Raw genomic sequence first — 57,671 nt, forward strand, 5'->3', positions numbered from 1 at the left:
TTGCAGTCCAGGCCATCATGATCTCCATCGAATGTAAGCAATCCGATTGAATCATAACCGACTGAAATCGCTCAATCCTTTTTGGAACAGGCTCTTAACAAGCCATCCAATGCAAGAATGTGATCTTAATTTTTGAAACATACACTGATGCATCTTAGTTTAAATTTCTCTATATGCGCCTATTATTTAATTATCGCCACCAAAGACAACACATAGGATCGAAATATACTTTCTAATTGAATCAATCTATACGTCATCAATTTCACATAAAAAGTTGATAAATTTTGTCATGATAAGTTGACGGCATTCCATGTTGATTATATATCTCGGTTACACAATCTGACACGTTACGACGTGAACAATATATTCAGTTGATTTACTTGACTGGCTTCGCTTGTGCGTAGCCTTCTGGAGAGGATTTGTTTGACGTGACCAGACTTCGCCTTCAGAATAAGTCTCTCCGTTTTATAACCCTTCAACTGTTGCAATCAACTTCAGTGATGGGAGCTACACTTGCCCTGGCTGGCTCTGCTTTTGCTCAGGATAGTGCGAGTAATACTACCCAGCTTGCGCCTATCGTTATCGACGGCGGCGGTATCGGCGGCGTGAGTGAGGATAATGCTACTGTCGTGGCCAAACGAAGCGATGGCGCTACCAAGATTGCGACACCCATTCTCGAAACGCCTCGTGCGGTATCGGTCATCACACAAAAAGAGCTTGAAGAACGCGCCACTAACAGCATCGTTGAGGCGGTCAACTATACCGCTGGTGTGACCACGGCCTCTACCGGTTTCGATCCCCGCTACGATGTCATCATGTTGCGCGGTCAAATCCTGTCGCTCAATGGCGACTTCCGCGATGGCTTGCGCCAGTATTATGTCAATTACGGCAATTTCCCTACCGAGCCTTATTCGCTTGAACGTGTCGAAGTGATCAAAGGTCCAGTGTCGGTGCTTTACGGCGCAGGCTCACCGGGCGGTATCATCAATAAGATCTCCAAAGCGCCGACCGAAGAAACGTTCCGAGAAGTAGGCGTGCTCTACGGCACACAAAGCCGCGCGCAAGCGACCTTCGATGTTGGAGGACCGGTTAGTGAAGACAACAACAATTTCTTGTATCGCTTCACCGGTCTTGCACGCGCTGGAGAAACCAATTTCGATATTGCCGATGATCGCTATATGTTCCAGCCATCCTTCACATGGAAACCCGATGCCGCGACGTCGCTTACGGTTTATGGGCTGATACAGTCAGACGAATCCGACGCTAGCCCCAGCGCCGTTGTTACGGCGGATGGACGGGTGCTTGATCTTCGTGCCAGCGATCCGAAATACGACTATCAGAAAGTGCGGCAACAGCAGGTCGGCTATCGTTTTGAACATGAATTCGACAATGGAACTACGTTCCGGCAACATGCCCGTTATTCACATATGGATTTGCGCGCACGCTATCTCAGCATTTATAGCTGGACCGACACGATTGCCCATCGCGGTGCGACCGCGCTCAAGGATGAGGCTAACATCTTTCAGATAGACAACCAGCTCGAAGCCAAATTCGACACTGGACCTCTTTCGCATACGATGTTGTTTGGGCTGGACTACACAAACCTGTCGTCATCCTTTGGTTATGGAATAGGCGCCGTCGATCCAGCTTTCGATCTCGACATTTCCAACCCGCAATACGGCATCACCGGCGCGACTCCTGACTTCAATTACTCTTTGCTGGATATGGACCTGCGCCAAACCGGCATTTATGCGCTCGACCAGATCGAACTAGACCGATGGCGATTTACACTGGGTGCACGCCAGACCTGGGTGAACCAGAAGCGCAATACCACCTATGTCAGCGCAGGGACGCAAGAAAGCCAGGACGTCGATGACAGCGCAACATCGGTACAGTTGGGTGCGCTCTATCTGTTCGACAATGGCATAGCCCCTTATGCAAACTATTCCGCGTCCTTTGATCCCGTCACCCAACGCTCTGCATCCGGCGACACGCTGAAACCAACCACAGGCGAACAATACGAAGTTGGCGTGAAGTACCAGCCTCCCGGAACGGATATTCTTCTATCCGCCGCGGCCTATCACATTGTGGAGCAGAACAAGCCACAATTGGTTGATCCGCTCACCCTCTCCTATCAATCACTGGGTGAAGTCACCACAAAGGGATTGGAACTCGAAGCGAGAATGGCAATCTCGTCCGGGCTCGATCTCATTGCGGCCTATACGTTGAGCGAGTCTGAAATCACCGAAGGCGAAAACTCCGGTAATGAGGTCGCGGTACGCCCACGGCATACCGCGTCGCTCTGGGCCAACTACACCTTCGATGAGGCTTCGGTGGCGAAGGGGCTCAGCCTCGGTGCGGGCCTGCGCTTCAACAGCAAGAGCTATACCGACAATGCCAACACCGATAAGAACCCGTCGGCACTCTATGTCGATGGAGGCATGAGCTATGATTTCGGCGCGATTAATCGTGATCTTGACGGTCTGACAGCAGCCGTCAACGTCCGCAACATTGCTGACCGTCGCCTTGATGTCTGCGAAAGCGGATTTTGTTATCTCAGTCAGGGCCGCAACGTGACTGGCTCACTCAAATATCGCTGGTAAAGCGAGATGGCTGTACCTGAACCAACACATCGGGACGCTCTTGCCACAAAGACTTGGGACCCCCATGTGCTGGACAAAGCGATTGACGAACGCTTCGCTTATTGTCGCGGCAAAATGCTGCTCGCCTCTCCCGAAGAGAACGCAATAATTCCGTGCAGCGACCTGACCGATGCCGCCGTGTTCAGTGAAGTCATAGAGCGTTTCGCATCCTCATTTCCGGGTGGCGACCGTCGTGCCATAATTTCAATGTGGACGATGTATTATTTCAGCATCGTTTCCATCACGCCGACGGTGCTGCGGCTCGTTTGTGGAAAGCGGCTGCCTTTAAAATTGGATAGGACCGTTCTCGTCTGCAAACCTGCCAATGCTGCACCAACTGCACTCCTTCTCGACCACTCCGGCGACGACGCAAATGCTCCGGAGCGCACCTTCGATCTTCTCGCTTTGATGCGGGACCATATAGAACCATTGATTGAAGCCATTTGCACCAATGCAAAAGTAGCGCCAAAGCTCCTATGGAACAATGTCGCGGGCTATTACTCGTGGATTGTCGACGAAATCGGCACCCATGTAAATCCCGATCTCGGCCTTGCAGGACGCGCGCTCCTTGATGAGCCGCTATGGCCTGACGGCGGAAAGAACCCGATGTATGGCATGATGCGCACCGCGCAACCGGCGTGCGGCAATGCCATCGTGCAGCGCAAGGTCTGCTGCTTGCGATATACTCTTCCGGGCGTGGCCGGCTGCGGGCAATTGTGCCCGCTGCCCAATGGTCGCCATTGATCTTTGCCTCAGGCGAAATACTGACCGCCATTCACTGATAGCGTCGAGCCAGTGATGAAACCAGCCGCATCGGAAGCGAGGAACAATACGCAACGTGCAATCTCGTCTGGTGTCGCCAGACGGCCCGCAGGAATTTGCGGGAGAATGTGTTCGTTCATGACATTTTCAGGAACCCGCCTGACCATTTCCGTCCCGACGTAACCGGGACATACGGCATTGACCGTTATACCTTTCCCTGCGCCTTCCTGAGCCAGGGCTTTAGTAAACCCCAGATCTCCGGCCTTTGCAGCCGAGTAATTCACCTGTCCCATCTGACCCTTCTGGCCATTGATGGACGAGATATTGATAACACGGCCGAAACTGCGGTCTCTCATTCCTTGCCAGATCGGGTGGGTCATATTGAAAAGACCACCGAGATTGGTGCTGATCACTTCATGCCATTCGCCCGGCGTCATTTTGTGAAACATCCGGTCGCGTGTAATGCCAGCATTGTTGACAAGAACGTTGATAGCACCCAACTCTCCCTCAACCTTTTTGATTCCTTCTTCGCAGGCCGCATAATCGCAAACGTCCCATTGATATGTCGGGATGCCAGTGCTTTCAGAGAATGAAGCTGCAGCCTCTTTGTCACGGATATAGGTGGTGGCGACATTGTAGCCCGCCTCGTGCAGAGCCATCGATATGGCAGCTCCAATACCGCGAGTGCCTCCGGTTACCAAAGCGACTTTACGCATTTCGTTGTCTCCAGATTGTTGTCAACTCGGATTTGTCAAAAACAGCCAGTTGTGAACTCAGACTGAACGCCTGCGCTGCAACAAAAGAACCAGCAATAGCGGCGTTCCGATCAATGCCGAAACAAGGCCAGCGGGAATCTGATAGGGAAAGGCGATCATGCGGCCAACCCAGTCGGCAAGAACCATCAGCCCGGCACCGGCCAGCGCAGCGCCAAGCACCTGCGGAATTGCACGACGCAAGCCAAGCTCGCGAGCGAAATGAGGCCCCATCAATCCAATGAAGCTCAGCGGCCCGACCACAAGCGTTGCCGCACTTGTCAGAAAAGCTGCCAGCATCAGCAGCGCCGAGCGTGCGAGCATCACATGAATACCCACCGATTGCGCTACCACAGGTCCGAGCGGCAACATGTCGAGCCATCGACGCATCAGCAGTGCCAGCAACAGACCTGCTACCCCGATTCCCGCAGCGATAAGCGCGATCGGAGTTTCTATGAGATAGGTTGAACCACTCATCCATTGCAGCAAGGTGATGGCGCGTGGATCACCGCTGGCTGCGATGATCCCAACCGCTGCATCCAGCATGGCGGTAAGCGCGATACCGGTCAGCAGGACTCGCTCCGGCGCAAAGCCCGAACGCAATCCAAGCACAATGATGATGACGAGTACAATCAATGCGCCAATTGCAGCAAAGCCGATTTGCACAAACAAGCCCATGACGGGTAAGATAAATAACGCTACGGCCACGCCCATAGTGGCGCCGGCGGAGATACCGAGCACTTCCGGGCTCGCCATTTCATTTCCCGTCAACCGCTGGAGCAAGGTTCCCACCGTGCCCAACATCAGGCCCGCCGCAAAAGCGCCGATCACACGCGGAATGCGATATGGTAAAATCTCGGACCACATACTGGTACCAGTGAATGCCCAATCACCGCCTGGATCACGCCCGAAGAAAATTGCCAACAATAATAGGGACAGCAACACCAGACACACCAAAATCACCAGCCACGCCCTGGCAGCCATGACATGCTTCGGTCCTGCTGCAATGTCCGGCAAGCCGCGATGAACCGCTTTCAAACGGGGAACGAGCATCAGGAGTACCGGCGCTCCAAACAGAGCAGTGACGGCGCCGGTTGGAAGAAAGCTGGACGTCGTGCTTGTCAATACGAGCACCACTTCGTCGGTCAGAAACAATAGGCCTGCGCCAACGATTGGCGACCAGATAAGCTGGTTTTTTAGCGTGCGTGCGCCAGCAAGACGTGTGATTGCTGGTGCGACCAGACCAACGAAACCAATGACACCAACGGCACTCGTCACCACGGCTGTTAACGCCACGGCGAGGCAAATGGCGGCAATACGTGTATGCTTGACCGAGAGACCAAGGCCACTCGCGCCACTGTCACCCAGCTCCATCAACGCAAGTGGACGCGCCAGTACGAAGATCGCCAAGAATAGAACAGCAACTTTCGGGATCAACGATAGTGGAATTGACCAGCTCTGCTGTGCCAGAGAACCCGCGCCCCATATGAACAGTCCCGACAAATAGCGGTCGTTCATCAAGATCAGAACGGAGGCCAACGCACCGCACCACACACTGACAATCAAACCTGACAGAATAAGCGCAAAGGGCGAGAAATTCCGCCGCGCGCCGATAAGAAAAACCAATGCCGCCGCGATAGAACTACCTATCAGTGCCACTGTGTCCCGGCTCAGACCTGCAAGCGAAGGAAAGGCCAGCATGGTGACTATAAGAGCCAGATTGGCTCCGGCCGAGATACCCAGCGTTGTTGGCGAAGCCAAAGGATTACGCAGTACCTGTTGCAATAACGTACCCGCAAGCGCCAGAGCCGCACCACCAATCAATGCGGTTACCAGACGTGGCAATGTCGAGTAGGCCAGCACAATGTAACGCGGATCGTAATCCATACTCCGTTCGAATAATCTGCCGATGTCCGGGGCAATATTATGCCAAGCCAACAAGCCGCCAGCAAACAGCATTGCAATTGCAATGAACGGCGTGATGCCGCTTGACGATGGGCTGAGACGCGTCATGCCGTGCGCTCCAGTGCATCAACCAGGAGACCCGCAAAACGCAATGCCTCCACCACCATGCCAAACATCAGAACGCCGGGAAGAATTGTGTAGCCGCCAGCCTCGACAAAAGGCAATGAACTCCACAAAGGGCTCTCTTCCAGTCTTGTCATAATATCAGGCGGCGTCAGAGGTTCGAAGGCCACAAGTCGCATATTCTGGTCCATCAAGGCCAGTTGTTCGAGCCCAATGGTTTCGAAACCCCAATAGTTAGCAGAGCCAGTCCATGCATTTCTAAGACCTATGCGGCTCAAAACACTTTGATAGAGCCCGCCCCCGCCATAAATGCGAGCGTGACGCAAATCGACAAAGTTAACCAGTGCCAGTGACGGGGCCTTCAATTGTGCAATCCGCGCGGCATATTCATCAAATTGTCGATCGGCCTTTTCGAGAAAATCGCGCGCCTGCGCTTCGCGCCCAAGGGCCACGCCCAACGCCGATGTGGCCGCAATGGAACGAGACAAGGCATCCCCGCCTTCTGCATAGATCGTGAGTTCAAGCACAGGGCTGATGGCTTCCAGCTTCGGTTTCAGCGGCGCGAGAAACGGGGTCGTCAGAATGAGTGTCGGCTTGATACTCGCCAGAACTTCAAAATTGATTGCACTGGTGGATCCCAGATCGGCGATGCCCGACGGAAGCTCCGGCTCGACCACCCATTTGCTCCAGTCGGCTCGCCCTGCAATCGCCACTGGGACAACCCCGAATGCCAGCATGGTGGACACCAGTCCATAGTCCAGCGATACCACACGCTGCGCCGTCCGCTCGACATTCGCCAGCGCAGACGAACTGCTTGCCAGACAAATACCCGCCGCAGCCTGAAGAAGACTACGGCGTGTCAATAAAGAAAACGAAACAAATTCAGGCGTCATATGACAACAGTTCTTGGAACAATGGTTCGGCGATAAACAATCATCAATGCGATGCATCCAGGGGTTTGACAAAGAAGAGGCATGGGTGGTCTTCATGCCACAGAGTAGGGAATGTCTCGGCCCTGATAAATCCGTTCTTGTCGTAAAAGGCGCGCGTTGCATCATACTGCGGCTCATTTTTGCCGCGTGGCGCGAGCGTCTTAACAGTTAGAAGCTGACAATTGGCTTCTCTCGCTGCGTTCTCAGCCGCAATCAGCAACCGCCTGCCAATTCCGGCGCGATGATGGGAACGCCGCGAAGCAATGACCAGTATTTCCATCGCCGACGGTGGATGTTGCTTCAGCGCGACGAACCCCACAATATCGCCGCCGTCCACGCAGCCGAACATCGGCAGTGTTTCAACCGCCTCCGCACAAGCCTCGATCACCGCTGGTTCGCTGAACCAGTCAGATAACTCCGACATGATATCACGGCAAATCTGACCCTTGTTTTCACTTATCTCGATCGCATCATGCATAGATGGCTCCCGGCTCTCAGGCGTTTGTTCTGGGTTTCACCGGTGTTTTCCGCTCGTCATCCGACGCGATAGCCGCCACACAAAGCCGGTGCGCGTCTTTCAAAAGTCCGCAGACCAGCGCACAGGAAACTCCGGCGCGCTGGGCAATGACTTTCTGTGGAACCCCATCAAAATAATACTGCTCGTAGAATGCTCGCGTACGCGGCGGCATGACTTCCATGGCATGTCGAAAAGCTTCATAAGCCTGACATTCACGCACATGCTCTTCAGGGCTGCCATACTGCGACATACATCCGCTGGGTGGTTCTTCGACAAAAAGGGCTCTTTCGAATGCACGGCGCCGCAGATGATCAGTAGCGAGATTTTTCACCATCCGGGTAACATAGGAAGCTGGACGCGCCACCTCTGACCCTAGAGGCGTCGAGACAAGCTGCAGCATCACTTCCTGAACGATGTCTTCAGCTACTGTTGCACTGCCCGTGATACGCCGCGCAACGGCTAATAGCTTTCGGCGGATGAGAAGTGCTTCCTGAACCTGGCCATTCAACGTTGACTGTGAAAGATTGAGTGTCATTTCTAGGCCCTTCGAAATCCAAATTTGCATTTCCCCGCCAAGTGACCGAAACAGCCTATAAAAGTGGAATATAATAATCAAGTTATATTTGATGTCATCTATCTGACTGTTTTAGCGGTGTTTATCCGGTTAAGGTGGTAAGTCGCTCATATTCCATTGCAATCTGCTTCCGCCGACATTTTTCTCGCAAGCTTCAGCTAGCGCCCAGAAATAGCGCGCTCCGGAGGCATCCAAAAATTGTCCTCCGTGAACCAATACCTGGGGCCACTCAGCCTGTAATGTCACGGAAGTTCCACACATATCCGGCGGGATGTTCACTTCTTTCGGATCGACCTGAAAACCTTGCCCCCAACATTTCAGCACCGCTTCCTTCCGAACCCATGTAGACAGAAGCGCGTCATATCTCTGTGACCCGTCAAGTTGTGCAATGGCCCCTAACTCAACAGTGGATAACGTCAGTGAGGATGCCCCCTCAAGGTCGGCATAAAAATCGTTTCGGTCAGCTTCCACATCGATACCGATGTCCTCGTGACAACTCGTCGCAAGCATCACGCAATTGGCATTGTGAGACAGGCTGAAGTGAATGCCACAGTCGGGCAAATAAGGCTTTCCTGCTGGATTGATCTCAAGTCGAATGTCCGACGGTGTTTGCCCGGTCATACATGCGATGACCGAGCGACAAAGCTGGCGCCCTGCAATAAAATGCTTGCGCCCGGAAACAGAGCGAAAGGCAGCGGCGCGCGCTTTTTCCTCCGGGCTCAAGACATCTGTATTGCAGACAGTATCATGTCTCAAATGCCAGCAATGAATGGCAATCTCGCTTTCACTCATCCGAGTGCTTATTCTGCAGCCTGAACAACTTCAACATCGCGCGAACGGAGTTCGCCACCCGTTTCGGCTTGCCATCGCACGATGGCATCTGGCGGGGTCAGATCGAAATGCTGCCTTCCCAGAAGCGAGTTGGCGATTACCGCACTGCGCCAGGCTGCCAGACTGAGCTGCGGCTCTGCAATTCCGTGGCTGTGACGCCCAGCGTTCATGACGTATATTCTGTTCTTGTTCGGTCCATCCCAAACGAGCGAGAAGTCGCGCTCGAGAACCGGGTCACCCAGCGAATTCATTGCAAGAGGCGCATGCAAGGAGTTGAGAAATTCCGGCAGAACAAAACGATAGCCTGTCGCCAAAACGAGAGCGTCAACAGTTACCGTTTCTGTCGTCTGATCAAAACCGTTATTCATGGTCAGATGTATTTCGCCATCGGCATAATCGGCGGCAACCACATCACGATACGGACAAAGCGAAATATCAGCTTCATGGCCCGCCGAATGCTCCAGTTTCCGTTCGTACAGCCGCCGGTAGAGCTTTTTGAGCGTCGAAGCCGATATGCCGTCGCTGGCCAGCATCTGGCGCTGGGTATGCGACAGACGCAGAGGCTCTGGCAACCCATGAAAACACCCCATATAGCCCGGGGTAAATAGTTCATTGGTGAATGGTGTCGCGTCCAATGGCTCAAAATTCGGCCTGCGGCTGATCCAGTAAATGGAAGTGTCTGGATTTGCGTCAAGAAGCGCATCGACAATCTCTGCACCACTTTGCCCTCCACCAATCACAGCAATACGCCGGGCTTTCAACGGGCCGAGCCTCTCGGCTGCGACGCTGTTGTGAAAGAATACTCGCTGGGGAAGGCTCGCCACCCAATCAGGCATAGAAGGTTGTTTGCCAACAGCCACAGACAGGTTGCGCGTTTTGACCTCTTCACCATTGACCCGGACACTGAAGACGCTGTCATCAAAGCGCACATCTTCAACACGAGTGTCGAAATGCAGCGATTTCAATCCTGTCGCCACCCATTCGAGATATTTGGCGAATTCACGACGCGGCACGGCCTCATATTCAGCATTCAGGAATTGATAGAAGCGCTTGTGCTTGACCAGATAGGACAGAAAACTCCACGGACTCGTGGGATTCGTTCCCGTTACGAGGTCTTTCAAAAACGATGTCTGCATCTCCGCACCCGGTAGCAACATACCGGGATGCCACGCGAAAGCCGCTCGCTTGTCGAAAAAGCGCGCTTTAATGTCCGGTATGGAGTCCAATTGGGCCGCGAGACTGAGATTGAAAGGACCAATTCCGGCACCCACAAGGTCGAGCACTTCAGAGGACATGATGTTTCTCCTGTTAGGCAGTTTGCGAAACGCCGGGAGGACAGCCTGCTTCGCGAAACTGCAGCACGACAAACGCGCAAGGTTTGACTAAAGCCGAGTGACACAGCCACTCAAACGAGTTCGTTAGTCCTATGCAATTTGCTGACCAGCGCTTCATCGAGTCTACGCGCAAAACGCTGGTGAAAGGGAGATTTACCGATAATCGTCAGATGGTTGGTGCCATTGACGATCTCGGGTGCCGTTGCCCGGGACGAATATCGGCGCCAGTCGATGACATTGAGCGATCGAGTTAAAGAATCCTCCGCCGCAAAAGCGTGAATGCGGAAATCACTTTGCGAAAGCTTGTAGTTACGGAAGATCATCGCATTATCGACGAGAACCCAGAACGTATGTTCCTCAGAGCCAATGTCTGGTCCGTCGACAGGCAGAACCACATCGTGTTTCACCACATGACTGAGAAACTGCTCGTAGATTTCACTGTCCATCGCTGCGAATAGCCTCTGCCAGTCATCGCGCATTGGCGCTACCGTCAGCCATTCCTGTACGCGACGGTGGGTTCGGTCACGAACACTCTCCTCAAAGCGGGGCAGAATTCCAACAGTGAACTCCTCGTCCATATCGCAGACGTCCACCATACCAATCATGCGCAGATCGATATCGCTTCCAAGCTGCTGCGCTGCCTCATAGGCAAGCAACCCACCCCACGACCAACCAAGAAAAGCACAAGGCCTGCCCTTGGCCAGGCTCCTGACTTCCTCGGCGTAACGTGCGGTGATGTCCTCCACCCTTGTGCTCAGCGTTTTGGTTTCGCTGAGCGAATAACAAATGAACCCCGTGGCTGGTTGATCGGGGCCCAGATAATCCACGAGACGCATATATTCGCGCGTGCTCACCAGCAGTCCCGGAAAACAGTAGAGTACAGGGCGGTCGCCACTGCGGCGCAGATAAATGACGTTGACGCCAGTGTCATCACGCGCGCCGTCGAGCGCTGCAGCAAGATCACGCACTGTTGGATGGTTGAACATATCTGCAATTGTCAGCGGCCAATCTGGATAATGCGTCTTGAGCCGTGACACGATGCGAACCGCCGCAAGGGATTGCCCGCCAATATCGAAAAAGTTCTCCGTAACGCCAACATCCGGTATGTCCAGTACGTCGCGCCAGACAGTCAGAATGTCTCGCTCACGGTCATTTTCCGGTGCAATGGTTTCACGCTCTAAATACGGCGCTGGAAGGGCGGCACGATCCAGCTTGCTGTTTGGCCCCATCGGCAATTTATCGATCAGCATGATCGTCTGCGGAACCATATAATCCGGTAGCGCAACCATGGCAGCGCGGCGCAATTCAGTGACACTGACACTTTCGCCCTCGCGCGGCTCGACATAGGCAACCAGTGACGAGCGGGCACCGTCATGATGCAGCAGGACCACAGTTTCAGCAATGCGTGGATCAGCGCTTAAGACCGCTTCAATCTCACCCGGCTCGATACGGTAACCGCGTAGCTTGATCTGATGATCGACCCGACCGGCAAACTCGACAATGCCGTCCTCACGCCATCGGCCGAGATCGCCGGATTTATACATTCGACCCGCGCCTGACGCGAAAGGATCAGGAATGAACCGCTCTTCCGTCAGATCCGGGCGTCCCTGATAACCACGGGCAAGGCCGCTGCCGCCAATATGAATCTCGCCGACGACACCGACCGGAACCGGGGCCAGATCCTCATCAAGAATGTAAATTCTGCGATCACCAACCCCTCGCCCGATTGGTGCCACAGTGCCCTCAAAGCGAGTTCCCAACGGAATCTTCCAGATCATGGGCGTCATGATGGTTTCTGTCGGGCCATAACCATTGATGAGGAGCGGAGCCTGAAGATTATCGTTGATCATATCGAAGACGGCGCGCGGCAGTGCCTCGCCGCCAAATGAATACAACCGCAATCCCGGTATATCAGGATGCTCGCTCGCATACTCGGCCAGCCCGCGCACATAACTTGTCGGTAAGCTGGCATTATTGACACCGTGCTTGCGCATCAGCGCGAAAGCCTCGTCCGGGGTTGCAAGCTTGTCGGATGTCAGAATTACGCCGCCGCCAGCCATCAGCGGCACCATCCAGCGTTCGTGCCCACCATCGGATGTGAACGGTAAGACCGGATATTCACATGATTCCTCGCTCATCTCGTAAATGCGCAAAGTGGCCTTGCAGTGATGCGCCAGCGGACCCTGTTCGACGGCCACACCTTTCGGTACCCCGGTTGAACCCGATGTGTAGATGACATAGGCAAGCTGATCCGGCCTAATTGTCGATGTCGGTGGCTTGTCGCTTTCCAGCGACAGGTCTATCCCATCAATATCCAGTTTCGGCACAACGACATCCTGCGGAAGACTTTCGCGGAAGCGTTTGCGCGTGATAACCAGCGAAAGGCCCGGCGCAGAAAGAATATGCCGGTTGCGGGCTTCAGGGTGATCCGGCTCAACGGGCGTGAACGCCCCTCCGGCTTTCATAACCGCCAGAATCGCTACGATGGCATCAATGGATTTATCGAGCGCCACCGCCACACGTTTTTCCGGCCCGATCCCCAAGGCAATCAGATGATGGGCAAGGCGATTGGCTGAAGCCTCCAACTCACCATGGGTGACGGAGCGGTCACCTTGTGCAACCGCAAACGCGTCAGGCCGTCGCGATGCCTGTGCCGCGATGACTTCATGCACTGGCACACCGTCATCCTGCTGCGGTTGGTCAGGATATGGCGCGGACAACCGTTCCAGTTCCGCTTGCGAAACAAACGGGGTATTTCGAATAAGTGGAGTCGGGGCGCTACCCAGATGGTCAAGAGCAATTTTCAGATCATCGGCAAACCGCGCCACATGCCTGAGGGACTGCTTTTGCGGATCGAAGCCAAAGGTTATTTTGAAACTACCATCGCTTCCGGGACGTACAGTCATCACCAGTTCAGCATCGCGGCGCGCTGGCGGTTCGATGATGACGCGCGTGGACGTGTCGTCGAGAGAGTATGCCGATCGCAGATCGAGAATGGTTCTGGCGAGCGCCGTGGTTTCGAAGCTTTCGTCCCGGCGTAGCAGGCTATCGGCCAGTGTTTCGAACGGAATAAAATTTTGTCGAGAGGCAGCAATCTCCCGTTCGAAATGCTGTCCCGTCTCCTGAAATGTCATGCTGCCATTGATTTCGCCGACGACAATCAGAATGTCTTCGGTTCTCATCGCCACACCGGCAGCCGTCGCCCTGGTAGCCAAGCCGATCCGTTGCGTCCCAGAGCCCGAATAACGCCGCAGTACCACGGCCAAGCCGGTCAACAGATCAGTTTCAAGCCTCCCTTTCGATACCGAACTATCCAGCCGAACCCGTGTTTCTATTTCCGTCCAACTGCCCGGCTCAGACCCTTCAGGCATTACCGGAGTGAGAACCGCGATATTCTCCTGCCCTCCGAGACGATCAAACCAGAAATCGACCTTGTCGGCCGTGGGCGTGCGCGCTGCATCTTGCTTGAAAGACCATGATGTGGACGGAGCCTTTACGGTCTCACCAGAACCTGTTCGTAAGGATCTGGTAAAATCTTCGGCCAGTTGTCCCAGTGTTGCGCTGTCAGCAACAATTGCATGAAGGGAGAACAGCACTCCAACGGCCTTGTCTCCGCGTTTGAATAAGTAGAACCGCGCAGGATTTTCCTGCTCGAGATCGATGTGCCGGTCGCGTTCCGAGCGCGCCACAGCCCGCACCACATCATCAGTATCAGCACCGTCTGCCACTTGGTGCTCGACAATGTCGAACCCGCCGGCGTCAGGTACATGCTGATAAACCACACCGCCCGGCTTGAGCTCAAATCGACGCGTGATGAGCGGGTGTCTCGCGCACAACTGCGCTAATCTTTTTGCGGCAAAATCTGCGTCTATATCGACCAGGGCCAGCCCCAGCATCTGGCGACCATAAATGCTTTCATTTCCGATAGCCGACAATAGCCAGATGCGCGACTGTGTCGATGACAGCGGCCACTCAGATGCAATCTGATGATTGCTATTCAATTCAATTATTTTACGGTCGATATTCATATTGTTTTCATCCTAAGATAAAACAAAAGATATTCTCATCAGAATGATTCTCTGGAGAAATAATTCAATTTTCCAATCATTTTTTGATCAACACTTGATGAAAGTCACATGCTATATTCTCCATTGCTTTCCTGATGTTCGATAGACGAATGAGATAAATGAAAATTCAAATTTTTTATTCGTAAAAATTTCCATCTTTTCTCTGAATTTATTGATCGCTCAATCGTCTCTTTGGAGAACTAATCACAGACGACCAATTCGTCGTCATGGGCGACGCGCCAATTGAATTCCTGATGTTGGAGAAATGACGATGGATACATCGCCAGCAAGAGAATATTCCTTCTACATGGGAGGCGAGAGCAGCATGCGACTGCGCCTGCCAGCATCGGGCTTCACCAGCCATGCGAGCGCAGTTGATACTCGAACGCCGACGCTCTTTGGACATGTTACAGCGACTGCAAATAGCTTCAGCGTAAAGCGCAACGATGAGAATATTGCCGCGGGCGCATTCTCATTTGCGAGCAGCCCTAATCTTGATTTCGAGACCTTGCCACCAGCATCCACAGAGGTTAAAAGCGCAGTTCTTGCTGTACTGGAAGCGCTTTTTACATGCCACCCGGATCTGCCTTGCGTAAAGCTGACCCTACCTGCTTACTATGACGCCACAAACCTTCTAGCTATAGGTGCGCTGGAACAGAGCGAGGATGGATTCACCTCCCGCCCGGAACTCCTTTTCCAGCTCGCACAACTTTGGCTTGGAGAGCCCCATCATAGCTATCCAGCTGTATCAACGATAACCAAAGGTATTCACCACCCGGTACGCCCGCCGAAGCCGCACGGCACCGTCTATCGGCGCCATATTCCCTGGATCGACAAGGTCCTGTCCTTTCACGTAGCCAATCTGGAAAGCGATCTGGAGCATTTTCATCGCTGGATGAATGATCCCCGTGTTTCTGCAATTTGGGAGGACCAGGGCAGCCTCGATTATCACCGCGATTTCCTCAATGGACGGCTGACTGATCCGCGTACACTACCCCTAATAGGGACTTTTGACGGCATCCCCTTCGGGTATTTCGAGCTTTACTGGGCAAAGGAAGACCGGCTTGGTCCCTATTATGAGGCGGACCCATATGATCGGGGCTGGCATGTTGCGATTGGCGAAGACGCCTTTCGCGGCAAGGCTTTCGTCAGTGCCTGGCTACCTTCCCTGATGCACTACATGTTTCTCGCGGATTCTCGAACAAGCCGGATCGTCGGAGAACCTGTCCATCATCATCAGCAGCAAATCCGTAATCTCGACAGGTCCGGCTTTGCCAAAATCAAGCATGTCCAGTTTCCCCATAAGAAGGCGCTCCTGGTCATGTTGTTGCGCGAACGCTTTTTTGCAGACCGACTGCTATCTCCCGACCTCGGTAGCCTGATCGATGAGCAGGGACAGCCGGTTATTGGCTCCTTGTCCCGCGATGCGGGTTGAACGCCGGAAACGAACATCCGCGACCCAATTTCTGCTTTGCGAGGATAATCATGAACGAAACGCCGAAATTCGATGACCAGCACACAATTATTCCAAACAGTTTTACTTCCATACGCGACGACCCGTTCGACGCTGCCGTGCCGCCTATCTACCAGACATCCCTGTTTTTGTTCGACAACTATGCAGAACTGGAAGCGGTCTTCGCAGGCCGGTCGCCAAAGCCCATTTATTCGCGCGGCGACAACCCAACGGTTCGCCTGCTTGAACAGCGGATTGCGGAAATGGAGGGTGCCGAAGATGCGCGCGCCTTTTCCAGTGGTATGGGCGCAATCGCGGCAACGATCCTCGCCTTTGTCAATCCCGGCGACCGTATTGTGACCGTCCGCCACGTCTATAGCGATGCGTTCCGTTTCTTTGAAAAAGTGCTGAAGCGCTTCGGCGTTCATGTCGAGTACATTGATGGTAGAGATACCGAGCGTATGATCGAAGCGCTGCCTGGTGCGCGTCTGGCTTATCTCGAAAGCCCCACATCAATGGTTTTTGAGCTGCAGGATCTGCAAACCATCGCGGAAGCTGCCCGCAAAAATGGCGTTCTGACAATCGTCGATAATTCCTGGGCGACCCCTCTTTTCCAGAATCCTCTGGCAATCGGCATTGATCTCGTCATCCACGCCGCTTCCAAATATTTGGGGGGGCAGAGCGATACGGTCGCCGGACTGGTCGCCGGACCGCGCGCACTGATTGATCGCGTCAACGCGGAAATCTTTCCCTATACCGGCGCAAAGCTGGCACCGTTTGAAGCATGGTTGGTGCTGCGCAATCTCGAAACACTTCCCCTGCGGATGCGTCATCATCATGAGGCTGGCTTAGAAGTTGCGCAATGGCTGCAAGCCTCGAGCACGATCGCTAACGTTATGCATCCGGCTTTCACGGACCATCCCGGCAGAAATAGTCTTTCCGGCTTTGGTGGCCTGTTTTCCTTCGAGGTGACAGATGCGGTGGATATTCCCACCTTCGTCGATGCGCTGAAAATCATTCGTATCGGGGTAAGCTGGGGCGGCCCTGAAAGTCTGGTTGTTCCAGCAAAAGCCGCACTCAGCATTTCGCCCGAAACCAATGTCTTCGCACGCTTTGGTGTCAGCGAACGCACCATCCGATTGAACGTTGGTCTTCACAAAGCACAGGATCTCATCGAAGATCTCGATCAGGCACTGAAAGCGGCTAATCGTTGATCGACTGCTGGTTCCCCGATAAGGATGCCATATTTGCATAGCCACCAATGCACATCGGTCGCTAAGCAAGTCCAAGACCGAGATTGCGCCGCCGATCTGAATCCGTTTCAGTATCGGCGCCACACATCAGCTGCCAGCGAGCATCTTTGCAAGCATGAAGCCTGAGCCCGCGCCCGTACCAGCGCCGGGCCATGTGGAGGCGCCGCACATATAAAGCGAGCTGACGGGCGTCTTGTAACGCGAGTAGCCCGCGATAGGACGGAACAGGAAGTTTTGATCGAGATGGTGCGAACCGCTTAGATTGTCACCACCGATAAGATTGGCATTCTCGCGCTCCAGATCTGCGGGAGAAAAGACCGAGCGGGCCCGGATCATATCACGAATTCCTGGCGCATAACGCTCGAGGATTCCGATGACCCGATCAGCATAGGAATCTTTCACACTGTTCCAATCCCTATCCGCAATCTCACCGATTGCATCACTTTTGATCTCGGCTGGGAGGACGCGCACCTGCACCCAAAGGACATGCTTGCCCTCCGGTGCGCGGGATGGATCAATGGCCGTGGGCTGGCCCACAACAAGCGCTGGCTCTCCCGGCAGCAATCCGTCCATAGCTTCCGCGTAGACGCGCGCCATCATGGCGAGGTCCGGGGCGATATGGACATAAGCAAAACGCTTGAGCTCAGCGCCCGCCGTCCAATCTGGCAACTCATCCATGGCAAGATGGATCATCATCGTACCGGGTCCGGCACGAAAAGCATCTGTCGCCTTATGAACCTTCGGCGGAATCGCCGATTGAGGCAGCATGTCACCGCCGAACAAAATTTTGGGGTTGAGGTTGGCGATCACCGCTCGTTTTGCGTTCAACGCGCGCCCATCGGACAGAACCACCCCTGTTGCTCTTCCGGCATTGTCGAGATTGATCTTCTCGACACGTTGACCAAGAATGAGTTGTCCGCCGTTCTTCTGCAGAAGACCTACCATTGCGCGAATGATTGTATCCGCTCCACCCTTGCCGATGACCATCCCAAATGCCTGGTTTGCCATTGATTCAAGATAGGGAAACAGCGCTCCGCCCGCAACGTCGGGTGCGAAATCAAGATGCAGCCCCCAGGCGGCCATCATGGCCTTGAGTTTAGGATTCTCGAAATTGGCATCGAGAAAATCACGTGGTGTCGCAAGCAGAAGTTGCCCAATGCGCCACAGATTATCCATGCCGAGCGCGCGATAAGCCTTCCAGGCCGTCTTTGCTGCTGCCAGCGACGGCATCGGCGAGCCGAGCAAACCGAAAATATGCGGCGCATTACGCTCAAAATCTGACAGCATCTCTGCCCACGCCTTGGCGTCGGCGGGCGACAGTTCCGCAATCTTGGCATTCGTTACAGCCACGTCGCTGGACACGCCCAGATGGGTGCCGTCGCGAAAGACACTGGCAAAGCAATTTTGTGCGGGTACAAATTCAAGACCCTGCGCAGCGAGGTCTGCGGCGTAAGCTGCGTGAAAAGCTGATCCCGCAAACATAGATAAGTTCATGGCGGCCCAGTCATGACGGAAACCAGGCTCCGTCAGTTCCATGGTCTTCACCGCTCCTCCGGGTGACGCCTCCGCCTCCACAACAGCAACACGCCAGCCTTTAGCCGCCAGATGCACCGCGGCAGCGAGGCCATTATGCCCTGCGCCTATGACGACGGCATCGAACTCCACGTCAGATCCACTCAATTTTACGCCCCCATTATTTTCAAATGCATATAACTGCGTAAGTCGATATCGGCAGAGCCTCTGACGTCTCGGATCCAGATGCAGCGTTTACCGCGTGTATTGAGGGCCCGGGACGGCAGGATACGTCGAAAAGTTCAACTTAGAGAGCAGGCATTTCGTTGCATTCACATATGATATCTTTTAAGCTTCAAGAAAATTCATATCAAGCTTTTTAAAGAAGCGATTGAGGGGGACGTCCATGCCACAGAATTCATCGTTGGACTTCAGGGAACAGGCTTGTCGACACTCGCACTGATGACGAAGGAATCGATAAAGTTTGGCGTGCGCTGGACAGCGTCCAATTTCAGGGGAGCGACGACACATGGCGACACATGACTATATCGTGGTCGGTAGCGGCATTAATGCATTGGTGGCCGCTGCGATGCTCGGCAAAAAGGGTAAAAAGGTACTGCTACTCGAGCGCAACGAGCGGCTGGGCGGCTGTCTGCGTACTGAAGAGATCACTGCACCGGGCTTCCACCACGACGTCATGGCAACGACTATGGTGCTGTTCTTGACTTCGCCCGCCTATGGCGCACTCGGCAAGGATCTGGAAGCCCGGGGCCTCGAATTCGCCCATACCGATCTGCCGACAGGCGTTGTGCTGGCCGACGGACGGCATGCGATCCTATCCAAAGACCGCAAAGCCAATATCGCGGCCTTCGATGCACTGGCCGATGATGACGGCAAGGCCTTTGCCCGCGAGATGGACCGGATGGGAGCCGACGCACCGTTCATGTTCTCGCTGCTTGGCGGATCACTCTGGTCTGGCGGCATCCTCAAGACGGTGCTGAAGGAAGCCTGGAAGCGTGGCCCCCGCAATCTCGCCGCGTGGTTTGGCGAGGCGCTCGTCAATGGCCGCCATCATCTCGAAACCACCTATCGGTCCGATGTGATGCGCGGGCTCTTTGCGCCCTGGGTACTTCATTGCGGTCTCAATCCGGAAAGCACCTATTCTGCTGCGATGCTCCGGGTTATCGGCTTTGCCATCGAACTTGCTGGCTGCCCGATTGTCAAAGGCGGCGCCGACAATCTCGTCAAAGCGTTCGCGCAACTCATTACAGATCACGGCGGGACCATCCGCACCGGCGCGGATGTGGACGCAATAATAGAGGGTCACAACGGTCAAGCCACGGGTGTTCGGCTTGCCAGCGGCGAGGTTCTTCAGGCGAGCAAGGGCGTCATTGCCTCGGTCACACCCAACCAGCTCTACGGTCGCCTGCTGAAGAGTTCCAGCAAGCCATTGCCCTCAGCCGTTGCGGAAGGACTGCAAGCCTATCGCTATGGCAAAGGCAACATGCAGATTCACTATGCGCTGAAGTCTCCCCCACGCTGGAAGGGCGGCGAAGACCTGTCGAAAGTGGCGCTCTTGCACCTTACACCCGGTCTCAATGGCGTATCCCGCGCAGCCAATGAGTGTGACCGTGGCATGTTGCCAGCGGTACCAACCATCTGCGTCGGCCAGCCGACCGCGCTTGACCCGTCGCGCGCGCCGGAAGGTCAGGCAATCCTCTGGCTGCAATTGCCGGAAGCCCCGCGACACATCGAAGGCGATGCTGCGGGAGAACTCGCCACGCCTGCCAATGGGTGCTGGACCGACGAATTGCGCGAACAATATGCCGACCGCGTTGAGCGTATCCTCGCCCAACACATCGAGAGTTTTTCCGAGACCATTATCGCCCGTAAGTCTTATTCGCCAGCCGACCTTGAAGCGATGAATATGAACCTCGTTGGTGGCGACCCCTATGGCGGGTTTTGCGGCGTCGATCAATTTTTCATCTGGCGTCCATTCAAGTCGTCGGTCAACTACCGCACCCACGTGCCCGGCCTTTATCATATCGGTGCATCGACCCATCCGGGGCCGGGATTGGGTGGCGGCTCCGGCATGCTGCTCGCGTCCTCGCTGAAATAGGAAATAATGTGGCTGATGGCGAGTTGGCGTGTGGGGCACATACGCCCGCCCCATCGAACGCATGCAGAATCATATTTCTTTGTCTGCATATTCGTGAAACTGCGAGTATCGGCACTTGGAGCCAACACTCTCAATGATCTAGGAGCGAAGCAGGCAGAGAAACAATATGCATAAGCATATAGTTTGCCTTAAAATTGCTGTCAGAATGTACAATTCGCTTGCCAGCCCATCGGCGCTATTTTAAGATTAAAGTATTCCGAACAATAAATACCTTGGCGAGTGGGGGAACACTCAAAAAAGCCGGGGATCAGGGGAACGCGGAGCAAATCATGACTGAATTCACCCGTCGTCAGACGCTGGGTATGGGCGCTGCTGCCTTTTTTTCAAGCATACTGGCCGGACGTGTGCCAGTGCAGGCAGCGGAAGCCGACACGCTTACCATCGCTTTCAACGTCAATCTCCCGTCCTTCGACCCGACCGTCGGTCCGTCGGCGGTCAATCCGACCATCCAGGCAATTTACCGCTCGATCTTCGACCAGTATATCGGCCAGGATCCCGACCTCAAATTTGTCCCGGGCCTACTGACCGCATGGGGCTGGAATGACGACAAGACCAAGGTCTGGATGGATGTCCGCGAAGGCGTGACCTGGCATGACGGTTCGCCGTTCACCCCGGAAGATGTGGTCTGGGCGCTGGAGCGCGCCGCCAACGACAAGACCGGCAACCCGATTCAGTTCGTCTGGTCGACCGCTGGTAACTACAAGATCGAAGGCAACAAAATCACCGGCGACGTGCTGCGCTTCGAACCCACCTATTTCATGTGGATGGCTTTCCTCACGGGTTACATCCTGCCCAAAGCCTATTACGAAAAGGTCGGTGCGGAAGGTTTTGAAAAGAAGCCAATTGGTACCGGCCCTTACATGGTTGACGCCTACGAAGGCAACGCCTTCCTCCGCCTCAAGGCCAATCCCAACTATTGGGGTGGCAAGCCGGCTTTCGAAACAGTCATCTTCAAGTTTGTGCCCGATGGCACAAGCCGGGTTGCCGAAATCGAATCCGGCTCATCCGATGTCACTCTGGAAATCCCCTATGAGGAGTTCGACCGTCTGAAGGAAAAGGCAGGTCTGGCAGGCGTTGCGACCCCGATCTCCGATATTGGCATGATCTTCATCAACAATATCGAGGTAATGAACGACAAGAATGTGCGCCTGGCTGCCTGTCACGCTATCGACAAGCAAGCCATCGTCACGCGCCTGCTGCGTGGATATGGCGTACCGATCGATACGCTCGAAGCGCCGGAATATTCGGCTTACGATCCGTCTATCAAGGTTCCATACGATCCCGTGCTCGCCAAGAAGCTGCTGGCCGATTCCGGCTATTCCACCGAAAAGCCAGTCAAGTTCAAGATCCAGACCACACGCGGATTGAAGCCAAAAGACTACGAAATGGTTCAGGCCATCGTGGGCATGTGGCGCAAGGTCGGTATTGAAGCCGAAATCGAGGTCTACGAGATCGCCAAGCATTATGAGTTGCGCGCTGCCGACCAACTCGCGCCAGCTGCCTTCTATAACTGGGGTAATGCGATTGGTGATCCGACCACCTCAACAGGATTTGCCATGTTTGGCCCATCGCCGCATTCGGTGTGGAACACCGATGACCTCGATAACATGATCGCGCCGCTATGGGGCGAGAAAGACGAGGCCAAACGCATCGCCGGATGGAAAGCTGTCTGCAAGTATATTGCGGAGCAGGGTTACGTGCTGCCATTGCTGCAATACGCACAGCCGATCATCTACAAGTCGACGCTGAAGGCTATTCCGAATGTTTCGGGTGCGCTGCAACCGACCCTCATATCGAAGGCTTGATTGCACATTGGCCGGGCACCAGGTCCGCCAGCTTCCCACTGCTTGATTTGTGTCCGGCATCTTCAGCCGGGCACACTCGCATAGCATCTTCGTCTGCCTGCGTGAGGCTTCATACCCATGCAAATGCTTGGTCTTTCAATCCTGAACCGTCTGGTTCTCGCGGCAGTGACCCTCTTCGGGGTCGCAGTTGTGGTTTTTGTTCTGCTGCGCATCGTTCCCGGCGACCCTATCGCCATGATGATTTCTCCGGGTGCTACCCCCGAACAGATCGCACAGCTTCGCGCAAACTATGGGCTGGATGGCAGCATCTTCAGCCAGTTTAGTATCTGGCTAAAATCATTGCTTTCAGGTGATTTCGGCACATCTATTTCGCTGCGCCGCAATGTTCTGGAGCTGCTGGCCGAACGTCTGCCGGCAACCCTCGAGCTGGCATTCGTCGCGCTACTGTTCGCAATATTGCTCGGCACCACCGTCGCCGTTGTCGGCACCCTTGTGCGCCGCACGCCAGCCGAACCTGTCATCGATACGGTCAACGGTGTAGTGCTGGCCGTGCCCGACTTCGTCTGGGCACTGGCGCTTGTGTTGTTGCTCGGTGTGTTCTTCCCTGTATTGCCTTTGTCCGGGCGCATCGATCCAAGCGTGCAGAGTGATTTCACAACCTCCTTCTATCTGTTTGAGAGCTTGCTGCGGCTACGCTTTACTCAGTTCGCCGACATCGCCGCCCATATGACCATGCCGGTTCTGGCGCTCGGGTTGCCACTCGCGGCGATTATCGCTCGTGTGCTGAAGGAAGCGCTGCTCGAAGCCATGGTGCAGGACTATATCCTGCTCGCAAAGCTAAAAGGCATGTCCTCGCTGCGACTGGTGCTGCAGGAAGCGCTGCGCAATGCCGTTGGCCCGACCATCGCGCTGACCGGAGTGCAGTTCACCTTTCTGATCGGCGGCACCGTCATCGTTGAGCGTATCTTCGCCTATCCCGGCATCGGCAATATGGCCATCGATGCCGTCATCAACCGCGACCTGCCGCTCATTCAGGGGCTTGTGCTCGTCTTCGGCGCGCTGTTCATCATTATCAATGTCCTGGTCGACGCACTCGTCGCCGCATTCAATCCGAGGCTGCGCCATGGCTAAGTCACTGCGCGCAGCGCTTTCCGAACCCAAAGTGATCCTCGGCGGGGGCTTTATTCTCTTTTTGATACTGGTCGCCATCTTTGCGCCTTGGCTCGCGCCAAAAGACCCGCTCGAACAGGACCTGATGCTCGGTACACTGCCTCCCGTAGGTTATACTGGCACCGAACCCGGCTACTGGTTCGGCACCGACGATCTCGGTCGCGACGTGCTTTCGCGCCTGATCTACGGGACGCGCATCGCCCTGCTTGTCGCCTTCATCGCCGCAGGTCTTGCGGCATTCGTAGGCACAGCTCTTGGACTGCTTGCAGGCTGGTATCGCGGCTGGGTGGACGCCATTATCTCGCGCCTTGTCGACATCTGGATGGCCTTCCCGCCGGTGCTGCTATCGATCCTGCTGGTCGCAGTCTTTGGCGCGGGCGTGCCTTCCGTTATTGCAGCCATCGTTATCATCGACTGGACACGGTTTTGTCGCGTCGTCCGTTCAGAAACCATGGCGCAGGCGCAAATGGACTACGTGACGGCAGCGAAGGTTCTCGGCTTCTCTCGCTTCAAGATTCTGATTGGCCAGATTCTGCCGAATGTAGGCCCGGTTCTGATCGCGCTCGTCAGTCTGGAAATGGGTATTGCCGTGATCGTCGAAGCCATTCTTTCCTTCGTCGGTCTTTCGGTCTCCTCAGACACACCGACTTGGGGCGGTATGATCGCGCAGGGCCGACAGATCATCTATCAGGGATGGTGGGTGCTGGTGACGCCTCTCATAATGCTGTTCCTGACCGTTCTTGCCTTTAATCAACTTGGCGACGGCCTGCGCCGCGCCCTTGACCCGATGATGCGCCGATGACAGCACCTCTTCTCTCCATCAATAATCTGTCAGCGGTCTCGGATCGGGACGGTGGCGCACTCGTGCTTCGCGACGTCGCCTTAACGCTAGAGCGTGGCGAAGTGCGCGGCCTTGTCGGTGAGAGCGGTGCTGGTAAATCAACCATCGCCAAAGCACTCCTTGGCATCCTGCCGCGCACTGTCCGCGTCACCGGCGGTTCCATCAATTTTGAAGGCCACGACCTGCTGACCATGCCTGCACCGCAATTGCGCCAGATCATGGGTAGCGAGATCTCGTTGATCCCGCAGGATCCCCAGACGGCACTCAATCCGGGCCGTCGCATCGAAGCACAACTGACTGATGGCCTGCGCCTCAAGCGTGGCCTGTCGAGCAAGGCCGCGCGTGAACGCGCACTGACCTTGATGGAGGAAGTGCATATCCGCGATCCCGAACGCGTTTTGCGTGCGTATCCGCATGAATTATCAGGCGGCATGCGCCAGCGTGTACTGATTGCCTCGGCCTTTGCGCTCGAACCCAAGCTCGTGATTGCCGACGAGCCGACGACCGCGCTAGACGTTACCGTGCAAAAACAAATCTTGCGCCTTATTCGCAGCATGCAGCGTGCTCATGGCACGGGTGTAATATTCGTGACGCATGATCTCGGCGTCGTCGCCCAAATTTGCGACAGCGTAACGCTGCTCTACTCCGGTAAGGTAATCGAGCAAGGCAGCACTGCCGAAGTCCTGCAACGACCCAAACACATTTACACGAAAGCCCTGATGGCAGCTGGCCCTCGCTACGACAGGCCCGACGCCGGTCTGGAACCGGTGCCGCAATTGGTGTTCGAGCAACTGCGCACCGAGATCGGAACAACTTGATGAGTAACATGCTTCTCACGGCTCGCGGCATTCAGGTCGCCTACGGTGCGGGCGGACTTTTCACCAAGTCTGCTGGCCACAAGGTGCTGCATGGTGTCGACATCGACATCGAACGCGGCGAGACAATCGGCATCGTCGGCGAATCCGGCTCGGGAAAGACCACGCTTGGCCGGGCGCTGCTGCGCCTCGTCGATACCTCTGCTGGCGAAATCCGGTTCGACGGACAAGATATCACTCGTCTACCCGATGACAGGATGCGACCGCTGCGCCGGCGCATGCAAATGATCTTCCAGGATCCGATGGCGTCGCTCAATCCGCGCCATTCCATTCGTCGTATTCTGATCGAGCCAATGCTACTGCACGGTTTGGCTCCCAACGCGACTGAGGCCGAGGCGAAGGTTCTCAAGATTCTCGACCGCTTTACCCTGCCCAAGGCTGTACTCGGTCGAAACGCCCACGAACTGTCTGGCGGTCAACGTCAGCGGGTGGGTATCGCCCGCGCCGCTCTTCTCGAACCAGACTTCGTTTTAGCCGACGAGATTGTCTCAGGTCTCGACGTCTCGACACAAGCGCAGGTTCTCAACCTGCTGAAGGACCTGTCGCGCGATATGGGTCTGTCCATGGCGTTCATCAGTCATGATCTCAGTGTCATCCGGGCGATCTGCGACCGCGTCTATGTGCTTCGGTTCGGAAAGGTAGTCGAAGCGGGGGCTTGCGAGGAGGTCTTCGCCAATCCGAAGTCAGCCTATACGCGCGCTCTGCTCGACGCGATTCCGCTACCGGAAATAGACCCGGAATGGCTCGGGCGGGAACCACTATCCGCGACCCAATAACACTTCAACACGATTGTCATCTTGCTTAATGACGGTTCAGGAAACGAGCGGCAATAAGCGGCCAATAGTGGCGGGTGATTGACTGCTCCAATCGCCAATCAGAAACGCGTGGGCGCTTCAGTTCGCAATGCTGCGCCGCATTAATATTTGTGGAGAGTTCGGCTTCATAAGCCCACAGCAAATCCCACACCAATGATCACAAGGACCACCCCAGAGATCGTGGCATAGACGACATCGCGCGCACGCGCGAACTCGATCAACATAAGAGCTACACGAAAGACAGGCAGCAAGATGAACACTATGACACCCGCTTTTATCAAATTGCCTCCACTAAGGACAGCGGTTGCCATACCCAAAGAGCTCAACCACTGAGTGACCAACCCGATCGCAATGACGAATGAAGCAACTGCCGTTCCATAGTGCAACAACCTGGCAATCTTCTGCTCAAGGCTCTCAATCAAATTTTTCTGTTCTCTCAAACTCTTTGTTCCGATCACGTTTTCAGGTACAGACCGAAACCGCTCATCGCCATTACGACAGCGAGCAGCACAAGCACCATTACGAAGAAGATGCGGAGTTTTTCGCTGGGCAAACCCACCAGCATCCGAGCACCCGCAATCGACCCAATGACTGAACCAAGCGCGACTGGACCGGCGATGGCTGTATCTATGTCGCCGCGCATGAAGTACGCACCGGCGCTTGCGGCGGCAGTTACGCCGATCATAAAGTTTGACGTCGCAGACGACACCTTGAGTGGAAGCCGAAGTGCGGTATCCATTGCCGGAATTTTCAGAACTCCACTGCCAATCCCCAGTAGCGCCGAAACCAGACCCGCCCCATACATCAATGACAAGCCGAGCGGCACCGAGCCGACATGATACGACGTGGCCGCGCCGCTTGCCTCATCCAAAATTGTCGAATGTAAACGTAGCGTCGTCGCCCAGTTTTGAGAGGCAGGCGTGCTCGTTTGAGGTGCTTCGCTTCGACGCGCAAGCATTTGTTGCGCAGACACCGCGAGAATTGCTGCAAATAGCAAGTAGAGATAAGCGGTTGCAACAATCCCAATAAGGAAAATGCCGGTCAGAGCGCCCAGCGTTGTTGCTGTCTCAAGAACGACGGCCAATCGAATATTGGTCAGCCGCTTTTTCAGGAGCGGCGCCGCACTGCCGCAGGAACATGCGATCACTGACACGAGACTCGCAGCGATCGCCGCATGAATATCGATACCGAAAGCAAATGTAAGAATCGGCACAATAAAAATGCCGCTTGCCATACCCAGAACGCCACCAAGTGCGCTCGCACCGAAGGCGCCAACAAACAGCCAGAAAGCACTGATAGCCCCAACTTCGAATGTGCTTGTCACCGAGTCTGCCCCGGACGGCGCAACAAGCGCGTGCTGAATTTGATCAGATCGCCCCGATAATAGAGCTTCTCATAATCAATTGGCCTCGGCCCTTCACAGTAAGACGTTCGCTCGATAAGGAATACCGGACTGGTGGGTGCAATCCCCAAGGCTTGAGCCACGCGATCATCAGCTGTTGCGGCCTCAAGCTGATACTCCGCTTCAATGAGCGGGAGGCCATACTTGTTTTCGAGCAAAGAGAAAATTGGCTCAGCCTCCAGATCGTTACTCACGATCTTCTCGCCAATATCCATGGGCAGATAGGTTTCGTCGAAAGACATGGCGATGCCATCAGCCAAACGCACGCGCTCAATGCGGTAGACCTGTGCCCCCTGCGGAAGATTCAAATGTTTAGCGACCACGTCGCTGGCGGGCACAAGCCGTTTATCCAAAAGCTTCGCAGTTGGATTGCGACCCAACGCAATCATGTCTTCCACAAAGCCGCTTAACTCGGTCAATTCCTGCCTGATTTTGGGCTCGGTAACGAAAGTACCCTTTCCGCGCCTAATCTCAAGCAGTCCGCGCGCAACCAAATTCTCAACGGCTTTCCGAACGGTCGTCCGGCTGACACCAAACCTCACCGTCAAATCATCTTCCGGCGGGAGTTGCGACCCGAAAGGCAATAGTGCTGATGCAATTTCCGAAGCCAAAGTGGCCTCGACCTTAGCGTAAAGGGGGGCGGAGCTGGTCTCTATCGTCATAACGACATCATGATGTCATTATGACTTATTGTCAATCGGACATGGCCCCGCTGACCACCCTGATCATTCCCCGTCAGCCATAGACGGCCATGTCCACTTCCGCTCGACGACCGAGTGAAGTCATCCAGTCCTTTATCTCAGGCCGACTATTGAGCTGACGCCCATAGTGAAAGCCGAGTTGACGATTGAGTTCGCCATTGCGACCAAGCTGTTCGTCTGCGAAAGCGATCATGCGGGAATTTGGCCATGCCTGAGGACGGATAGCCACCAACCGCTGGAAGAGTGTCTCTGCCGGTTCATCTGGATTGGCTTGCGCCAAAAGGGTCATCATAGCCGCCGTAGATCGCGAAACACCCATATGGCAATGCACAAGGATGTGCCCCGGCGCATCATTGTCTTCACGGGTCTGGAACGATTGGCCGAAATTCAAAATTGCTTCCGTGTGTCTTTCTGTAGGAAGAATTTGTCCGTCCAGATCAGCAATGATGTCATGGAACCGTAGCGTCGTGCGAGCATGATCGGTATAGCCCGAAAACTCCGTAAGCTCGGACCGCTCTGGATCAATGATTGAAAGAACATGCGTAACGTTCTTGTCGCTATGTGTTGCCAGCTCTTCGATGCCGCAGATGGTCAGTTCGGGGGAGAGGATTATCTTCACAGATGTTCACCACGTATTATGTGTCAGATCAGGTTGAAAGCAGTGTCGAGTATGTTGGCTACAGGATCAAGCAGGACATTTTGATGACAGCACGAAAAATGTTCGATCTGAAACCACTGACTACGGATGGGCTTCTTTTCTGGAATAACCTGCCAACTTCTCCTCCCCTACGGAACGACTTGACCTTTGGCAGGACATGGGCGTGTGCCACTGGTCTCCCGAAGCCATTCAACGCAAGCTCAATGTTTACTTCTGATGAGGACGTCCCCGCTCTGATACTCATCATACTGCCCACAGCCTGCTGAATAGAATTGATAATCTGTTGGTATCGGTATGGTAGAGGCCATGCTGAAGTTTGGATGCGCCGCTCGAGAGTTCTTGGCTCAGACAGAAAGAAGTTAGAAGCAAAGGCTTCTGAAAAGGAACGTAGCATTAGTCAATGAAAGGGAAATCAACATCAAGCTTGTTGTCACAATGGGCAAACGGGCCGTGTCTATTTTGCTAACCAGTCTACACCACAAAAGCCACCCAGAACAACGTGATGGTGTTTGAGCCATCTGATCGATTGCCCAGTAATCCGAACTTCGGTGTTGTACAGTTCAGATATCTCTCATCGCGTGCAGTTGCATAGGTCGTTAACGCTACCTCCGCCCTTCCGCATGAGGTAGCATTATTTATAAATACACCCACATCATTTCCATCATTCTTATATCTATCGTGTTATTTCTATAATTACCCCTTTAATTACGTTGGTATAAAGTAAAATAAATTAAGTGCAGCAGAAATTATATTGATACTACTATATTAAATATCTGATAAATTTGTGTTTTGGAAAATTGCATATTTGAAAATTCAGACTTAGATATTAGCTAGAATCGAAGAAAAAACGCTTAGCGCATCATCAATACAGTTCGCCAACGAGGATAAATGGACAACATCGACGGTACTTGCGATGAGCTCAGCTCTGAGACAGAAAACAAACATCTGTTGGAAGAAATATCGCGGTTAAACGACCAGATCAAAGCGCAAGAGAAGATTCTTGTTGAGCAGTCGCTTGCCGTGCAGGATATGCGCCTGATTTTCGAACAATCCGCCAGAGTGGCCAAGGTTGGAATATGGCAATGCACTCTTCCCGACCAGCGACTGCATTGGACCGATTTTGTGTATGATATTTTTGGCTTGCAACGTGGTAGTCCATTAACAAGAGAAAACACGCTAGCGCTCTATACCGAAGCATCGCGCCAAGAACTGGAGCTCAGAAGGACACAGGCAATCAATGATCGCAGTGGCTTTTCATTGGATGCTGAAATTGTGCTTTCGACCGGCGAGCACAAGTGGGTACGCCTGACTGCTTCCGTGGAATGCGAGAATGGTGTTCCTGTAAGGCTTTTTGGCATGAAACAGGACATTACTGCACAAAAGCTGATGTTTGATCGTGCCATCCACGATGCGGAACATGATAAGCTGACAGGTTTGGTGAATAAGTATAGATTCAACCAGATGCTGGAAGAGTTGTGCTTGGCACCGAACCGAGGGGGCATCAAGGCATGCCTGCTTCTGATTGATCTGGATGGGTTCAAGGATATTAATGATCGGCTCGGTCATTTAGCAGGTGACAGATGCATCATGCAAATGGCCGTCCGCATTAAGAAAACTTGCCGTGAATCGGATATCGTAGCGCGCATTGGAGGGGATGAATTTGCAATTTTGGCACCCGGGATCACCTGTCCGGACGACGTTGTCCGCCTGTCTGAAAAGTTGCTGTCCGAATTCAGAATGCCCGTGGAATTCAACGGGGATAGCATCTCCATCACCGGTTCAATAGGTTCTGCGCTTCTCATCGACGAAACTGATACCGAAATTTTCACTCTGGCGGATAACGCTTTGTACGCCGCCAAGGCAGCAGGGCGCGATGCTTATCGTCTCCATGAAGAGTGAACATGCACTCGAAAAGAAAGCCACCTTTTGGTCCCTGCTGATATCACAGTGTAACCGCGTTCAAATCCAATTGTATAAGTAGCCCGAGAATGTTTTAAGGTTAAAGGCGAGTGGGTGTATCTCTATCGTGCCATTGATCGCAATACCGCTTTCTCTCGAACAACAATTCTCAGTGCTCGCAGCATAATTACGTCTGCAGGTGGGCTGCGTTCTCTGCTAAACAAGTTTTTGCAACCCAGCCACAATTACAGGGAAAGTCCATTGCCCCGCAATCTTCGCAAAATATAGAATGTCAAAGCGATCCCGAGTACAGAGAGCACTGTTGCCAACGTGAAAAGTTCGACATAGCCAAATTTATCGGCAAGGTAGCCGGCGACCGAAGAACCAACGAGATAAATCAGCAGTTCGGCACAAGCAAGGATCGTGAAGTCCGTGCCGGGCTGATCGGAAGACGATGCTTTCATGAACAGTGAGTAGATCGCGACCAGTTCCATATAGCGCAAGAAGGTCTGGACGGCTGACACCGTCATAGCAATCGTGATCCCCGGCCATATTTCGGCAGCATTGAAACTGAACGCGAGGAAGCAAAGACTGCGCAATAATCCAAGCAGAATGAGCGCAGAGAAAAGCCCGGTCCGGCGGATCAGCAGTGCGGCCAGAACTGCTCCGATCAGGCCGGCACCCGCAGCGGCAGCCCCGGAAAGATAGCCGATCCATGATAGCGGCAGCCCGATATCCACGAGATAGCTGCCTTCCATCCCCCTTACCATGCCTTCGCTCGCTCGATAGGTCAGAGCAAAGCACAGGATGAGCCAGGCGTTCGGTTGCTGGAAAAACCGCTTCAGGCTGGCGCGTGGCTTTTCCCGGTGCTGCTTCTGCTCACTTGCTTCGTCCATCCATAACCCGGCCAGAAGTGGCAGAAGCGAAAGGGCGGCGACGATGAAAATCGTGGGACGCCAACCGATCTTGTGGAAGAGCACCAGCGCCAGCGTGCCACCCACGATCACACCAAGTGCAACTGCACCGGCCTGGATTGCATTGCCAGTGGCACGCGTCTTGTCATTGAGATGACGGACAGCATAGCCATCGGTAGCAATGTCCTGCAAAGAAGACAGAAGCGTTATGCAAAGGCAGATTGCAAAGAGTGCCCCCGCCTGCTGCGGCTCTGTAAACGCCATACAAGTAATGCCCAATGAGACGAGAAGTTGGGTGACAATTACCCAGCTTCGCCGATGCCCCCAACTTGCGATGAGGGGATAACGATCCACCAATGGTGCAATCGCAAATTTTGCAATCAGTGGAATCATCAGAAGATAAAAAAGCCCGATAGCCGTGCGCGAGGCACCGCTTTCGCGCATCAGGGGAGGCAAGGCGACCAATAGAAGATAGGTCGGGATGCCCTGCGCGAGATAGAGCCCCCCAAGAACAGTATAAAGCCGTGCGTTTATGCCTATTTTCTGTGTCGATAGCTCGTTTTGTTGTGCGCTCATCAGAAGGTTTTGCTCACAGCGAGGGCGAAGGTCCTGCCGCGGCCCTTGTAGTCGAAGATTTCTTCAGGCGCGAGTGCACCATAAAGCGCCTTGGCTCGCGATCCCCACACGGTGTTGTATTGCTTGTTGAACAGGTTGTGCACACCGAAATTCACAGTCATGTCGGCTTTCTCGACGTGATAAGAGCCAATAAGGTCAAACAGCGTGTAGCCTTCGATCTTGTAGCCGGAGTTGTCACCAAGGTCGAAAACATGCTGGCCCTGGAAGCGCAGATTCAATGTTTCATTGCCCCAGCCAATATGGCCGCCAAGCTTGGAAACACTGGCGGAACCGATAGTATCCTTGACCCAATCGCCGTCCTGATCGACTTCAGTGCGTATCCATTGGCCCAGAATACCGATATCGAAGCCACGATCGAGTTTCATGCCCGCCTTGCCTTCGATGCCATAAACCCGACGTTCGTTGTCCTCGAGTTCGACGGCAAGGGTCGTGCGATTGAGCACAATGGAACGGTCGGAAGTGGAGTAGAAACCCGCGGTTTCCAGGTTATAGGTGCCGTCATCAAGACGATAGCCGATCTCGAATGAATTGGTCTTGATGGCTTCCAATGCCGAGTTTGCCACATTCACACCACCGAGCAGCGCGTAATGACCACCTGACAGTGAGTAGGCGCCATAACCGTAATATTTTGCCGGATCGGGCAGCTCAAAGCCTTGGCTGAAGTTTGCATAGACCTGCTGTATGTCTGTCAGACTGTAAGTTGCGCCAGCGTTGAACAGGAAAGCGTCGTAATCGACCGAGCCACCGGGAATCGAATCGGCAGAGGTCGCCGCCCCATTGAGAATAGCGATCTGTTGGGCTGCACCAACAAAATCTCCGATTTCCGTTTTGGTGTACTGATAGCGCACGCCGCCATTGAAGGTAAGGCGATCGGTTGCTTCATAGGAAGCCTCTGCGAAGCCAGCAAACGTGGTAACGTCGATCTTTGGATACAGACCTGTGACGCCTGCGGTCTGGAAATCCATCGCGCCGCTCTGAAGAGCTTTGCCCATATCGAAAATATGTTGGTTTGAAGAAAGCGAATCCCTGTCAGCATCAACACCGTAGGTAATGCGCAACCCGTCAAGCGGTTCGGAGATAAGCGCGGCCTTTATGCCGTAATAATCCGTGTCCTGCGCGCTGCCATAAAAGTAGGTTGAACTTGGGAACGGATGGAAATTGATCTTCTCGCTGCGATAGAAGCCTTGCAAAAGCAATTGCTGTCCAAAGAAGTCATTATCGGTGTAGGTTGCGTTAAACATGGCGCGGCGGGTGCGCGGATTGAAGTCCGAATTATAGCCGTCGCGTGTTTCGATAAGACTTGGATTCCGCAGCCCCGCGAGAAATTGTCCGAAGTAGACGCTATAATCAGATTTCTGCTCTGAATTGAAGAACTGTCCGCTTAACTCCAACCGCCTATCCGGGTCGAACTGGAAACCTGCGCTGCCCATAAGATCGATGCGCCGGTTAAAAGCGGTCGACGTCTGGGTGATGTCCGGCACAACCATGGTGCCATCTGCGTCATAAAACGCGCCGCTGCGATTACCCGCCAGCGACAGTCGAGCATCCCATGTCTCACTATTATAGGTGACGGCTGCAGCGCCGTTACGATCCAAGTCGTTGCTGGCGCGGAAGCCGCTTTCTATGCCAGCTGTCACTTCGCTATGCAAACCCTCCGGCGCATCCTTGCCTTTCTTGGTGATGATATTGATGATGCCCCCGGTCGCATTGCCGCCATAGAGCGAGGTCGCTCCAGAAAGAACTTCAATTCGCTCAATGTTGAATGGGTCTATAGAGTCAAACTGGCGGCTCAGCCCACGAGCAGAATTCATCGATATTCCGTCGATCAGCGCCAAAGCGGTGCGTCCGCGTAGGTTCTGCCCATACGAGGTACGTGCCCCTTGGCTCACCGGATCAAAACTCGGTATTTCCTGCGCCAAAATCTGCTGAATGGTTTCGCCTGAACGTGCGCGCATCTGAATTTGCTGTGCATCGATGACATAGACGGTGCGTGCTGTCTCCGAAATTTGCTGCCCACCACGACTGCCGGTGATCGTGATGGCATTCAGAACCGTTCCTTTACTTGTCTCGGTCTCCACTTCAGTCGCGTTCTGCGCCAGTGCTTGCGTAGTGACGCTGCCGGTCGCCATCAGGGCAGCGACCGAAAGACCGAGATATTTGTTGTGCATGAATTTCTCCAAGGACATGAGCAATACGATATCCGTCAGTTATCCAGTATTTTCTAAACACGACTATTCTCATCATGTTTAATTCATTAAAAGACAGATAGCTTGGAGAAGAGCGAACCGGGAATGGATTGAAGCGAACCTTGAAGGGCTTTTGCATTGAATAAGATGGGAAGCGTTAGACCGGTGAAATTTGGCAGTACGGCTTCAAGGGCGACTGACGGGTTGAAACCCTGCCTCAAGATACTGCGGGACATGATGGGGATGCCATCGGTATTGCCAGCGCAAGGTGACCTGTCAAATGTACGCGGTCTGTTTTGGAATCATGCATTGCTGTCGCTGACCACGATCTATTTTCCACTGATCCGCACACGTCTGTCGGCGGCCGGTTCCCGAGATTCGGGCATCCTGATTTTGCGTGCAATGAGTGGCTCGGTACAAGTCGAGCAGGGACAGATCCGGCTTGATCTCGCTAAAGGCGAGGCCATTTTTATACCATCAGATGTGCCGCTGTCGCTGATCCTCACGGACGGCGGACGCTTGGATTGCGCCTATCTGCCATCGGCGGCTATCACCCAAATCAAAGCAGACGTCTCCGGTTTATATTGGCAGCCACTTCCAATTACCTATTTACCTTTTCAATTACTGGTAACCTATGCAGGTTATCTGTTGCAGCAAGACTATCAGACGGAAAGTGATGCCGAGACTATGGTCAATCACTTTTATGGATTGCTACCAATACTGATTGCAAACTTGAAGGCGGGAAATACACAACAGGCTCTGACCGGACGAATGGGGGCTATAAAAGGCCGAATTGACGCCCGGATCATAGATGCCGGCTTCTCGATAATGGAGCTGGCCCAGGCAGAGGGGATAACTCCCCGTGCTATCCAGAAGCTATTTAAAAGAGAGAACACGACATTCTCTCGCTATCTGCTTGAACGCAGACTTGATATGGCACGGTCTGCGATATTGCATGGCGACGCATCCGCCATCGCGAAAATTGCTTATGGTGTCGGCTTCGACGATCCCGCTTATTTCAGCAGGGTGTTTCGCAATTTTTACGGCGTCAGCCCATCTGATCTGAGGCGTCAAATTGCTCGTAGTGTATCAGGATGACGATTGCAGGTTCGCAAACCCGCCCCTGAGTTTGTTTCGTGACATGGCTGCTTGAGTACAAACCAGCCATGCCTTTCTTGCGCGCGCATTGGTTACAATAAATAGTGTACCAATGCTGATCCTTCCAGCTTGGACACCACACTTGCTCGCATTTGCTTGTATGGATGTCCAGGCTGAAGTCGGCCCTTAGTAATGGACCGACAACGAGTCGATCAATGTAGCCTTGGGCGGGGCGAATTTTGTCAGATTTATTCCCTCAACGGCGGAACGATATTCTTCCACACTAGGCGTACGGCCGAGGATCGCCGACAGTACTACCAGCGGTGTGGAGGCGAGAAGCGATTCACCCTTCTTTTCCGCAGTGTCTTCAACGACGCGACCCTGGAACAGGCGGGTTGAGGTCGCGAGAACCGTGTCGCCCTTCTCGGCCTTTTCCTGATTACCCATGCAGAGGTTGCAGCCCGGACGCTCGAGATAGAGAATGTTCTCGTATTCGGTGCGGTTTGCGGTTTTCGGCTTCAGATCGTCGAATTCGAAGCCCGAATACTTCTGCAGTATTTCCCAATCACCTTCGGCCTTCAGTTCGTCGATGATGTTGTAGGTCGGCGCAGCAACCACGAGCGGTGCCTTGAACTCAACCTTGCCCTGTTCTTTTTCGAGGTTCTTCAGCATCTGGGCAACGATCTTGATGTCGCCCTTGTGAACCATGCACGAGCCAACGAAGCCGAGGTCCACCTTCTTGGTGCCGCCATAATAGGAAACCGGACGGATCGTATCATGGGTATAGCGGCGCGAGACGTCGGCATTATTGACGTCCGGGTCGGCGATCATCGGTTCGTCAATCAGGTCCAGATCGACGACGACCTCTGCAAAATATTTCGCATTATCGTCTGGCTTCAAGGCTGGCTTTTCTCCCGAACGGATTTCCGCGATGCGGGCATCCGCCTTGTCGATCAGGCCTTGCAGCGTGCGGGCAGCATTGTCCATACCCTTGTCGATCATGATCTGGATACGCGACTTGGCGATTTCCAACGACTCGATCAGCGTCTCATCTTCGGAGATACAGATCGACGCCTTGGCCTTCATCTCGGCCGTCCAGTCAGTGAAGGTGAAGGCCTGATCGGCATGCAGCGTGCCGATATGCACTTCGATAATGCGGCCCTGGAAGACGTTGTCGCCGTGCTGCTTGAGCATCTGAGCCTGCGTGGCATGGACCACGTCGCGGAAATCCATATAGGGCTGCATCGTGCCCTTGAAGGTGACCTTGACCGACTGCGGGATCGGCATGGTCGCTTCGCCGGTGGCGAGCGCCAGAGCCACGGTGCCCGAGTCCGCGCCAAAGGCAACACCCTTGGACATGCGGGTATGGCTGTCACCGCCGATGATGATGGCCCAGTCGTCCACGGTGATGTCGTTCAGCACCTTGTGGATGACGTCCGTCATTGAATGATAGACGCCCTTCGGGTCACGTGCAGTGATGACGCCGAAATTGTTCATGAAAGACATCAGCTTCGGAATGTTGACCTGAGCCTTCTTGTCCCAGACCGACGCCGTGTGACAGCCCGACTGATAAGCGCCATCCACAAGTGGCGAAATGGTGGTAGCCGCCATCGCCTCAAGTTCTTGCGCAGTCATAAGACCGGTCGTGTCCTGCGAACCGACGATGTTGACCGTCACGCGCACGTCGGAACCGGCATGCAACACCTTGCCAGGCGTTACGCCAACGGCGTTGCGATTGAAGATCTTCTCGACAGCCGTCAGACCCTGACCTTCAATCGAGAGTTCCTTGTTCGGAGCAAAAACCGGCGTCGCCTCGACACCAAGCGTCTGGGCTGCGAAAGTCTGCAGCTTCTTGCCGAAGACGATAGCGTAAGAGCTGCCCGCCTTCATGAATTCCATCTTCTGCGGTGTGAACGAGGAAGCGACATCGACCAGCTCGTTGCCAGCTTCATCACGCAGCTTCTTGTTCTTGGCGTCGATCTTCAGCACCGTTCCGGTCTCGACCGAGAATTTCTGCTCGAGGATCGGGTTACCGTCATTGTTAAGGATCGGCTTGCCGTTCTCATCGAGCTTCTTGACCCAGTTCTTCAGGTTGATGCCAATGCCGCCGGTCACGTCGACAGTGGTTGCGAAGATCGGCGAAATGCCGTTGGTACCAGCGACAACCGGGGCGAAGTTGACGAATGGCACATAGGGGCTGGCCTGCTTGCCGGTCCACAGTGCCACGTTGTTGACGCCGGACATGCGCGACGAGCCGACGCCCATCGTGCCTTTTTCGGCGATCATCATCACGCGCTTGTCGGGATGCTGCTTTTGAAGTGCTACAATTTCCTGCTGTGCTTCAGGCGTGATCATGCACTGACCATGAAGCTGACGGTCGGAGCGCGAATGTGCCTGGTTGCCCGGGGAAAGAAGGTCGGTCGAGATATCGCCTTCTGCGGCGATGAAAGTTACGACCTTGATTTCGTCTTCAACGTCCGGGAGCTTTGTGAAAAACTCTGCCTTGGCATAGCTTTCGAGAACATCCTTGGCGACGGCACTGCCTGCCTTATAGGCATCGCGAAGGCGGAACATGTCAGCGTCGTAGAGGAAGACCTGAGTCTTAAGAATCTCGCCAGCCTTCTCAGCAATCGCGGCGTTGTCTCCAAGCGTGATGTCGAGCAGCACTTCCACCGAAGGCCCGCCCTTCATGTGCGACAGAAGGTCGAGGGCAAATTCGGGCGTGATTTCCGGGACGACGGTTTCGCCCAGTACAATTTTCTTCAGGAATGCAGCCTTGGCGCCAGCCGCACTCGTCGTGCCCGGCAGCGTATTATAGATGAAGAAATGCAGGGCGTCTTTCCGATGCTCGCTGCCAGCGTCCTCGATCAGCGCGATGATTTCACTGGTGAGCCTGCCATCGTCAATCGGCTTGGGAGCAAGCCCTTGTTTTTTTCTGCTTTCGATTTCAGCCAAGTAATCCAGATAAAGATTCATCGCAATTCCAACATCTTGAGGCTTGAGGTGCCGAAATGCACCGCTATTGAACGATATTTCCAATCGACCCGGGGTTTGAGTACGCCAACATTGGCCGCATGACAAGATACTGAATTTCAATAAAACTGGTGTTTCTTACTCAACTTTTATCGACTAAAAAACGAGAGCATACATCTTCTATTGGACTGGATTTATGGAAACCGAAGAATTCACCCCGCTTGGCTTTTCTGATCTGACCAGCGACGAAGCATTTATCGTTTCTGTGTTTCGATACTGGCAATCTTGCGGCTCAACGCCCAGGGAAGCTGAAAGTAGCTTGGTCGACATGCTGAAATATGATCGGCTGCATAGTGGTCTCCTTTTGTTGTTCGACCTTTTCAGAATGCTTCCAGACCAACATAGCCGACAACCGACGACCGACAGCGCCCTGTTGACCACGGTTGAGGAGGACTTGTTGGACGAAATCGGTTCCTTCAACGGCGAGCCCAAGCGAGGCGTCCGGGCGTTTCAGCAAGTCCTGGAAGGAGCAGGCGCGACCGTTCGGCCTACGTCGCAGATCTCACGCTCCGGTTACGACCAACTTGTAGAGGTTATTGACCGGAAGACAGCGAAGGTGTTCGACGTGCTTTACCCTGGTTACATAGCAAGCTGAATTCCAAGACAGAACCGCCCGCCAACGCCGGGGACTATATACAGCATCAGTTCGTCGCGATTCACCAGCGAAGTTGAACTGATCCCCTCTCATCTGGCAAATTTCAGCGTGGCTGCGGCCCCGTATAGCGGGATTGCGGTCGGATCAACCGTCCCGTGCGCTCCTGTTCCAGCACATGCGCGGTCCATCCTGCCATACGGCCAGCAGCGAAGACATTGGTAAAGCTATCACGCGGAAAACCCACAGTTTCCAACACCAGTGCAGTATAGAACTCAACATTCGTTTGCAGAGGGCGAAGCGGCTTCTTTTGCTTCAGGAGGGCCAATGCTGCCTCCTCCACTTTGCCCGCGAAAGAAATGCGAGCGGAGCCCTCCTTGAGGGTAGACAGAGCCCCCTTCAGCACGTCGGCTCGTGGGTCACGAACACGATATATACGATGACCAAAGCCCATCAGGCGCTCCCCGCGAGCCAGCGCATCCTGCAACCAAGGCTCGATATTTGCATCGGTTCCAATCGCGTCCAGCATATCAAGCACCGGGCCCGGAGCTCCACCATGGAGAGGTCCTTTCAAAGCGCAGAGCGCACCGACAACCGACGAAAGCAGCCCGGCTCCCGTCGAGGCAATCACACGGGCGGTGAAAGTCGAGGCGTTCAGCCCGTGATCGGCAACTGTGGTCATGTAAGTATCGAGCGCCCTCACCTTCTCCGGCGAACGCTGCACACCGGACAGCATCCGCAGGAAATCTGCCGAGTGCGCGAGTGCGCCATTAGGTGCAATTGGGGCGAGTCCTTGTTTGTCGCGAATGATTGCTGCGGTGAAAACCGGGACAGCAGCAACAGTGATGATGTGATGTGGCATCTTTTCATTATCTGGCAGCGCCGACAGGAGAAGACGCAGTGCCTCGACCGATGAGAGGCGCGAAAGAGCTGGCAGCAAAGGTTGCATCAGCTCAAAGACGCGTTGCCGTGCCATGCCCAATTGATAGAGAATGTCCCGTGCAGTGACTACTGGCGAGATCTGCTCCTGCCAAAGCAATTCCAACACCTGCTCGAAAGACCAGTCGGCAAGTTCCGCGAGGTGATGGCCTCGGATCACAAGCTCGCCTGCCTGTCCGTCCACATGGCTCAGCATGGTCTCCGCCGCGACGACATCATCAAGGCCAAAAGCCGAAGTTTGGCGAATAATAGCGGGGGTTGCGGACATGTCATTCTCCTCGGTTCGATGCGAATACGCTTGAGGATGGCGGAGCGCACATATATGGTCAATCTTGATTCATGTAATCAATACGAGATCAAAAATGCAGCACGCCGACAAGTTTATAACCGCTGATCGCGCCTCTGCTGAGCTTGGTGTCAGCCGGGCAACGCTCTATGCCTATGTGAGCCGTGGGCTGATCCGTACAAGTATTGCTTCCGATGATCCCCGCCGCAAACTCTACAGCACGCATGACATTGAGGCGTTGAAGAAAAGGAAGGCCGTGGGACGGCGGCCGGGACAGGTAGCTGCCAACGCACTTGATTGGGGACTGCCCGTTCTGGAATCGGCCATTACCGAAATCGCGGAAGGCAGCCTGTGCTATCGGGGTCACAACGCTCTTGATCTCTCCGAGAAAGCGACCTTGGAAGAGGTGGCTTGCCTGTTATGGAATTGCGGTGACGCTGACCCCTTTGCCGATGCAAAGGCAACCCCGCCACCTTGGCCATGGCCAATTCTTGACCTTGCAAACAATCTGCCGCTCACAGAACGGTGCCAGACGCTTCTTCCCCTCGTTGAAGCGGGTCGCCTCACCACATGGCGGCGCGACAATCGACGTCTATGGCCTGGCGCAGCGGTTATATTGCGGGCTATCGTCGGAGCCTGCACTTCAAGCCAACCAAATACCAAACCGGCCCACCTGTTTCTCGCAGATGCTTGGCAAACGGATGAACTGGGCGCTGATCTTATCCGTCGCGCACTGGTCCTTCAGGCAGATCACGAGCTTAATGCATCAGCATTTGCCGTGCGGGTTGTTGCTTCAACGGGCGCTTCTCTGGGCGCATGCCTGAATGCGGGGCTTTCTGCACTGAGTGGCCCTTTGCACGGTGGAATGACGAGCCTTGTCGAACTGCTATTCGACGAATTGGACAACGATGGCGATATAGAACGGGTGATCGAAGAACGTCTGCGGCGAGGTGAAACCATCCCCGGCTTTCATCATCCGCTCTATCCGGACGGTGATCCGCGCGCGACTGGCCTGCTTCCCTATCTTCCACCGAATGCAAGAAGAGACGAATTTCTGCAGATAATGAATGACACCGCCGGGCAATTGCCCACCTGTGATGTGGCACTGGTGAGCCTACGGCGAAGTCTCAATTTGCCTCGCGGCTCCGCATTGGCAATTTTTGCCATCGCGCGAACTGTTGGTTGGATAGCTCATGCTCTGGAACAGAAGCTGGACGACAAACTAATCAGGCCACGGGCCCGCTATGTCGGACAATAAAGGTCAACTTTCAGATTGGCGGTCGATTAGGCCCCGAGAGCAAGCATTCCGCGCCAAACGCGAATTGTTCAGCAGGGTAACTGATTATGAGTCAAGAATTTAAACCCGTATCGGTCTCCAGGGTTCGGTTGCAAACATTCATTTCGCACGGAGCACGATTGATCTGCAGGCGCAATTATGCCGCGGGCGCTGAGAATTGCTTTCCCGGGAAAGCAGTGCGGTTGAGTCGAAATTGCCTTGCAGCTTCCGCATTATGTAAAGGAGCCCAGTACCGGCGAGCGCTAGGCTTGCAGCGGCATCGAACTCGAAGCCGAGCATGGATCTCATCCGGCGTTTGATATACTCATGATCCTGCTCAATGATATTGTGCATGTATTTGTTGGACCGGATCGTAATAGATTTCCCAACCTAAGGCGCCTTCTGTTCGACGGCGCCAATTTCCTCCAGCTTCTGCCGTTTCGCGTCCTTTGGCCGGGTTTAGCCATTTCTCTAACCGTTCTTAATGTCAACTACGTTCGGGGACGTCATCCGTTATGCGCTCGTTTCACATTCCATCAAACGGTGAACGGGCTGGCAATGATCGCGCAAACGGGAGCGAGAAAACTAGGCCCGGCACTATGTTGCAAATTCATTTTTGCCTCTTAATCCGCCATTTTAGATTAAAAAATAGTCAATAAATAAAATGATTAATAAATAGACTTTTGGCTATTGCCAAGCCGGTTTCTCTACGGCAACAATGGCGCATGAAGCGCCCGGACCTCACCATTCTGATCATTGACGAGAACGCCATTCGCTCCTCGATCATCGAGGAAGGATTGCGCGAGGCGGGCCACGGTAAGGTCGTCGTTATCAATGAGATGCACGGCGTTGCCCGGATGGTTGAAACACTCAATCCAGACGTGATTGTCATCGACATCGAGAACCCCAACCGTGACATGATGGAGCATCTGTTCCAATTGACGCGCACAATCAGCCGCCCAATCGCCATGTTTGTCGACAGATCCGATACGGCCTCCATCGAGGCGGCCGTTGAAGCAGGTGTCTCTGCCTATATCGTGGACGGATTGAAGAAGGAGCGCGTAAAGCCCATCCTTGATATGGCGGTCAGTCGCTTCAATGCCTTCAGCCGTCTGCAGCGAGAACTGGCGGATGCCAGATCTGCGCTGGAGGAAAGAAAAGTCGTTGAGCGCGCCAAGGGCATTCTCATGAAGATGCGAGGCCTTTCCGAAGAAGACGCATTTTCGCTACTTCGGCAAACCGCCATGAACGAAAAAAAGAAAATGTCGGACATTGCCCAAAGCATCGTGACCGCAGCCGGGCTGCTCATGAAATGACATGTGAACTTAAACCCTGGGCAAACAATTCCGGGAGCATGAGCGAATGAACATACCGACCAGAATTGTTGAAACGGGCAGCAGCCTTGCCAAGCCTGCCGGCATTGCGGGCAAAGAAATCAAGATATTGCGCGCGGGCTTCATTCCGCTTGTTGACGCAGCCGTGCTAATCGCTGCTGCCGAATTTGGTTTCGCAAGGATTGAAGGTCTGAGCCTGGATCTTGTCAAAGACGTTTCCTGGGCCAACGTTCGTGACCGACTGGCTTTTCGACAGTTCGATATTGCGCACATGCTGTCGCCGATGCCCGTGGCGTCCATGCTAGGGCTGGGATCCAACCCATCACCAGCGATTACGCCTTTTTCTTTGGGGCGAGGTGGCAATGCGATTACGCTTTCAACACGGCTTTACGAGAAAATGCGCGCAACCGCCAGTCTGGCAGAAACCGCAACTGCGCTTGAAAATGCGCAGGCACTCGCTTTGGTCGTGCGGGACATACAATCGCGTGGCGAACCACTTTTAAAACTCGCCATTACCTACCCTTTTTCGCCACACAACTATGAATTTCGCTACTGGCTGGCAGCAGGCGGCATCGACCCCGACAATGATGTAAAGCTTGTCGTGGTACCGCCACCCCTAACCTCGGATGCACTGGCGACCGGTGCCATCGATGGCTTCTGCGTCGGCGCGCCGTGGAACATGGTGGCCTCCGAACGCGGCACCGGGCGCATTGTTGCCGCCAAGCAGGACATCTGGCCGTCAGCGCCCGAAAAGGTCATTGGCATGCGTCCGGAATGGGCCGAAACTCATCCCGAAACCGTGTCTCGCCTCATTGTCGCTCTCGACAAGGCGGCACGCTGGTGCGACAGCATCGAAAATCACGACGCGCTGGCCGAAGTTCTGGCGGACGATCATTATCTTGGCGTGTCTCAGAAGGTCGTCCGCAACGTGCTAGCAGGAACGTTTAATCTCGACTCGCAAGGCAATCACCGCGTTATCGAGCATTACTTCACCTTCCATACCGATTTTGCCAATTGCCCCCGCCCCAATGATGCGATGTGGATCTATAGCCAAATGGTGCGCTGGGGGCAGATAGAGGCATCGCAATCGGCGCAGCAAAAAGCGGCTCAATCCTACCGACCGGACCTCTATTGTACGGCCCTTGGCATTTCGCATCCGCCCTTCGAAGGGAATGCCGTTGAAGGCATCAGCACTAAGGACCGCTTCATGGATGGCCGAGCTTTCGACCCGTCGGACATAGAGACTTACGTGCAAGGATTTGATGTGCGACGTGAGACCTCTACGGGGCGGAGTGTGTCGGAAGATTGAGCTGTTAATGCCCAAATTGATTGCACAACAGACGGCATATCCTGTCATAAGCGCCTAAACTACAGTCAGAAGCATATCGACATGGAGCAGAGACTGTCCATTTTCTCGCCCCTTTAAACTTCGTATTTTCAATCACTTGCAAAACTTTTAGAAATCTGGCACGCTTCTTGCTTGTTAAACTTATGCACCGGTCAACGGCGACTGGAGCAACAAGCGAGCCATATACCGCTCCTGTCACGACACCGACGTCGCAAGGAATTGCACCGCGAACTCAACGTTCGAGGATGCGATCTCCAGGCGGCGTTTTTTTGTGTCCGGATTCGAGGCAGCGGAACGAACAGTCACCAAGGCCAGCATAGGGGAAGCCAGCTGATGACAACGCATAAGAAGGCAGAAACCAGAACCGGCATCACCCGGCGTAGCATTCTGAAGACCAGCGCCACTGCTGCTCTTTTCACCGCAATTCGCTCGACCTTTCCCGGCGGAGCCTTTGCAGCCAACGGTGGACCCGAAGTCAATGGTGCCAAGCTCGGCTACATCGCACTAACCGATGCGGCGCCGCTGATCGTGGCCAAGGAAAAGGGCCTGTTTGAAAAGCACGGCCTGCCGGATGTCGAGGTCGCCAAGCAGGCGTCCTGGGGCGCAACACGTGACAATCTCGTGCTGGGCGGCGCGTCAAACGGCATCGATGGCGCGCACATCCTTTCGCCGCTTCCATATCTCATCCATACCGGCAAGGTAACGCAGAACAACCAGCCAGTACCAATGGCCCTGCTGGCGCGACTGAATTACGACAGTCAGGCTATTTCGGTTGCCAAAGAATATGCCGATACCGGTGTCCAGCTGGATTCATCCAAATTGAAGGCGGCCTTTGAAAAGAAGAAGGCGGACGGCAAAGAGATCAAAGCCGCGATGACCTTCCCCGGCGGCACACACGATCTGTGGATCCGCTATTGGCTCGCCGCAGGTGGCATTGACCCCGACAAGGACGTTTCGACCATCGTTGTCCCACCACCGCAAATGGTCGCCAACATGAAAGTCGGGAATATGGATCTGTTCTGCGTCGGTGAGCCATGGAACGAGCAGCTGGTCAACCAGGGTATCGGCTTCACAGCAGCGACGACAGGTGAAATCTGGAAACATCATCCGGAAAAAGCGCTCGGCATGCGCGCCGACTGGATTGAGAAAAATCCGAATGCCGCAAAAGCCCTACTCATGGCTGTAATGGAAGCCCAGCAATGGTGCGAAAGCATGGACAACAAGGCGGAAATGGCAGACATCCTTGGCAAACGTCAATGGTTCAACGTGCCGCCGAAGGATGTGCTGGGTCGTCTCAAGGGCGACATCAATTACGGCAATGGTCGTGTTGTGCAAGGCACCGACCTGCAGATGAAATTCTGGGCGCACGGCGCATCCTATCCGTTCAAAAGCCACGATACCTGGTTCATCGCGGAAAACATCCGCTGGGGTAAATTCGCGCCTGATACGGACATCAAGACACTGGTCGATCAGGTCAATCGCGAAGATATCTGGCGCGATGCCGCAAAGGATCTCGGCGTCGCAGCGGCGGATATTCCAGCTTCGACGTCACGCGGCAAGGAAACGTTCTTCGACGGCAAGGTCTTCGATCCGGAAAACCCTTCTGCCTATCTCGACAGTCTCGCGATCAAGGTTGCGTCCTAAGTCAATCTGGGGCGCGCAACCAGCGCGTCTCCCTCCCTTTCGAAGAGGAGCGCTACATGTCCGCCGTGCTGAAAGATCAAACCGTCGTTACGCCGCTAACACCAAAAGCGACAAAGACTGCCGTAAATGTCGTCCGGCTAGCCCAGCAGCCCAGATCTGGCCTCGATATAAGTGCGCTGGCGCGCGGTGCCGTGCGTAACATCGCACCGCCGTTGGTGGTGCTGGCCGTACTGCTGGGTATCTGGCAACTCCTTTGTGCCGCCCCTGACGCATCCTTGCCTGCACCATCCAAAGTCTGGGAGGATAGTTATGATCTGATCGCCTATCCCTTCTTCAATTATGGGTCTCAGGATATCGGGCTTGGCTGGCGCGTGCTCGTCTCGCTGGAACGTGTCGCCTACGGCTTTGGCCTCGCTGCTATTGCCGGCGTTGTGATTGGCGCGGTCATCGGCCAGTCAGTATGGGCGATGCGTGGCCTTGATCCGATCTTTCAGGTGCTGCGCACTGTACCGCCGCTGGCTTGGTTGCCCTTATCGCTTGCTGCGTTCCAGAACGCCAATCCGTCAGCGATTTTCGTTATCTTCATCACTTCAATCTGGCCGATCATCATCAACACCGCGGTCGGCGTGCGCAATATTCCGCAGGATTATCGCAACGTCGCCAAAGTGCTGCGCCTCAACCAGTTTGAGTTCTTCTTCAAAATCATGTTGCCATCGGCTGCACCCTATATCTTTACCGGCCTCCGGATCGGCGTCGGCCTCTCCTGGCTTGCCATCGTAGCGGCCGAAATGCTGACCGGCGGCGTCGGTATCGGGTTCTTCATCTGGGACGCGTGGAACTCCTCACGTCTGTCCGACATCATCGTCGCCCTCGCCTATATCGGCTTTGTCGGCTTCGCGCTCGACAAGCTGGTCGCAGCAGCCGGTCGACTTGTCACGCGCAATGCGTCTGTAAGCTAAGGAGAAGAGATATGAACGCTTATCTCAAGCTCGACCATATCGACAAAGATTTCGACCGCTCGGAAGTCCTCAAAGACATCAATCTTTCGATCTCCAAGGGTGAATTCGTTTCCATCATCGGCCACTCCGGTTGTGGAAAGTCCACGCTTTTGAACCTGATTGCCGGGCTGACGCCAGTCTCATCCGGTGCAGTCCTGCTCGAAAACAAGGAAGTCAATGCACCGGGGCCTGAACGGGCCGTGGTGTTCCAGAACCATTCGTTGCTACCCTGGCTGTCGGTTTACGAGAACGTCAATCTTGCGGTGACGAAGGTTTTCCGGTCCAGCAAGACCAGAGCTGAACGGCATGACTGGGTCATGACCAATCTCGACCTCGTCCAGATGGCGCATGCAAAAGACAAGCGCCCGTCAGAAATTTCCGGCGGCATGAAGCAGCGCGTTGGCATCGCCCGTGCATTGGCTATGGAACCGAAAATACTGCTGCTCGACGAGCCTTTTGGCGCACTGGACGCGCTGACCCGCGCCCATCTTCAGGATGCAGTCATGGAAATCCACGCCCGGCTTGGCAACACGATGGTGATGATCACCCATGATGTGGATGAAGCGGTCCTGCTCTCCGACCGCATCGTGATGATGACCAATGGTCCGGCGGCGAAGATAGGCGAAGTGCTCGATGTCGCTATCCCGCGCCCGCGCAATCGCATCGAGCTGGCCTCCGACCGCACCTATCTGAAATGCCGCGAGGCTGTTTTGAAGTTCCTCTACGAGCGTCATCGCTTCGTAGAAGCTGCGGAGTAATCCTATGGCTGAGAAACTCGTTATCATCGGCAATGGCATGGCGCCGGGCCGCATGCTGGAGCATTTGTTCGAGCAGGCACCGGACCGGTATGAAGTAACCATTTTCAACGCCGAGCCCCGTGTCAATTATGACCGCATCATGCTCTCGCCAGTCCTCTCCGGCGAGAAGACCTATGAGCAGATCGTCATCCATGGTGATGGCTGGTACATCAAGCACGGCATCACGCTCTATAAGGGCCACAAGATTGTCGCCATCGACCGCGATGCCAAGACCGTGACATCGGATCATGGTGTAACGGAAAGCTATGACAAGCTGGTGATTGCCACAGGTTCAGTGCCTTTCATCCTTCCTGTGCCGGGCAAGGACCTGCCCGGTGTCATCAGCTACCGCGATCTGGACGATGTTGATGCAATGCTGGTCGCCGCCCAATCGCGTGAAAAAGCCATCGTCATTGGCGGCGGGTTGCTGGGGCTGGAAGCGGCGGCAGGCCTTGCCCAGCGTGGCATGGATGTGACGGTGCTGCATGTCATGCCCACATTGATGGAACGCCAGCTCGATCCCGCCGCCGGCTATCTGCTGCAGCGTGCCGTCGAGGAGCGCGGTATCAAGGTCATCTGCAAAGCTAATACCAAGGCCATTATCGGCAACGGCAAGGTTGAAGGCGTCGAGCTTGACGACGGCACCCTTATACCTGCCACACTGGTGGTGATGGCCGTCGGTATTCGCCCCAATGTAGGTCTGGCGAGAGAGGCCGGTTTGGACGTCAATCGTGGTATCGTCGTGGATGCTGGGATGCGGACATCCGATACCAGCATTCTATCGCTGGGCGAATGTGCGGAAGTAGGCGGCATGGTCTACGGTCTTGTCGCTCCGCTTTACGAAATGGCACGTGTCGCCGCCTCACATCTGGCAGGCGACAACACTCCGTCCTTTACCCATTCCGACACGCCGACCAAGCTGAAGGTCACAGGCATTGACCTCTTCTCGCTGGGCGATTTTGCCGATGGTCCGGACCGCGAAGAGATCGTGCTGCGCGATGCGACTGCGGGCATCTATAAGCGGCTTGTGATCAGAGAAAACCGGATCATCGGTACCGTCCTCTATGGAGAAACGGCCGACGGTGCCTGGTTCAACGATCTGAAGAAAAAGGCGACCGATATTTCGGCAATGCGCGATACGCTGATCTTCGGACAGACCTATCAGGGAGGAACCCCGCTGGACCCTATGGCGGCCGTTGCAGCCTTGCCGGATGATGCGGAAATCTGCGGCTGCAACGGCGTTTGCAAGGGTAAAATCGTCTCGACGATAAGCGAAAAGGGCCTGACCTCTCTCGATGACGTGCGAGCTCACACAAAGGCGTCCGCGTCTTGCGGTTCGTGTACAGGTCTGGTCGAACAACTTATGACGCTGACGCTTGGCGACAGCTACAATCCCAAGACGGTGCAACCCATGTGCGGCTGTACTGATCTCGGTCATGACGAAGTGCGCAGGCTCATCAAGGCGAAGAAGCTCAAGACCATTCCCGCCGTCATGCAGGAGCTGGAATGGAAAACATCATGCGGTTGCGCCAAATGCCGTCCGGCGCTTAACTACTACCTCGTCTGCGACTGGCCCGATGAGTATGCCGATGACTACCAGTCGCGTTTCATCAATGAGCGTGTGCACGCCAATATCCAGAAGGATGGCACCTATTCCGTCGTGCCCCGAATGTGGGGCGGCGTGACCAATTCGAGCGAACTGCGCGCCATCGCCGATGTAGTGGACAAGTTTGCCATTCCGATGGTCAAGGTTACAGGTGGACAGCGCATTGATCTGCTGGGAATCGAAAAAGACCAGTTACCAGCGGTCTGGTCAGATCTCGGCAAGGCGGGCTTCATCTCCGGTCAGGCCTACGCCAAGGGATTGCGCACGGTGAAAACCTGCGTGGGCTCGGATTGGTGCCGGTTCGGCACGCAGGATTCTACAGGTCTTGGTATCCGCATCGAGAAATTCATGTGGGGGTCGTGGACCCCTGCCAAGCTGAAATTGGCGGTCTCCGGTTGCCCACGCAACTGCGCGGAAGCGACCTGCAAGGACATCGGCGTCATTTGTGTGGATTCCGGTTTCGAAATCCACTTCGCCGGCGCCGCCGGTCTCGATATCAAGGGCACGGAAGTTCTGGGGCTGGTGCCAACCGAAGACGAAGCGCTGGAGCATATTGTGGCGTTGACGCAGATGTATCGCGAGCAGGCCCGTTATCTGGAACGCATCTATAAATGGGCCAAGCGCATCGGTCTTGATGAAATCCGCCGCCAGATCATGGACGATCCGGACAAGCGCCAGACCTATTACGACCGCTTCGTCTTTTCCCAAAAATTCGCACAGGTCGACCCATGGTCCGAACGTGTCTCCGGCAAGGACAAACACGAATTCAAGCCCATGGCTGTTTTGACCGCGGAGGCTGCTGAATGAACGAGATGGTCAGGAACTGGATTGCCATCGGCACAATGGATGACATCCCCCGTCAGGGATCGCGTTGTGTAAAAAACGGGCCAACGACGATTGCGGTCTTTCGCACGTTCGACGACCGTCTGTTCGCCATCGAGGATCGTTGTCCTCACAAGAATGGCCCGCTCAGTCAGGGCATTGTTCACGATGATTGCGTGACCTGTCCGCTGCATAACTGGGTCATCAATCTTGCGACTGGCAAGGCGCAGGGCGCCGACGACGGTGCCACGCGGACGTTTCCCGTCAAGCAGGAGGGCGACACCATTTACCTCGCGCTTGCCATCTGAATGAACCGACACTGGTGCAATCAACCAACAAGAGGAGATAGCATGTTGCGCAAAAGCGACGTCACCGATTTGATCTATGAGAAAAAGCGGCTTGCCGGTCTGACCTGGGCATCGATTGCCGAAGGTATAGGCATGAGCGAAGTGTTCGTCACTTCGGCCTGTCTTGGCATGAATGCCTTACCACGTGACAAGGCGGACAAGTTGGTGATCAATCTCGGTCTACCCCAGGAAGCAGGCGTCGTGCTGGCGGAGTATCCGACCAAGGAATGGGACCGCACTGTTCCGACAGACCCTTGCATCTATCGCCTTTACGAAATCGTAGGGGTCTATGGCCCGACGCTGAAGGAACTCATTCAGGAAAAGAGCGGCAACGGCATCATGAGCGCCATCGATTTCGAGATGAGCGTAGACAAGGTGCCTAACCCGAAGGGTGAACGCATCGAAATCCGCATGAGCGGCAAGTTCCTCTCCTACAACAGCTGGTAAGGCAAACACGCTCCACGCTTGCGATTTCGATAAGGGGTTCGAATTGACGACGATCACCGAAACAAAGACCACCTGCCCCTATTGCGGCGTCGGCTGCGGCGTAATCGCCAAGGTGGATGAAGCCGGTGCAGTATCAGTTAAAGGCGACCCCGATCACCCGGCTAATTTCGGACGATTGTGCTCGAAAGGTTCAGCCCTTGCAGAGACCATTGATCTCGATGGTCGGCTGCTCTTTCCTGAAATCGATGGCCAGCGTGCGGACTGGGACCGGGCGCTCGATCTTGTGGCCCAGAGATTTTCGAAGACGATAGCTGAACACGGGCCAGATTCTGTCGCCTTCTACGTATCAGGTCAGTTGTTGACCGAGGATTATTATGTCGCAAACAAGCTGATGAAGGGCTTTATCGGTTCGGCAAACATCGATACGAATTCGCGTCTTTGCATGTCCTCATCCGTGGCGGGGCATCGCCGCGCTTTCGGTGCCGATACGGTGCCCGGCACCTATGAGGATATTGAACTTGCCGATCTGGTGGTGTTGACCGGCTCCAATCTCGCCTGGTGCCATCCAGTGCTTTATCAAAGGCTTGCCGCAGCAAAGGCGTTGCGACCGCAGATGAAAATTGTCGTCATCGATCCACGTCGAACGATGACCTGTGACATTGCCGATCTGCATCTGGCAATTCGCCCGGATGGTGATGTCGCGCTCTTCATGGGACTGCTCGCCCATTTGGTGAAGAGTCCTGCACTCAACATGAACTATGTCAATGCGTATACATCCGGTCTGGGAGTAGCCGTCGAAGCAGCCGCAGCGATTGATACGGAAAGCCTGGTCGAGCGCACGGGCCTGTCTTCAGCCCAGCTTGGAGAATTCTTCCAACTCTACGAGGCGGCTGAAAATACGGTCACCTGCTACAGTCAGGGGGTCAATCAGTCATCCTCGGGAACCGACAAGGTCAATGCCATCATCAATTGCCATCTGGCAACCGGCAGGATCGGGCGCCCCGGAATGGGGCCTTTTTCACTGACCGGGCAGCCTAATGCTATGGGCGGTCGTGAAGTGGGCGGTCTCGCCAATATGCTCGCTGCCCATATGGCCATCGAAAATGCCGACGACCGTGACCGCGTGCAGCGTTTCTGGTCCTCACCCACCATTGCTACAAAGCCCGGATTGAAGGCCGTCGATATGTTCCGTGCGGTGGCGGACAGAAGCATCAAAGCACTGTGGATCATAGCCACCAATCCGGTTGTATCCATGCCGGATGCTGATGCCGTTGAAGCGGCGATAAAGGCGTGCCCCTTTGTAGTCGTCTCTGACATTATTAAGGACACCGACACAACGCGCCACGCTCATGTGCTGTTGCCATCGCTTGGCTGGGGCGAGAAAGACGGTACCGTCACCAATTCGGAACGACGCATCTCCCGGCAACGGGCGTTTCTGGCAGCCCCGGGTAATGCCAAGCCAGACTGGTGGCAGCTTGCGGAAGTGGCGCGTCGTATGAACCATGAGGAACAGTTTACCTATAAAGACCCCTCTGCCATCTTTTTCGAACATGCCGCTCTTTCTGCTTTCGAGAACGATGGCAGCCGCGATTTTGATATCGGGGCAGTCCGAAACGGTACACCGTCACAATACGACGCCATGACGCCTTTCCAATGGCCGCAGCCTTCGCAAGGCACCAGCACACCAGCGCGCTTCTTTGCAAAAGGGGGCTATTTTCATCCCGACCGGCGCGCCCGCTTTGTGGTCACGGCACTCCCGGATACTGACCGCACAAGCGCCGTTTTCCCGTTTGCACTCAACACGGGTCGCATCCGCGATCAGTGGCATACAATGACGCGAACAGGCAAAAGCGCGCGGCTTTCAGCTCATATTGCAGAACCATTTGCCGAGCTTCACCCGCGCGACGCCACAGAACTTGGCGTCATCAGCGCCGGACTGGTGGAAATCGAAAGCCAATACGGTAAAGCCATCGTGCGCGCACTTGCGACAGAACGTCAGGCGCGAGGTAGTGTCTTTGCTCCGATGCACTGGAACGATCAATCTTCTGCCTGCGCCCGTATTGATGCTCTGGTCGCGCCGGTCGTCGATCCGATTTCAGGCCAACCGGCTTCTAAAAATGTGGCAGTGGCTTTAAGGCCCTTTCACGCTGTCTGCTACGGTTTTGCAATTTCGCTCGCAAAACCATCAGATGTTGACTGCGATTACTGGGCATTGGCGCGTGCTGACGGCGGCTGGCGGTTAGAGTTGGCCTCGCTCACGGAGGTATTCGATTGGGTGCAGTGGTGCCATACCCATCTTAGTATTCCAAAAGCAATTGACCCGATCGGCTATACGGACAACGCAACCGGCGAGACGCGGCTTGCGTTCTTTGACGGCTCAAGATTACTTGCAGCGCTTTTCATCGCACCACAACCGGTTTCAGTTGCACGCAACTGGGCCATCCAGCAATTGACTGTCGCCCATGACAATTTGCGCAAGCGCTTTACCATCGTTGCAGGCCGTCCTGGCATCAACACGCCGGACCCTGGCGCAACGGTTTGCTCATGCTTCGGCGTGGGCATCAATCAAATTGTCGCTGCCATTCACTCCGGTTGCCATAGCGTCGAAGCCATAGGCAAAAAACTCAACGCCGGAACCAATTGCGGCTCGTGCCGCGCTGAAATCAGGGAGATCATCAATGGGTGTCTCACGAACGCAGCAGAGTGAAGCCTTTACGCGCATCGCGCCACTGGCAAAACTTCCGGTATTTTGGGCGCTGGAGGGAAGACGCTGTATCGTTTCCGGCGGTTCCGATGCCGCCGCATGGAAGGCAGAATTGCTGGCGGCCTGTGGGGCTCATGTCGAGGTTTATACCGATGCACCCGACGACATGATGCGCGCATTGGCCAACAGTCCCCTGTTGCATGCAAAAGCGCGCATATCGCTAATGCTGAGGCCATGGCGAGATACCGATTTGTGTGGCGCTACTATCGCGATTGCTGATTGCCACGATGAAGGTGAAGCCTCGGCCTTTCATACAGCCTGCAAACGGGCAGGTGTTCCCGTCAATGTCATCGACAAACCGCAATACTGCCAATTCCAGTTCGGATCGATCGTCAATCGCTCGCCGGTTATCGTAGCTATCTCGACGGATGGCGCAGCGCCTGTTCTGGCGCAAGCGATCCGCCGTAAGATCGAAGCGCTTTTGCCAGCATCGCTGAAAGACTGGGCACAACTTGCACAAAACCTACGCACCCGTATCGCCTCGATGTTGACGACCGCAACGGCGCGTCGCCATTTTTGGGAGAACTTTACTGATAAAGCCTTCTCGGAACCATGGACCAGCAACTCGGAAACCGATCTGCTCGCGGTTGCTTCGCAGGAAGTATCAGATACAGGCAGTGTACAAGTCTTTACCGTCGATCCGCTAGATCCCGAACTGATGACGCTCAAAGCCATTCGCGCACTGCAAGCCGCCGACATTATCTATTTTGAGAAGGACATCGTTCCAGCAATATTGGAATTCGGACGGCGCGAAGCCAGACGTTATCGAATTGGAGATATATCCGGTCAGATATCCATGCTAAATCAATACCGTATTGTTTATCTGAAATCGGAAAAGGGCACTTAGGACAGTAATTTTCGTAACAATACTTCGTAAGCAAATATCATATTCGCCTTTCTCATATGACGTGCTCGCTAAACTGGAGATAGGCGATCAATGCCCCTCCAGACAAAGCAATCAGTATCGCCGGAAAGATGACCTGCCTGATTAACGTGGAGAGCAGCCAGCCAGTAGTCGCCACGAATCCGCTATAAAACAAACCAAAGTCTGAAACGGACAGCGCCATAGCGGTAATACAGATCGGGCTTGCAAACATCATCAGCATCAGATCCGCGTTCTCGTAACGGGGATGCAACGAGAAGACCCCGGTAAACATATGCCAGGTCAGACCAAACGAAATGCTGAGTAAAACCGCCAGAAGGATCGAATGTGACACGAAAGACACCCTATTTTGTTTACATTTAAACAAGCAGGTTTCGTGCCAGATTTGGGGCATTGGAATCGATTATGTGCGTTTGACCGAGCGTGCGTCAGCAAAGAGCCGATTTCTCTGGTTCGCACGGACTCTTGTTCCGAGCCTTTTCAATTTTATCTTTGTAACTACATTTTTCCGAGGCGACGTTGCCCATATTCTTGACAAAATCTGCAGCTTACGAGCAGAAGTACCAGGTTCACCTTTCCGCGAAAAAGAAAGCTGTCAAAGGCATGTCGATGAATTGCGGAACGCACTTCATCAGTTGATAAAACAGAGAAGAGCGTTGCATTCAGCGCAGTTTTCGTTCGGGTTCAGCAAAATGACGGGCTGCGAAACGCATGAGCCGCCCTGTCCATAATGCTGGTCATTGAGCCATCTATATTATCGCGACGCCAATTGTAGCTATCAGAGCCCTTCACGATCCAAGTCATGCCACCTTTCGCGTCGGTCATCTTTGAGGTGATCTCTGGCTTCTGCGAGTTCGCCGTCTAGTGTACAGCCTAGTCGAGCAACCTAACCTCTTGTGAGATTTACGTGAAAATTGATCGCATAACTTCGAAGTTATATATTTATATATCCAAAAGTATTTCTTATCGTAAGTTGAATATACCATAGCAATAACTTGAATAATTTTTAATTTATACGAAAAACATATTTATATTAATATTTTCTATATTCTATGTTATTTACTGAGATAAATCTCCTATTTGGAGTTGCCATTCGTATAAAACATGACTAAATGACTCATATTTCTGAATGTTTCTTTGGATCGGGTCGTATGTCTTCGATGAATGCCGTTTTTGAACGTTTCTTTGTGCGGGAACGTTCGCGTCTGAAACGGTTTGCGATAAAACTTCTCGGCAATGCGCACGACGCCGACGACATTCTGCAAGAGACCTACATCAAGCTCTCGTCACGCGAACTATCGGATGGTGACAGGGGATTAGTCGTTCGAACTCTGACCACATTAGCTTTTGATCACATTCGCAGTCGGAGGGTTCATGACACAGGTGGCAAACCAGCGAGTGACAAGATTTTCGTGGAACACATTCAGCCTGAACGCATCGTTTCGTCGAAACATGACCTCGCAGTTCTTCTCGAAGCGATAAATCATCTTCCGCGTCGCCGTGCACAGATATTCCTGCTGGCGCGCGTAGATGGCATGACTTATGGGCAAATCGCACAAACACTTCATGTTTCGCTCAGCACGGTCGAGAAAGAAATGGCTGCGGCCATAGCTTTTTGCCATAAGTGGCAGCAGTCGCATGGCTGATCGCGATTCATATGTCCTAAGGTCAAGTAGCGAAAGTATGTTGAAATCTGGCAACCACGAAAAGTCGAAAGACGTGGCAATTGACGAAGCCGCGACGTGGTTTGTCCATATGACTAGTGATCCGGTTACGGAGGATACACGACGCTTGTTTCAATTGTGGCTTCAAGAAAGCCCCACCAACCCGGACGCTTATGAGAGCATTTGCAATCTGTGGGGTGAGTTGCACGTACCGGCTCAAATCGTAGCCGGATCAAGCCGTCACAGATTGGGTTGGATGGCGGGCTTTTCCTCACATCAGACCTTGAAATGGGCAGCCGCCGCAACTGTGGCCGCATTGTTCATTGGCGCAGCCGCTCTCTGGCGCGACGAGGGTTTGATCACCCGCGGATTCGCGGACTATGCCGCCGCACCCGGAGCCCACCGTGAAATTGCACTTTCAGATGGAACCGAGATTTATCTGGACGGCGACAGCGCCATCGACACGGTGTTTTTGGCGGATGAGCGCCACGTGAAATTGATCCGTGGCCGTGCATGGTTTAACGTCGCACGAGATGAGGATCGACCGTTTTACGTCGAAACGCAAAACGCAACAGTCCGCGTTCTCGGGACGGTGTTTACTGTTGATATTGAGAAAAGCGATTCAACGACGATCAGCGTGGAAAGCGGCGCGGTGTCTGTACGCTCTTTAGCCGGACCGCAAATCAAGCTTGGCGCGGGCGATATTGCTGCCGTTTCGTCAGTTGATTTTCACAAGCTGGAAAATGCCGACATCGACACAATGAGTTCCTGGCGGCGCGGGCTCATTATTATGAATCAGACTCCACTCGAAACCGTCTTGTCGGAAATTTCGCGTTACACGACGGGGCGAATTGTTGTCTCGGATCGAAACATCAATATTCTTCAGCTTTCAGGTGTCTTCCGTACAGACGATACCGATGCAATATTCACTGCACTTCAGTCAGTGCTTGGTCTCAAAGTCAAAAGAATCCCTGGCTTTCTCACATTTGTTTATCGCTGAAATACTTCAGATAAAAACTGCGGAATATTTTTACGGGTTTTCCCGGTCCCATCCG

General features: G+C 54.2%; 44 protein-coding genes and 2 pseudogenes. 27 read left to right on the forward strand and 19 right to left on the reverse strand.

Annotated features, from left to right (window positions below; genetic code table 11):
- Positions 1 to 500 precede the first annotated feature (500 nt).
- Together FHW03_RS20940 and fhuF are read left to right on the forward strand one after the other, a co-directional pair.
- Complete coding sequence (locus FHW03_RS20940) at positions 501 to 2,603, forward strand: TonB-dependent siderophore receptor (protein ID WP_182522395.1); 2,103 nt, start codon at positions 501 to 503, stop codon at positions 2,601 to 2,603.
- Positions 2,604 to 2,609: 6 nt separating this feature from the next.
- Positions 2,610 to 3,386 carry a siderophore-iron reductase FhuF gene (fhuF, locus tag FHW03_RS20945; RefSeq protein ID WP_182522396.1) on the forward strand — a complete coding sequence of 259 codons (777 nt, stop codon included), beginning with the start codon at positions 2,610 to 2,612 and terminating at the stop codon, positions 3,384 to 3,386.
- Between the two features lie 8 nt (positions 3,387 to 3,394).
- Here fhuF and phbB read toward each other — a convergent pair whose 3' ends face one another.
- The 8 genes from phbB to FHW03_RS20985 form a co-directional block, all read right to left on the reverse strand.
- The gene (gene phbB / locus FHW03_RS20950) at positions 3,395 to 4,120 is read right to left on the reverse strand and encodes an acetoacetyl-CoA reductase (protein WP_182522397.1); all 726 of its coding nucleotides are present in this window, start codon (positions 4,118 to 4,120) and stop codon (positions 3,395 to 3,397) included.
- 57 nt (positions 4,121 to 4,177) lie between these two features.
- Positions 4,178 to 6,169 (reverse strand): Fe(3+)-hydroxamate ABC transporter permease FhuB, encoded by a 1,992-nt coding sequence (fhuB, locus tag FHW03_RS20955; protein WP_182522398.1) that lies wholly within the window; start codon positions 6,167 to 6,169, stop codon positions 4,178 to 4,180.
- Positions 6,166 to 7,077, reverse strand: a complete 912-nt coding sequence (locus FHW03_RS20960; protein WP_182522399.1) for an iron-siderophore ABC transporter substrate-binding protein — start codon at positions 7,075 to 7,077, stop codon at positions 6,166 to 6,168. The genes fhuB and FHW03_RS20960 overlap by 4 nt, the downstream gene beginning before the upstream one ends.
- A gap of 43 nt (positions 7,078 to 7,120) precedes the next feature.
- Positions 7,121 to 7,594 carry a GNAT family N-acetyltransferase gene (locus FHW03_RS20965; protein ID WP_182522400.1) on the reverse strand — a complete coding sequence of 158 codons (474 nt, stop codon included), beginning with the start codon at positions 7,592 to 7,594 and terminating at the stop codon, positions 7,121 to 7,123.
- Positions 7,595 to 7,610: 16 nt separating this feature from the next.
- Positions 7,611 to 8,198: a sigma-70 family RNA polymerase sigma factor gene (locus tag FHW03_RS20970; protein WP_280994689.1), complete on the reverse strand. Its 588-nt coding sequence runs from the start codon at positions 8,196 to 8,198 to the stop codon at positions 7,611 to 7,613.
- 99 nt (positions 8,199 to 8,297) lie between these two features.
- Positions 8,298 to 8,999 carry a 4'-phosphopantetheinyl transferase superfamily protein gene (locus tag FHW03_RS20975; RefSeq protein WP_182522401.1) on the reverse strand — a complete coding sequence of 234 codons (702 nt, stop codon included), beginning with the start codon at positions 8,997 to 8,999 and terminating at the stop codon, positions 8,298 to 8,300.
- Between the two features lie 8 nt (positions 9,000 to 9,007).
- The gene (locus FHW03_RS20980; protein WP_182522402.1) at positions 9,008 to 10,333 is read right to left on the reverse strand and encodes a SidA/IucD/PvdA family monooxygenase; all 1,326 of its coding nucleotides are present in this window, start codon (positions 10,331 to 10,333) and stop codon (positions 9,008 to 9,010) included.
- Positions 10,334 to 10,443: 110 nt separating this feature from the next.
- On the reverse strand, positions 10,444 to 14,400 hold the full coding sequence (locus tag FHW03_RS20985) for a non-ribosomal peptide synthetase (protein WP_182522403.1): 3,957 nt from the start codon (positions 14,398 to 14,400) through the stop codon (positions 10,444 to 10,446).
- Between the two features lie 304 nt (positions 14,401 to 14,704).
- Here FHW03_RS20985 and FHW03_RS20990 point away from each other — a divergent pair, with 304 nt between their 5' ends.
- Positions 14,705 to 15,874 carry a GNAT family N-acetyltransferase gene (locus FHW03_RS20990; RefSeq protein ID WP_377515370.1) on the forward strand — a complete coding sequence of 390 codons (1,170 nt, stop codon included), beginning with the start codon at positions 14,705 to 14,707 and terminating at the stop codon, positions 15,872 to 15,874.
- Positions 15,875 to 15,924: 50 nt separating this feature from the next.
- Positions 15,925 to 17,106: a PLP-dependent transferase gene (locus FHW03_RS20995; protein ID WP_182522404.1), complete on the forward strand. Its 1,182-nt coding sequence runs from the start codon at positions 15,925 to 15,927 to the stop codon at positions 17,104 to 17,106.
- Between the two features lie 126 nt (positions 17,107 to 17,232).
- On the opposite strand, the gene FHW03_RS21000 is transcribed toward FHW03_RS20995, so the two are convergent.
- Positions 17,233 to 18,825, reverse strand: coding sequence for a phytoene desaturase family protein (locus tag FHW03_RS21000; RefSeq protein ID WP_377515372.1), 1,593 nt, complete (start codon positions 18,823 to 18,825; stop codon positions 17,233 to 17,235).
- A gap of 361 nt (positions 18,826 to 19,186) precedes the next feature.
- Between FHW03_RS21000 and FHW03_RS21005 the strand changes: the two genes are divergently transcribed.
- From FHW03_RS21005 to FHW03_RS21030, 6 genes are all read left to right on the forward strand, one after another.
- The gene (locus FHW03_RS21005) at positions 19,187 to 20,776 is read left to right on the forward strand and encodes an NAD(P)/FAD-dependent oxidoreductase (protein WP_182522405.1); all 1,590 of its coding nucleotides are present in this window, start codon (positions 19,187 to 19,189) and stop codon (positions 20,774 to 20,776) included.
- Between the two features lie 329 nt (positions 20,777 to 21,105).
- On the forward strand, positions 21,106 to 22,641 hold the full coding sequence (locus FHW03_RS21010) for an ABC transporter substrate-binding protein (protein WP_182522406.1): 1,536 nt from the start codon (positions 21,106 to 21,108) through the stop codon (positions 22,639 to 22,641).
- 123 nt (positions 22,642 to 22,764) lie between these two features.
- Positions 22,765 to 23,772 carry an ABC transporter permease gene (locus tag FHW03_RS21015; protein ID WP_182522470.1) on the forward strand — a complete coding sequence of 336 codons (1,008 nt, stop codon included), beginning with the start codon at positions 22,765 to 22,767 and terminating at the stop codon, positions 23,770 to 23,772.
- Positions 23,765 to 24,613 carry an ABC transporter permease gene (locus FHW03_RS21020; protein WP_210277357.1) on the forward strand — a complete coding sequence of 283 codons (849 nt, stop codon included), beginning with the start codon at positions 23,765 to 23,767 and terminating at the stop codon, positions 24,611 to 24,613. Before FHW03_RS21015 ends, FHW03_RS21020 begins: the two co-directional genes overlap by 8 nt.
- Positions 24,610 to 25,470 carry an ABC transporter ATP-binding protein gene (locus FHW03_RS21025; RefSeq protein ID WP_182522408.1) on the forward strand — a complete coding sequence of 287 codons (861 nt, stop codon included), beginning with the start codon at positions 24,610 to 24,612 and terminating at the stop codon, positions 25,468 to 25,470. The genes FHW03_RS21020 and FHW03_RS21025 overlap by 4 nt, the downstream gene beginning before the upstream one ends.
- A complete protein-coding gene (locus tag FHW03_RS21030) occupies positions 25,470 to 26,303 on the forward strand; it encodes an ABC transporter ATP-binding protein (protein WP_182522409.1) in 834 nt (277 codons plus the stop codon). Before FHW03_RS21025 ends, FHW03_RS21030 begins: the two co-directional genes overlap by 1 nt.
- Before the next feature lie 164 nt (positions 26,304 to 26,467).
- Here FHW03_RS21030 and FHW03_RS21035 read toward each other — a convergent pair whose 3' ends face one another.
- The 4 genes from FHW03_RS21035 to FHW03_RS21050 form a co-directional block, all read right to left on the reverse strand.
- A complete protein-coding gene (locus FHW03_RS21035) occupies positions 26,468 to 26,782 on the reverse strand; it encodes a DUF1634 domain-containing protein (protein WP_280994682.1) in 315 nt (104 codons plus the stop codon).
- A 14-nt stretch (positions 26,783 to 26,796) separates the two neighbouring features.
- Positions 26,797 to 27,666 carry a sulfite exporter TauE/SafE family protein gene (locus FHW03_RS21040; protein WP_280994681.1) on the reverse strand — a complete coding sequence of 290 codons (870 nt, stop codon included), beginning with the start codon at positions 27,664 to 27,666 and terminating at the stop codon, positions 26,797 to 26,799.
- The gene (locus tag FHW03_RS21045; RefSeq protein ID WP_182522410.1) at positions 27,663 to 28,406 is read right to left on the reverse strand and encodes a GntR family transcriptional regulator; all 744 of its coding nucleotides are present in this window, start codon (positions 28,404 to 28,406) and stop codon (positions 27,663 to 27,665) included. The genes FHW03_RS21040 and FHW03_RS21045 overlap by 4 nt, the downstream gene beginning before the upstream one ends.
- 73 nt (positions 28,407 to 28,479) lie before the next feature.
- Complete coding sequence (locus tag FHW03_RS21050; protein ID WP_182522411.1) at positions 28,480 to 29,064, reverse strand: protein-tyrosine-phosphatase; 585 nt, start codon at positions 29,062 to 29,064, stop codon at positions 28,480 to 28,482.
- Between the two features lie 927 nt (positions 29,065 to 29,991).
- Here FHW03_RS21050 and FHW03_RS21055 point away from each other — a divergent pair.
- On the forward strand, positions 29,992 to 31,002 hold the full coding sequence (locus FHW03_RS21055) for a sensor domain-containing diguanylate cyclase (RefSeq protein ID WP_182522412.1): 1,011 nt from the start codon (positions 29,992 to 29,994) through the stop codon (positions 31,000 to 31,002).
- Positions 31,003 to 31,247: 245 nt separating this feature from the next.
- Here the strand turns inward: FHW03_RS21055 and FHW03_RS21060 are convergent, their stop codons facing one another.
- Both FHW03_RS21060 and FHW03_RS21065 read right to left on the reverse strand, forming a co-directional pair.
- Entirely contained in the window at positions 31,248 to 32,492 is a 1,245-nt protein-coding gene (locus tag FHW03_RS21060) for a RhtX/FptX family siderophore transporter (RefSeq protein ID WP_182522413.1), read from the reverse strand.
- Positions 32,492 to 34,720, reverse strand: coding sequence for a TonB-dependent receptor (locus FHW03_RS21065; RefSeq protein ID WP_182522414.1), 2,229 nt, complete (start codon positions 34,718 to 34,720; stop codon positions 32,492 to 32,494). Before FHW03_RS21065 ends, FHW03_RS21060 begins: the two co-directional genes overlap by 1 nt.
- 183 nt (positions 34,721 to 34,903) lie before the next feature.
- Between FHW03_RS21065 and FHW03_RS21070 the strand changes: the two genes are divergently transcribed.
- Entirely contained in the window at positions 34,904 to 35,836 is a 933-nt protein-coding gene (locus tag FHW03_RS21070; protein ID WP_377515378.1) for a helix-turn-helix transcriptional regulator, read from the forward strand.
- 186 nt (positions 35,837 to 36,022) lie between these two features.
- Here FHW03_RS21070 and FHW03_RS21075 read toward each other — a convergent pair whose 3' ends face one another.
- Complete coding sequence (locus FHW03_RS21075) at positions 36,023 to 38,812, reverse strand: bifunctional aconitate hydratase 2/2-methylisocitrate dehydratase (RefSeq protein WP_182522415.1); 2,790 nt, start codon at positions 38,810 to 38,812, stop codon at positions 36,023 to 36,025.
- A 193-nt stretch (positions 38,813 to 39,005) separates the two neighbouring features.
- Between FHW03_RS21075 and FHW03_RS21080 the strand changes: the two genes are divergently transcribed.
- The gene (locus tag FHW03_RS21080) at positions 39,006 to 39,464 is read left to right on the forward strand and encodes a hypothetical protein (RefSeq protein ID WP_182522416.1); all 459 of its coding nucleotides are present in this window, start codon (positions 39,006 to 39,008) and stop codon (positions 39,462 to 39,464) included.
- A gap of 103 nt (positions 39,465 to 39,567) precedes the next feature.
- Here the strand turns inward: FHW03_RS21080 and FHW03_RS21085 are convergent, their stop codons facing one another.
- Positions 39,568 to 40,668 carry a citrate synthase/methylcitrate synthase gene (locus FHW03_RS21085; RefSeq protein WP_182522417.1) on the reverse strand — a complete coding sequence of 367 codons (1,101 nt, stop codon included), beginning with the start codon at positions 40,666 to 40,668 and terminating at the stop codon, positions 39,568 to 39,570.
- Positions 40,669 to 40,762: 94 nt separating this feature from the next.
- Here FHW03_RS21085 and FHW03_RS21090 point away from each other — a divergent pair, with 94 nt between their 5' ends.
- Complete coding sequence (locus FHW03_RS21090; protein WP_210277358.1) at positions 40,763 to 41,944, forward strand: citrate/2-methylcitrate synthase; 1,182 nt, start codon at positions 40,763 to 40,765, stop codon at positions 41,942 to 41,944.
- Positions 41,945 to 42,082: 138 nt separating this feature from the next.
- Here the strand turns inward: FHW03_RS21090 and FHW03_RS21095 are convergent.
- A pseudogene (locus FHW03_RS21095) lies at positions 42,083 to 42,349 on the reverse strand (hypothetical protein); the annotation flags it as partial.
- Here FHW03_RS21095 and FHW03_RS26115 point away from each other — a divergent pair.
- The 11 genes and pseudogenes from FHW03_RS26115 to FHW03_RS21145 form a co-directional block, all read left to right on the forward strand.
- Positions 42,344 to 42,509: pseudogene (locus FHW03_RS26115) on the forward strand (ABC transporter permease); the annotation flags it as partial. The pseudogenes FHW03_RS21095 and FHW03_RS26115 overlap by 6 nt on opposite strands.
- A gap of 178 nt (positions 42,510 to 42,687) precedes the next feature.
- Complete coding sequence (locus FHW03_RS21100; protein WP_182522419.1) at positions 42,688 to 43,278, forward strand: ANTAR domain-containing response regulator; 591 nt, start codon at positions 42,688 to 42,690, stop codon at positions 43,276 to 43,278.
- A gap of 46 nt (positions 43,279 to 43,324) precedes the next feature.
- Complete coding sequence (locus FHW03_RS21105) at positions 43,325 to 44,605, forward strand: CmpA/NrtA family ABC transporter substrate-binding protein (RefSeq protein ID WP_182522420.1); 1,281 nt, start codon at positions 43,325 to 43,327, stop codon at positions 44,603 to 44,605.
- 372 nt (positions 44,606 to 44,977) lie between these two features.
- Entirely contained in the window at positions 44,978 to 46,288 is a 1,311-nt protein-coding gene (locus tag FHW03_RS21110; RefSeq protein WP_182522421.1) for a CmpA/NrtA family ABC transporter substrate-binding protein, read from the forward strand.
- A 56-nt stretch (positions 46,289 to 46,344) separates the two neighbouring features.
- A complete protein-coding gene (gene ntrB, locus FHW03_RS21115; RefSeq protein WP_182522422.1) occupies positions 46,345 to 47,247 on the forward strand; it encodes a nitrate ABC transporter permease in 903 nt (300 codons plus the stop codon).
- A gap of 11 nt (positions 47,248 to 47,258) precedes the next feature.
- On the forward strand, positions 47,259 to 48,044 hold the full coding sequence (locus FHW03_RS21120) for an ABC transporter ATP-binding protein (protein ID WP_182522423.1): 786 nt from the start codon (positions 47,259 to 47,261) through the stop codon (positions 48,042 to 48,044).
- Between the two features lie 4 nt (positions 48,045 to 48,048).
- Positions 48,049 to 50,496 carry a nitrite reductase large subunit NirB gene (nirB, locus tag FHW03_RS21125; RefSeq protein WP_182522424.1) on the forward strand — a complete coding sequence of 816 codons (2,448 nt, stop codon included), beginning with the start codon at positions 48,049 to 48,051 and terminating at the stop codon, positions 50,494 to 50,496.
- Entirely contained in the window at positions 50,493 to 50,819 is a 327-nt protein-coding gene (gene nirD, locus FHW03_RS21130) for a nitrite reductase small subunit NirD (RefSeq protein ID WP_182522425.1), read from the forward strand. The genes nirB and nirD overlap by 4 nt, the downstream gene beginning before the upstream one ends.
- A 42-nt stretch (positions 50,820 to 50,861) precedes the next feature.
- Positions 50,862 to 51,305 (forward strand): cyanase, encoded by a 444-nt coding sequence (gene cynS / locus FHW03_RS21135; protein WP_182522426.1) that lies wholly within the window; start codon positions 50,862 to 50,864, stop codon positions 51,303 to 51,305.
- A gap of 52 nt (positions 51,306 to 51,357) precedes the next feature.
- Positions 51,358 to 54,012 carry a nitrate reductase gene (locus FHW03_RS21140; protein ID WP_182522475.1) on the forward strand — a complete coding sequence of 885 codons (2,655 nt, stop codon included), beginning with the start codon at positions 51,358 to 51,360 and terminating at the stop codon, positions 54,010 to 54,012.
- Complete coding sequence (locus FHW03_RS21145; RefSeq protein ID WP_182522427.1) at positions 53,984 to 54,916, forward strand: NAD(P)-dependent oxidoreductase; 933 nt, start codon at positions 53,984 to 53,986, stop codon at positions 54,914 to 54,916. The genes FHW03_RS21140 and FHW03_RS21145 overlap by 29 nt, the downstream gene beginning before the upstream one ends.
- A 52-nt stretch (positions 54,917 to 54,968) precedes the next feature.
- Here FHW03_RS21145 and FHW03_RS21150 read toward each other — a convergent pair whose 3' ends face one another.
- Positions 54,969 to 55,286, reverse strand: coding sequence for a hypothetical protein (locus FHW03_RS21150; protein WP_182522428.1), 318 nt, complete (start codon positions 55,284 to 55,286; stop codon positions 54,969 to 54,971).
- A gap of 817 nt (positions 55,287 to 56,103) precedes the next feature.
- Between FHW03_RS21150 and FHW03_RS21155 the strand changes: the two genes are divergently transcribed.
- Together FHW03_RS21155 and FHW03_RS21160 are read left to right on the forward strand one after the other, a co-directional pair.
- Positions 56,104 to 56,598, forward strand: coding sequence for an RNA polymerase sigma factor (locus FHW03_RS21155; RefSeq protein ID WP_182522429.1), 495 nt, complete (start codon positions 56,104 to 56,106; stop codon positions 56,596 to 56,598).
- On the forward strand, positions 56,591 to 57,616 hold the full coding sequence (locus FHW03_RS21160; protein ID WP_182522430.1) for a FecR domain-containing protein: 1,026 nt from the start codon (positions 56,591 to 56,593) through the stop codon (positions 57,614 to 57,616). The genes FHW03_RS21155 and FHW03_RS21160 overlap by 8 nt, the downstream gene beginning before the upstream one ends.
- Positions 57,617 to 57,671: the final 55 nt, after the last annotated feature.

It is taken from the genome of Ochrobactrum sp. RH2CCR150 (assembly GCA_014138095.1).
Classification (GTDB): Bacteria; Pseudomonadota; Alphaproteobacteria; order Rhizobiales; family Rhizobiaceae; genus Brucella; species Brucella gambitense.

Coding starts and splice junctions, on each gene's coding strand:
- FHW03_RS21160 (WP_182522430.1), top strand. CDS start 56,591: ATGGCTGATCGCGATTCATATGTCCTAAGGTCAAGTAGCGAAAGTATG.
- FHW03_RS21025 (WP_182522408.1), top strand. CDS start 24,610: ATGACAGCACCTCTTCTCTCCATCAATAATCTGTCAGCGGTCTCGGAT.
- phbB (WP_182522397.1), bottom strand. CDS start 4,120: ATGCGTAAAGTCGCTTTGGTAACCGGAGGCACTCGCGGTATTGGAGCT.
- FHW03_RS20975 (WP_182522401.1), bottom strand. CDS start 8,999: ATGAGTGAAAGCGAGATTGCCATTCATTGCTGGCATTTGAGACATGAT.
- FHW03_RS21145 (WP_182522427.1), top strand. CDS start 53,984: ATGGGTGTCTCACGAACGCAGCAGAGTGAAGCCTTTACGCGCATCGCG.
- FHW03_RS20980 (WP_182522402.1), bottom strand. CDS start 10,333: ATGTCCTCTGAAGTGCTCGACCTTGTGGGTGCCGGAATTGGTCCTTTC.
- FHW03_RS21120 (WP_182522423.1), top strand. CDS start 47,259: ATGAACGCTTATCTCAAGCTCGACCATATCGACAAAGATTTCGACCGC.
- nirD (WP_182522425.1), top strand. CDS start 50,493: ATGAACGAGATGGTCAGGAACTGGATTGCCATCGGCACAATGGATGAC.
- ntrB (WP_182522422.1), top strand. CDS start 46,345: ATGTCCGCCGTGCTGAAAGATCAAACCGTCGTTACGCCGCTAACACCA.
- FHW03_RS21065 (WP_182522414.1), bottom strand. CDS start 34,720: ATGCACAACAAATATCTCGGTCTTTCGGTCGCTGCCCTGATGGCGACC.
- FHW03_RS20970 (WP_280994689.1), bottom strand. CDS start 8,198: ATGCAAATTTGGATTTCGAAGGGCCTAGAAATGACACTCAATCTTTCA.
- nirB (WP_182522424.1), top strand. CDS start 48,049: ATGGCTGAGAAACTCGTTATCATCGGCAATGGCATGGCGCCGGGCCGC.
- FHW03_RS21110 (WP_182522421.1), top strand. CDS start 44,978: ATGACAACGCATAAGAAGGCAGAAACCAGAACCGGCATCACCCGGCGT.
- FHW03_RS21080 (WP_182522416.1), top strand. CDS start 39,006: ATGGAAACCGAAGAATTCACCCCGCTTGGCTTTTCTGATCTGACCAGC.
- FHW03_RS21045 (WP_182522410.1), bottom strand. CDS start 28,406: ATGACGATAGAGACCAGCTCCGCCCCCCTTTACGCTAAGGTCGAGGCC.
- FHW03_RS21090 (WP_210277358.1), top strand. CDS start 40,763: ATGCAGCACGCCGACAAGTTTATAACCGCTGATCGCGCCTCTGCTGAG.
- FHW03_RS21085 (WP_182522417.1), bottom strand. CDS start 40,668: ATGTCCGCAACCCCCGCTATTATTCGCCAAACTTCGGCTTTTGGCCTT.
- fhuF (WP_182522396.1), top strand. CDS start 2,610: ATGGCTGTACCTGAACCAACACATCGGGACGCTCTTGCCACAAAGACT.
- FHW03_RS21100 (WP_182522419.1), top strand. CDS start 42,688: ATGAAGCGCCCGGACCTCACCATTCTGATCATTGACGAGAACGCCATT.
- FHW03_RS21105 (WP_182522420.1), top strand. CDS start 43,325: ATGAACATACCGACCAGAATTGTTGAAACGGGCAGCAGCCTTGCCAAG.
- FHW03_RS20985 (WP_182522403.1), bottom strand. CDS start 14,400: ATGAATATCGACCGTAAAATAATTGAATTGAATAGCAATCATCAGATT.
- fhuB (WP_182522398.1), bottom strand. CDS start 6,169: ATGACGCGTCTCAGCCCATCGTCAAGCGGCATCACGCCGTTCATTGCA.
- FHW03_RS21030 (WP_182522409.1), top strand. CDS start 25,470: ATGAGTAACATGCTTCTCACGGCTCGCGGCATTCAGGTCGCCTACGGT.
- FHW03_RS21015 (WP_182522470.1), top strand. CDS start 22,765: ATGCTTGGTCTTTCAATCCTGAACCGTCTGGTTCTCGCGGCAGTGACC.
- cynS (WP_182522426.1), top strand. CDS start 50,862: ATGTTGCGCAAAAGCGACGTCACCGATTTGATCTATGAGAAAAAGCGG.
- FHW03_RS21060 (WP_182522413.1), bottom strand. CDS start 32,492: ATGAGCGCACAACAAAACGAGCTATCGACACAGAAAATAGGCATAAAC.
- FHW03_RS20960 (WP_182522399.1), bottom strand. CDS start 7,077: ATGACGCCTGAATTTGTTTCGTTTTCTTTATTGACACGCCGTAGTCTT.
- FHW03_RS21010 (WP_182522406.1), top strand. CDS start 21,106: ATGACTGAATTCACCCGTCGTCAGACGCTGGGTATGGGCGCTGCTGCC.
- FHW03_RS20965 (WP_182522400.1), bottom strand. CDS start 7,594: ATGCATGATGCGATCGAGATAAGTGAAAACAAGGGTCAGATTTGCCGT.
- FHW03_RS20940 (WP_182522395.1), top strand. CDS start 501: ATGGGAGCTACACTTGCCCTGGCTGGCTCTGCTTTTGCTCAGGATAGT.
- FHW03_RS21055 (WP_182522412.1), top strand. CDS start 29,992: ATGGACAACATCGACGGTACTTGCGATGAGCTCAGCTCTGAGACAGAA.
- FHW03_RS20995 (WP_182522404.1), top strand. CDS start 15,925: ATGAACGAAACGCCGAAATTCGATGACCAGCACACAATTATTCCAAAC.
- FHW03_RS21005 (WP_182522405.1), top strand. CDS start 19,187: ATGGCGACACATGACTATATCGTGGTCGGTAGCGGCATTAATGCATTG.
- FHW03_RS21075 (WP_182522415.1), bottom strand. CDS start 38,812: ATGAATCTTTATCTGGATTACTTGGCTGAAATCGAAAGCAGAAAAAAA.
- FHW03_RS20990 (WP_377515370.1), top strand. CDS start 14,705: ATGACGATGGATACATCGCCAGCAAGAGAATATTCCTTCTACATGGGA.
- FHW03_RS21155 (WP_182522429.1), top strand. CDS start 56,104: ATGTCTTCGATGAATGCCGTTTTTGAACGTTTCTTTGTGCGGGAACGT.
- FHW03_RS21020 (WP_210277357.1), top strand. CDS start 23,765: ATGGCTAAGTCACTGCGCGCAGCGCTTTCCGAACCCAAAGTGATCCTC.